Here is a 49,900-nt window from a genome sequence, read left to right on the forward strand (position 1 = left end):
GCGCAAACTCATCGGACCCGCGGTGTCGCCGCAAGAGGTCGGCCCGGTGGACGTCGTGTTGCTGTCGCACGACGAACACCCCGACAACCTGGACAACTCCGGCCGGGAATTCCTGCGGACCGTGCCGACCGTGCTGTCCACTCCCGGTGCGGCGACCCGCATCGAGGGAGTGCGCGGACTGGAGAACTGGGAGACCGTGACGGTGCACGGGGTGCAGGTCACCGGTGTGCCCGCCCTGCACGGTCCCGAGGGCTGCGAACCCATCACCGGGGTCGTGACCGGGTTCGTGTTGCGGGCCGAGGGGGAGCCCACGGTGTACGTCTCGGGCGACAATGCCTCCGTCGACGTCGTGCGGCGCATCATCGAGCGGATCGGCCGGATCGACGTCGCCGTGCTCAACGTGGGCGCCGCGAACGTCGGCCGCTTCATCGAGGCCGACGTCACGTTGAACGCGCGCACCGCCGTGCAGGCCGCCGAAGCGCTCGGCGACGCGGTGATCGTGGCGGTGCACGGCGAAGGCTGGGCCCACTTCAGCGAGACGCTCGACTATCTGAGCCAGGAGTTCCGTTACGCCGGTCGCGCCGACCAACTGCGCATACCTCCCTTGGGGCGCGCGGCCACCGTGTGAGATCGGCGTGCCCAACTGGGCAACGTGCCGAGAAACCGGCGTCCGGGCGGGGGCCGGGGTGGTCGGCGTGCGCGACCGGCGCGTCGCTCGTGGCGCGGGCACGGTGGCGGGTCCACGATGGCGGTATGAGGATCGGAGTACCACGGGAGGTCAAGGAGCAGGAATTCCGGGTGGCCCTGACTCCGGCCGGCGCCGGGGAACTGGCCGGGCACGGGCACGACGTGCTGGTGCAGGCGGGCGCGGGCATCGGATCGGGATTCCCCGATGCCGACTTCGCCGCGGCGGGGGCGCGTCTGGTCCCGGACGCCGACCGAGTGTGGCGGGAAGCCGAGCTGGTGCTGAAGGTCAAGGAACCGATCGCGCAGGAGTATCCGCGACTGCGTAGCGGGCAGGTGCTGTTCACCTTCCTGCACTTGGCCGCCTCGCGCGAATGCACCGACGCCGTGCTGCGCTCGGGGATCACCGCCATCGCCTACGAGATGGTCCGCGCCGCCGACGGCTCCCTGCCGCTGCTGGCCCCGATGAGCGAGATCGCGGGCAAACTCGGCGTCCAGGTCGGCGCGTATCACCTGATGGCGCCGCTGGGTGGCGCGGGACTGCTGCCCGGCGGCGTCCCCGGCGTGCGCCCGGCGGAGGTGGTGGTGCTCGGCGGTGGCGTCGCCGGCTCGAACGCCGCAGCGGTCGCGGTGGGCATGGGCGCGCGCGTCAGCGTGCTCGACACCAACCTGCACCGGTTGCGCGAACTCGACGCCCGCTTCGACGGGCGGGTCACCACCGTCGCGTCGAACACCGCGGAGATCCGGCGCGCGGTGCTCTCGGCCGACCTGGTGATCGGCGCGGTGCTGGTCCCGGGTGCGCGCGCGCCGAGACTGGTCACCGACGACCTCGTCGCGGGCATGCGTCCCGGCGCGGTGCTAGTGGACATCTCCATCGACCAGGGCGGCTGCTTCGCCTCCGCGCACCCGACGACGCACGCCGACCCCACCTTCCGGGTGGCGGACGCGCTGTTCTATTGCGTCGCCAACATGCCGGGGGCGGTGCCGCACACCTCCACGATCGCGCTGACCAACGCCACCCTGCCCTACGTGCGCGCGATCGCCGACCTCGGCTGGAAGGAGGCGTGCGCCACGCATCCCGATCTGGCGCACGGGCTCACCGCGGACGCCGGACGGCTGCTGTCGGCGGAAGTTGCCGCCGCGCACGGATATTCGCGGCCGCTCGGCGTCGCGGGCTGACTACTCCCGCTCGTCGCGGCCCTCGCCCAGATACCAGTCGGGCTCGCCGCCGGTGGGCAGGTCGTGCAGCTTGTCCGGGTTGCGGACCACGTCGATGGCCACGATGCGGCCGTCGTCGACGGTGAAGGAGAAGACGCCCGCGTGGCTGCCGTCGAAGACCACCAGCCCGGGCTGGCCGTTGACCAGCACCGCGCGACCCCAGGCGCCCGCGGCGGACGGCGCGTGGTACCAGCCGAGCAGTAGTTTGGCCACGAGTTCGGCGCCGTGCACGGGCTGCCGGATCGCGGGCACCTTGCCGCCGCCGTCGGCGGTGAGGCTCACGTTCGAGTCCAGGACGCCGAGCAGCGCGCTGAGATCGCCGGAGCGCCAGGCCAGCGCGAAGGCCGAGACGACTTTCTTCTGCTCGTCGGGCGAGGCCGGGAACCGCGGGGTGCCGCTCTCGACGTGCTTGCGCGCCCGGGAGGCGAGCTGACGGACGGCGGCGGGCGTGCGACCGACCACTTCGGCGACCTCCGGCCCGCTCATGCCGAAGACGTCCTGGAGCACGAACGCGGTGCGCTCGGCCGGTGACAGTGACTCGAGCACGACCAGCAGCGCGGTGGTGACCCGCTCGTCCTGGGTGATCCGGTCGGCGGGGTCGTCCCAGGTGGTGACCTCCGGCTCGGGCAGCCATTCGCCCACGTACTGTTCGCGGCGTACGCGCGCGGAACCGAGGTGGTCGAGGGCGAGCCGGCCGGTCACGGTGGACAGCCAGGCGCGCAGGTTGTCGATCTCGCCGGCCGCGCCCGCCTCGTGCTGGCGCTGCAACCGCAACCACGCCTCCTGCACCACGTCGTCGGCGTCGCTGAGACTGCCCAAGGTGCTGTAGGCGAGCCTGCGCAGATACGGCCGGTGCTCCTCGAACTGCCGGGCCAACTCGGCTTGGTCGAGGGGCTCGCGGGAAGGCTGCTGGGAGGTCACTTCTGTTCGCCCGTTCGTCGTTCGGCCCCCGCCGGGGCGAGTCTATGGTGCGTCACCAGGTCGACGACGCAGGGGAACAGAGTGTGACACGGGTTCGAGCGGTGAGGCGTGTGCGCGAGGCCGCTCGCCCCACCCGATAGCCTCGCCGGGTGCAGAAGGGAACCTCCACCGCGATAGGGCTGCTGCTCGGATTCGCGCTCGACCGGGCGTTCGGCGATCCGCGACGATGGCATCCGGTGGCCGGATTCGGCTCCGCGGTCGCGGCTCTGGAATCGGTGACCTACGCCGACCGGCGCGCCGCCGGGCTGGTGCACGAGGCGCTGGCCGTCGGCGCCGTGGCCGGTCTGGGCATGGCCGTGCGGCGCGGCGGGGTGGTGTCGACCGCGGTGGCGACCTGGACCGTCCTGGGTGGACGCAGCTTGGCCCGGACCGGTCACGCGATGGCCGACCGGTTGGCCGACGGCGACCTCGCCGGTGCTCGCGCGCTGCTGCCCGCGCTGTGCGGTCGCGATCCACAGTCGCTCGACGCCGACGGACTCGCCCGCGCCGCCCTGGAATCCGTCGCCGAGAACACCTCCGACGCGGCAGTTGCGCCGGTGGTCTGGGGCGCCGTGGCGGGCGTACCGGGTCTGCTCGGCTATCGCGCGGTCAACACGCTCGACGCGATGATCGGCTACCGCAACGAGCGTTACCGGCGTTTCGGCTGGGCCGCCGCGCGGGTGGACGACGTGGCCAATCTGATTCCGGCGCGCCTCACCGGTTTGCTCACCGCCGCACTCGCGCCCACGATCGGCGGACGGCCCGCGGCGGCTCTCGGCGCTTGGCGACGGGACGCCGCCGAGCATCCCAGCCCCAATGCAGGAGTCGTCGAAGCGGCGATGGCCGGTGCGCTGGGCGTTCGACTCGGCGGCCGCACACAGTATCCGCACGGCGTGGAACTGCGGCCCGTCCTCGGCGACGGCCCGGCTCCTACCGTGCACGACCTGCGCCGCGCGGTCCGCCTCTCCGAGGCCGTGCAACTCGCCGCCACCCTGCTGGCCGCCGCTGTCGCCGCGACCAAGCGCTGAGGTATCGCGCGGCCCATGATCTCCGGGCGCTCGCACGCCCGGCCGGATTACGAGCGAGAGCGGTCCGCAGCCACGAAGCCGCACGGGAGCAGCCGTGGCAGGGGCCGGGCTGCGGCCTCGTCGCTGCGAGGGGGAGGTCAGCTGCGGCCGAGGTCGCAGGGTGGCGGCGGCCTGTGTGCCGGATCAGCTGTGACCGCCGCGCCGCGGGCCGGGCCGGGGTCAGCCGCGACCGCGGCCGTAGCGGTCGGCCAGGCGAGCTTCGGTGGTCGGTGCGGCGGGCGGGGATGGCGTGGCCGCCGGGGTGGGCTCGGACTCGGTCGGCGCGGGAGGTGGCGTTGTGGCGCCGGGTTGCGCGGCGGCGGCTTTTTCCTTCCTTCGTTCCCGGATCTCGGCGTAGACGAAGTAGCCGAGGCCCAGCGGCGCCATGATGCCGAAGGCGAGCCACTGGAGGCCGTAGGACAGGTAGGGGCCCGCGTCGAGCCGGGGCAGAGGAGTGGGGGTGAACGCGCCCGGTTGGTTCTCGCTGAGCTGCAGGTAGCCGCCCCGGTCGCCGGTCGGCAGGGAGGTCAGCGGCTGGTTGAGGACCGCCGACTCCTGGGTGGTGTCGATGGAGTACACCTGGCGGTAGCCGTCCTGGACGCTCGGGTCCTTGCCGGGCGCGACGCCTTCGGACATCCGGACGCGGGCCTCGATGCGCTGCGGCCCGGCGGGTGGCTCGGGGATCCGCGGCGGGCGCGTGCCGTCGACCGCCGCCACCAGCCCGCGGTCCACCAGCAGCACCCGGCCGTCGTCCAACCGGAAGGCGGCCAGCACCGCGTACCCCGGAGCGCCGTCGAGGTGGCGCAGCCGGACCAGCACCGTCGAGTCCGGGACGTAACTACCGGAGGCAATGACGCGCCGCCACTCGGTGGGCGTGCCGCCGGCCGCTTCGGCGAGCACGGTGGTGACGTCGACGGCCTCGGCCCGCACCGAGTCGGCGATCAGTTCGTTGCGATGCGAGGTGGCCGTGTTCTTGCCGAGCTGCCAGGGCGCGAGCACGGTGAAACACAGGTAGGCGAAGGCTGCGACCAGCACCGCCAGGATCAGCCAGCTGGGGCGCAGCAGGAAGGCGAGTCTGCGCATCACGATCGCTCGTCGGCGAGTAGGCGCGGATCGGGCGGTTCGGCGGCAGCCAGTTCGGCGCGCACCCAGTCGAGCAGGCCGGGCACGGCGGCCTCGATCTGAGCGCGCACGAGTTCGAAGTCGGCGGCGTCGCCGTAGTAGGGGTCGGCCACGTCCTGGCCGTCGGCGTCGGGGTCGAAGGCGCGCAGCAGACGCAGCCGCTCGACCGGGACGCCCAGTCGGGCCAGGTCGCGCTGGTGCGAGCGGTCCAAGGCGATCACCAGGTCCGCTTCGCTGTGCTCGGCGCCGAACACGGCGGCGATGTGCCCGGTGGGGTACCCGTACTTGCGCAGGGTCGCGCTGGTGCGCGGGTCGGCGTCGGCGCCGACGTGCCACGATCCGGTGCCCGCGCTGCTGACCCGTACCCGATTGGCCAGTCCGGCCCGGTACAGGTGCGACGCGAAGATCTTTTCCGCCATCGGAGAGCGGCAGATGTTGCCGGTACAGACGAATGAGACGTGCAGCTGACCCACGCCTGCCATTCTGGCCGGTCCTGCCACGGGAGCGCCACGTAGGGTGTGGTCTCGTGGCCGAGCACACCGTCGATCGCGCGAAACTGCGCCACCACGGCGACGTGGACGCGCGTCCGGGCATGCTCGATTTCGCGGTGAACGTCCAAGGGATCGCGCCGCCGGAGTGGCTGCGGCGGCGTCTGGCCGCTCGGCTGACGGATCTGGGCCGCTATCCGAGCGCCGCGGACGCCGAAGCCGCCCGCCGTGCGGTCGCGACCCGGCACGGCCGCGCGCCGGGTGAGGTGTTGCTGCTGGCGGGCGCCGCGGAAGGATTCGCGATGCTGCCGCGCCTCGCGCCGCGATCGGCCGCGGTGCTGCACCCGTCGTTCACCGAGCCCGAACTGGCGCTGCGGGAAGCCGGCGTCCCCGTGACGAGGGTGCTGCTGGAGCCGCCCTACCGGCTCGACCCCGCCGCCGTGCCCGCCGACGCCGACCTGGTGGTGCTCGGGAACCCCACCAACCCGACCTCGGTGCTGCACCCGGCCGACGCCATCCGCGCCTTGCGCAGGCCCGGCCGCCTCATCGTGGTCGACGAAGCCTTCGCCGACGCGGTGGCGGGCGAACCGGAATCCCTCGCCGCCGACACCGCGCCCGACCTGCTCGTGCTGCGCAGCCTCACCAAGACCTGGGCGCTGGCCGGGTTGCGCTGCGGCTACTTCCTGGGAGCGCCCGAGGTTCTCGCCCGGCTCGACCACGGGCGGCCGCACTGGCCCCTGGGCACCCTGCAGTTGGAGGCGATCACCGCCACCGCCGGCCCGGCGGCCGTCGCCGAGGCCGGACGCCGCGCCGAGACGCTCGCCGCGCGGCGCTCCGCGATGATCGAGCGACTGAGCGGCGTCGGCGTCGAGGTCCACACCCCGGCGGAAGGCCCGTTCCTGCTGCTGCGCGTGGCGGACGGCGAATTGCTGCGCAAGCATCTGGCCGTCGAGGGCATCGCGGTCCGTCGCGCGGACACCTTCCCCGGTCTGGGCCCGGATCATCTGCGCGTCGCGGTCCGTGCCGCCGAGGAGGTCGATCGGCTGGTCGCCGCGATCCGGTCGGTGGACGCACGGTGAGCGCACCCTCGGGCCGCCTGCCGCGGTGGTGTATCCGATGCCGTGCGCTCGGGCGGTGGGCGAATCCTCGAACCCGCACCGGTCCGGGAACGAACTCGGTGCGGCAGTGCGGCAGCGACGTGAAGAAAGGTGGACGATGACCACGCTCGCGGATCTCATCGGGGCGCTCGACGCGGCCTACCCGCCCGCGCTGGCCGAGTCGTGGGACTCGGTCGGCCTGGTCTGCGGTGACCCCGACGAGGAGCTGACCAGGGTGCTGTTCGCGGTCGACGCGACCGCGGCGGTGGTGGACGAGGCGATCGACTGGCGCGCGCAGGCCCTGGTCGTGCACCACCCGCTGCTGCTGCGCGGCGTCGACACCGTCGCGGCGAGCACGCCGAAAGGCGCGCTGCTGCACCGGTTGATCCGTTCCGGCTGCGCGCTGTTCACCGCGCACACCAACGCCGATTCCGCCGCGCCCGGCGTCTCCGACGCGCTCGCCGCGGCCCTCGGTCTCACGGTGACCGGTCCGCTGGACGCCAAACCCGAGTCCGCCGTGGACAACTGGGTGGTCCAGGTACCTCGCACGCACACCGATGCCGTGCTGGCCGCGCTTTTCGCCGCGGGCGCGGGCGGGAGCGGGGCCTATTGCGACTGTGCGCTGCGGGTACCCGCGACGGGGCAATTCCGTCCGGTGGAAGGCGCGACTCCGGCGGAAGGCTCGCTGGGCGAACTCCGGCAGGTGGAAGAGGACCGGGTGGAGGTGATCGCCCCGCCGGCGGTGCGCTCGGCCGTGCTCGCCGCGCTGCGCGCCGCCCATCCCTACGAGGAACCGGCGTACCACATCAGCGAACGCGCCCAGTTGCCGTCGTCGCTCGGCATCGGCCGGGTGGGCACGCTGCCGGAACCGGAATCGTTGCGCGCGTTCACCGATCGCGTGGCTCGCGCTCTGCCGCACACCGCCTGGGGCGTCCGCGCCGCCGGGGACCCGGATCGCAGTGTCTACACCGTCGCGGTGTGCGGGGGAGCGGGCGACTCCTACTTGAACAAGGCGACCAAGCTCGGCGTCGACGTGTACGTCACCTCCGATCTGCGCCACCATCCGGTCGACGAGCACCTGCGCGCGGGCGGTCCCGCGCTGGTCGACGCCGCGCACTGGGCGACCGAATTCCCTTGGTGCGCGCAGGCGGAAGCGCTGGTCCGAAACGCCCTGCCCGGCTTGGAGACCAGGGTGTCCACGTTGCGCACCGACCCGTGGACGGTGCGCGCGTCCAGCTGAGGGCGGCGGGTCCGCGGCCGATGCCGTTGTCCCCGCGCCGAACTGGCGACGGCGTGTCGGGGCGTGTCCGCGTCGCGCCGGAACGTGATGGGCGTTTCGGGTGAATCGTGTAGTTCGCGCGGGGTACAACTACCGCATGAACTTCCCGGTTGATTTCGGGCTCGTGCAGATCGGGCTGATCCTGCTGCTGGTCGTCGGTGTGGCGCTGATCGTCTCCGGCCTGATCGCCGCGCGCCGGTCCGGGATGCGGCCGCTGCTCGCGCGCGGGACGGGCGGACTCGCGTTGTTGCTGGTGGCGGCGGTGTTGCTGTGGATCGCGACGCTGCTGCAGACGTATCTCGGACTGACCGGCGAGATCAAGGCGGCCCATGTGGTGGCCAAGCCGGTGCCGGGCCAGGAACACCAGCTCGACGTCGATCTCACCCTGTACGGCGACGACGACCACCCCGAACAGCGCGCGACCTACCGGGTCGAGGGCGACATGTGGGTGCTGCAATCGGGCATCGTCGAGCTGGAACCGTGGGTGAACGCCCTGGGCTTCCACTCCGGCTACCGGATCAGCCGCCTGTACGGCCAGCGCCTCGACGGCGTCGCGACCACGCAGAACCAGATCTTCCTCAACGACGGCGACCGCGACTTCTTCGCCGACATGCGCGAGGGCCGCTGGTGGACCCAGCCGTTCGTGCGCTCCGCCTACGGCAACGCGGTGATCGCTGTCCCCGGGGAATACGACGTCTACATCTCCCGGGACGCCATCAAAACCCGTCCCGTCGGCGGCTGACGCGGGTCCGCCGGTTCCGGCGGGGTACGGTTGAACACCAGTCCCGTCCACCCCGTCCAGGAGTTTGTCCGCGTTGAATGTCGAACCCACGATCCAGGCCGAGCTGCTGCGGCTGGCCTCCGTCGACGCCGAGCTGACTCGGATCGCGCACCGGCGCACCGTGCTGCCCGAGCAGCAGGAGGTGGCCCGGCTGGAGGCCGAGCGCAACGCGCACAAAGACGCCGCGGTGGCGGTGGAGATCGTGCTGGACGACCTCGATCGCGACATCCGCAAGCTGGAGGGCGAGGTCGAGGCGGTGCGCAAGCGCGAGGATCGCGACAAGAGCATGCTCACCGCGGGAACGGTGAACGCGAAACAGCTTTCGGAGATCCAGCACGAGCTGGGCAGTCTGGAGCGCCGCCGCTCGGTCCTGGAGGACGAACTGCTCGAGGTGATGGAGCGGCGTGAGGCCTCCGCCGCCGACCACGAGCACGCGGGCGCCCGCTTGAGCAAGACCGAGGACGAACTCGCGGCCGCGCAGCGGCAGCGCGACGAGGCGCTGGCGGATCTGGACGTGGCGCAGACCCGCTGCGACGACGATCGCGCCCTCGTGGTGGCGAAACTGCCCGGCGAACTGCTCGCCATCTATGACCGCCAGCGGCAGCAACACGGCGTGGGCGCCGCGCTGTTGCAGGCTCGTCGCTGCGGCGCGTGCCGCATCGAGCTCGATCGCGGTGAGATCGCGCGCATCGCCAAGACCGCGCCGGACGTGGTGGTGCGCTGTCCCGAGTGCGGCGCGATCCTGGTCCGGACCAAGGAATCGGGGCTGTGAACTCGCCGCGACCGGGCGCCGGGGAAGCCCGGCGATGAGCTTTCCCGAAGTGATCGTCGAAGCCGACGGCGGCTCTCGGGGCAATCCCGGTCCGGCCGGATACGGAGCGGTGGTCTACGACGCCGACCACGTCCGGGTGCTCGCCGAGCGCCGGGAGTTCCTCGGCGTCGCGACCAACAACGTCGCCGAATATCGCGGACTGATCGCCGGATTGGAGGCGGCCGCGGAGCTGGGCGCCGAGTCGGTCGTGGCGCGGATGGATTCCAAGCTGGTCGTCGAGCAGATGTCCGGTCGCTGGAAGATCAAGCACGCGGCCCTGATCCCGCTGGCCGACCGCGCCCGCAGGCTCGCCGACGGGTTCGCACGGGTGACCTACACCTGGATTCCCCGCGCGGAAAACGCCGCCGCCGACCGCTTGGCGAACGAGGCCATGGACGAGGGCGCGGGGCAGGGCCGGGCCGCCGCGGACACGCGGTCGGCCGAGGCCGCCGATCCGGCCCTCGCGGTGACCGAGCGCGCTCTGCCGAGCTGGATCGATGAGGTCAGGGACGCCGCCGCGCAGCCGAAGCCCGCGCAGTACAGCCCGGGCTGGACCGGCGCCGTCGGTCGTCCCACCCGGCTGCTGCTGCTTCGTCACGGGCAGACCGAGTTGTCGGTGCAGCGCCGCTATTCCGGCCGCGGTAATCCGCCGCTCACCTCACTGGGCCGGGAGCAGGCCGCTCGCGCCGCGAAGATGCTCGCCGCCAAGGGCGACATCGCCGCCGTGGTCAGCTCTCCGCTCGGCCGGGCCAGGGAGACCGCCGAGGCGGCGGCCGCCGCTCTCGGGGTTCCGGTCGAGGTCGACGACGGGTTGATCGAGACCGACTTCGGCGAGTGGGAGGGGCTGACCTTTTCGGAGGCCGCGCAGCGCGACACCGGCCTGCACGCGCGCTGGATCGGTGACCCCACCGTCGCCGCGCCCGGCGGGGAAAGCTTCGCGGAGGTCGAGCGGCGGGTGGACGCGGTGCGGCGCGACCTGGTCGAGCGGTATCCGGGCGCGAACCTGGTGGTGGTCAGTCATGTCACCCCGATCAAGACGCTGCTGCGGCTGGCCCTAGATGTCGGTCCCGCGCTGCTGTACCGGTTGCATCTGGATCTGGCGTCGCTATCGATAGCGGAGTTCTATCCCGACGGCGGGTCGTCGGTGCGTCTGGTGAACGACACGTCCTACCTCTGAGCGCGCCTCCGGGCCGGTATCGAGGGCGAACGGTGTGCGCGGATCGCGAATTATGCCCCATTGCAACACATTTGCGTTTCACATTCGCGCGATGCGGTGAATCTCACTTCAACTCTGCCTTGCGCGCCCAGTAGCGGTAGGCTTCCGGACGGTCAGGCACAGGCGTCCTACCGGCCTGCCTGGTCGGGGTCGGCGCACGTCCTCGGTCAGTGCTGTTCGCGGGACGATGACGCGCGGGCAGCGGCGCCCGCAGGCCGCGTCGTCGGAAGCGCTTGTGCCGTCGAGTGGTCCGATGAGAGTGCAGGTTCGATGAGCAGTCCGATCAAGGTTGTCGTTCTCGGGGCGGGGATCGGAGGGCTCACTACCGCGGCCGCCCTGCGGCATGCGGGTTTCGGCGTCGAACTATACGAAGCCGGTCCGGAGCTGCGGGCTCAGGGCTTCGGACTTTCGGTGCAGGCCAACGGAATCAACGCGTTGCGCACCCTCGGCCTCGGCATCGAAGAGCAATTACTCGAACGCGGCGGCCGGGTCGAGACCTTCCGGTTCTGCAACCCCGACGGCAGCCCGATCCGGGTGCTTCCGGTGCACCGCCTCGACGCCCAGCTCGGCGCCCCCGCCGTGGCGCTGCACCGCACCGACCTGCACGACGTGCTGCTGCGCGCGATCGGCGACACACCGACTTTCGTCGGCGCGCAAGCCACTCGTTTCGTGGACGACGGCGAGCACGTGCGCGTCGAGTTCGCCGACGGCCGGATCGCCGAAGGCGATCTGCTCGTCGCCGCCGACGGCATCCACTCGGTGGTGCGCGCCCAACTGCACGGTCGCGCCGAGCCGCGACCTGGCGATTTCGTGTGCTGGCTGGCCTGTATCCCGTTCGAGCATCCCAATGTCGCGCGCGGATTGTCGGCGCACTTCTGGGGCACCGGAATGCGTTTCGGCATCCACGACATCGGCCACGGCCGGGTGTACTGGTGGGGCACCAAGACGCTGCCCGCCGAGGAGGCCGCGAATTGGCAGGGCGGTAAAGAGGACCTGCTGCGCCTGTACGCCGACTGGGCCCCGGAGGTGCGCGCCTGTATCGAGCAGACCGACGAATCGGCGATCCTGGCCGTGCCCGCGCAGGACCGCCCGCCGCTCGCGCAGTGGGGCCGCGGCCGGGTGACGCTGCTCGGCGACGCGGCGCACCCGATGCTGCCCAGCCTCGGCCAGGGCGCCAACGCGGCCATCGAGGACGCGGTGGTGCTGGCGAGTGTGCTGCGCAACAGCCTGGATCCGGTCGCGGGCCTGCGCCGTTACGAGAAGTTGCGCGCCGACCGCACCGCCATGTTCGTCAACGGGTCGGCCTCGCTGGCCAAGATCGAGCAGACCACCGACCCACGACTGGTACGGGTGCGCGACACCTATTTCCGGCACGCGCCCACCGAATTCTTCCTGCGCGAACTCGGCAAGCCGATGTCCTTCCCACCGCCGGACGGTCCGACCGCCCGGCTGCCGCGCCCGCTGTCCCCGGTCGAGCGCTGGCATTGGATCGCCGATCAGCTCGCGCCGCTGCACATCCTGTCGCGGGTGCGTGTGCGCGGACACGTCGAGGTCGAGCAGATCCGCGCGGGTTTGGACGAGGTGCAGCGCCGGCATCCACTGCTGCGGGTCGCGGTCGCCGCCGAACCGGACGGCACCGCACCGCGTTTCGTACCGGTCCAGGCGCCGATTCCGCTGCGCGTGATCGAATCCGAGGACAGCACGAACTGGCTGGCCGAAGCCGACGAGGTGGAGTTGCGCGAGCCGTTCGACTGGCGCACCGGCCCGCTGGCCCGAGCGGTGCTGATCAAGGAGACCGACGGCACGAACGAACTGATCATCACGCTGCACTACGCCATCGCCGATGGAGAGAGCGCGCTGTCGGTGGCCAAGCAGGTGCTCCAAGTGGCCGCCGGGGAAGCGGGCGACTTCGCGCCCGCGCCGGTTCGGCCGGGGCCGGAGGAGCTGTTCCCGCCGCGTTTCCAAGGCGCGGGCGGCGCGCTGCGCACCGCGGGTTCGTTCCTGCGCGACCAGAAGTCGCAGCTGCGCAAGCCGCGCAGGCTGGAGCCCACCTCGCTGGCGCCGCCCGCGCGGCGGCGCAGCCGGGTCGTGCACCGCAGCCTCGACGCCGATCGGCTCGACGCGCTCACGGCGGGGTGCGCCCGTCACGGCGTCGGCCTGCAGGCGGCGCTGTCGGCGGCGCTGCTGATCGCGGCGGCCAGGGAAGCGGGCACCGAGAAGGCCACCTGGTACACCGTCGGCAGCTCGGTCAATTTCCGTGACCATCTCGACGGCGCCGCCGCCGACACCGAGGTCGGCACCTACCAGGGCATGATCGCCACCCCGGCGAAGTACGCGCCGTGGGCTTCGCTGTGGGAGATCGCCGCCGAGATCGAGCGCGAGTACGGCGCGCGGATGGATCGGCGCGATCACCTGTCCGCGCTGAACCTGCTGAAGGTGGCCGCGCCGAAATCGGTGGCCGCCAGCGCGTCCACGGTAAAACTCATGGATACCCGCGGTCCGGGCCATCTCTGCATGACCTACCTGGGCAGCTACCCGTTCCCGGACAAGCTCGGCTCGTGGCAGCTGGAGGGCGCGCAGTTCGTCTCCGGCATGTCCGTCAGCGGTTTCATCATGGCCACCGCCAACGCGACGCACAACGAGCTGTCCTTCAACATCGGCTACGTCGAGCCCGCGGTCTCGCGCGAGCGAGCCGATCGTCTGGCCGACGAAAGCGTGTGCGCGCTGCTGTCGGCTTGCTGACCGGCCCGCATACACCGCGATACAACAGCAGAGTCGCGGCATCGGCAGAGCCGATGCCGTGATTCGCGATATCGATAACTGGATAAGTGTGGTAGCAGCTTTGCGTGTCAGCGATCAGGGTGGGCTTGGTTAGATCCGCGCACGGCCGGTGCCGCGACTGTCGCGATAGGAGTGACTGTGACATCCGAACCGAGTGCTACTTCCGAAAGACCTCCCGAGGCCTGGCCGGTCAGCGCGTATCAGCGAGACGTGTTGTCGGTCGCCTACCGGTACGCCCCGTCGCCGGTCACCAGGAACGCCTACTGCGCGTTCCTGGACGAGCCTTTCGACATGGCCAGGTTGCGGGCGGTGGTGCGGAGGGCGCTGCTCGGTGACGACGCCCTGCGGCTGCGGTTCGAATTCTCCGAAGGCCGCTTCTGGCAGTGGGTGTCCGACGAGCTACCGGAGGTCGAACTGGTCGATCTCAGCTGGGCCTCCGACCCCGCCGCGGCGCGGCGGGACTGGGTGAACCGGGCCAATGTGACGCCGTCCCCGCCGCGGCAGCCGTTCCGGATCGCCGCGCTGGTCGACGGCCCCGACCACTTCCATCTCTACGTGGCGATGCACCACGCGATGATCGACGGCTGGGGCGTGAACGCGCTGTGGAGCGCGCTGGTGGACAACTACAGCCGCACGGACCTGCCGCTGGAGGCGCTCGCCGAACCCGACCCGGCGACCGAGCAGACCGACCGCAGCGCGGCCACCTACCGCAAGATCGCCGCCGAGCACGAGGAATACCTCTCCTCGCCGCAGTGGGTGGCGGATCGGGACGCGCTGGTGCGCCGTTTCGAAGGCGTGCTCCCCGCGCTGTTCTCCGGCCGTGCGAGCACTCCGAACGTCAACCGGGGACGCAGGCGCGTGGTCGTGGAACCCGCCTTCCTCGACCGGATCCGGGCCACCGGCTTCTCCGTCTTCGCGTTCACCGTCTCGGCGCTGGCCGCGTACCTGACCACCATCCACCGCTCCGAGGAGGTGGTGGTCGGGGTCCCGATGCTCAACCGGCACAGCGCGGAGACCTTCCGCACCTCCGGTCACCGGACGAACGTGGTGCCCCTGCGCATCCGGGTGGACCCGGCCCAGCCGCTGTCGGCGGTCGCGACCGAGGTGGCCGCGCAGATCCGCGAACTCAAGCGCTACGAGCGTTTCCCGTACGGTGACCTGGCCCGTGCGCTCAGCAGTGATCCCACGGCGCCGCCACTGTTCGACGTGGCGTACTCCTACATCAAGATGCCGCCCTCGGATCACCTGGACAAGATCCTCGGCACCCTCGACATCGTGAATCCGGGCACGGTGCTCGAGGCGCTGAACATCCTCGGTGTCGAGCACGCCCGCGACGGTTCGCTGAATCTCCAGCTCTACTACGACCGGGACGTCTTCGACGCGAACTTCCCGTTCGAATCGGTCGTGCGCGGCATCGGCGCGCTGCTGGTCGCGGCGCTGGACCGGCCCACAGCGCCGATCTCGGCGTTGCCGCTGATGTCCGCGCGGGAACTGGCCGCCATCGCGGCGTTCGAATGCGGTCCGCGAGAAGAGTTCCCCTACACCACGATCGACCGGCTGTTCGCCGAGGCATCCGCCGCGCATCCGGAACGAGTCGCGATCGAACCGGTCGCCGGTTCGGGGGAGCGGCCGCTGCGCTACGGCGAACTGTCGGCGCTGGCCGACGGCTTCGCCGCCGAACTGCGCGCGCTGGGCGCGACCGGCAACGAATGCGTCCCGGTGGTGCTGCACCGCTCGACGGAGATGCTGATCGCGATCTTCGGCGTGCTGCGCGCGGGCTGCGCGTACGTGCCGCTGGACCCGGATTTCCCGGCCGCCCGCATCGAGACCGTGCTCGCCGACTGCGGAGCGCGTTTCGTCGCGGCCGGGCCGCGACATCGAGCCGTCTTCGACAAATTGGGCGTCACCCGGATCACGGTGGCCGACATCCGGGCGGCCCGAGGTGTCGAGAACGTCTCGCACCCGGCGGATCTCAGCTATCTCATCTACACCTCCGGCTCCACGGGCGTGCCCAAAGGCGTGATGATCGAGCACCGATCGGTGGTGAACCGCCTGACCTGGATGCAACGGCGCTACCCGCTGCACGCCACGGACGTGATCCTGCAAAAGACACCGGTCACCTTCGACGTGTCGGTGTGGGAACTGTTCTGGTGGGCGATCACCGGCGCCCGGGTGGCGCTGCTGGAACCGGGCGGGGAGCGCGATCCGCGCCGCATCGCCGAGGCGATCGCCGCGCACGGCGTCACCGTGCTGCATTTCGTGCCGTCCATGCTGGCCGCCTTCGTCGACGAGCTGGCGGCCGATCCGGCGACGGTCGCGCGGATCGCCTGCGTGCGGCGGGTGTTCTGCAGCGGCGAGGCGCTACCACCGGCGCTGGTGCGCCGGTTCCACGCGGTCTTCACCGCGGCCGGGGCCACAGCGCCGCAGCTGGTGAATCTCTACGGCCCGACCGAGGCCACCGTGGACGTGTCCTATTTCGACTGCCCGGCCGGCGACTCGCTCGACGTGGTGCCGATCGGCCGCCCCATCGACAACATCGATCTGCTCGTGCTCGACGACACCGGCCGCCGCGTGCCGGTCGGTGTGCCGGGGGAACTGAACATCGCGGGCGTGGGCGTGGCGCGTGGCTACCGAGGCAGGCCCGAGCTGACCGCCGCGGCGTTCGTGGACGATCGCGCGGTGCCAGGACGCCGCCGGTACCGCACCGGCGACCTGGCGCGGTGGCTACCGGACGGGAACCTCGAGTACCTCGGCCGCTTCGACGACCAGGTGAAGATCCGCGGCAACCGGGTCACGCTGGGCGAGGTGCACAACGCCATGCTCGGCTGCGCCGGGGTGCGTGCGGCGGCCGTGGTGGACGAGGTCTCCGAGGCGCACGGCGTGCAACTGGTCGGCTACTTCGTCGGGGCGGACGTCTCCGGCGAGGAGATCGCCGAGCGGCTCGCGGCCACGCTGCCCCGCTACATGGTGCCGTCCCGGCTGATCCGGGTGGACCGGATCCCGCTGACCCGCAACGGGAAGCTGGATCGCCGCGCGCTCGCCGCGCAACTCGTCCTCGGCCACGGCGCCGAGCCGGTCACGGGCGGCGGCGAGCCGCGCACCGACGTCGAGATCCGGCTCGCGCGGGTCTGGCGCACGGTGCTGGGCGTCGAGTCGATCGGCGTGCACGACAACTTCTTCACCCACGGCGGCGATTCCATCCTCGCGCTGGCCGTGCGCACCGCCGCCGAACGCGCCGGGCTCTACTTCGACGTGGACGCCTTCTACCAGGCCCCGACCATCGCCGAGCTGGCCCGTGTGGTGCGCGACAGCGGTCACGGCGATCGCGCGCACATCGGGACCGCCCTGGAGACGGTGCCGCTGATCGACCGCGCCGCCCTGCACCGGGTCGAGGACGCGTTCCCGGCCACGGCGCTGCAACTGGGCATGCTGTATCACAGCATCGAGCGCGCCGACTCGGTCACCTATAAGGACGCGTTCCGATATCGACTCGAAGTACCTTGGGACGCATCGCGATTCCGGGAGGCCGTGGATCGGCTGGTGCGCCGCCAGCCCGCGCTGCGCTCGTCGTTCGAGCTGAGCAGGTATTCCGTTCCGCTCCAGGTCGTGCACGTCGCGCCGCCCTACGAGCTGGAAATCGTCGACCTCGGCGAGATGGACGAGGCGGACGGCGAGGACCTGATCGAGATCTACCTCCAGGAGCGCACGCAGGCCCACTACGACATCTCGGTCGCCGCGCTGTTCGCCATGCGGGTGTTCGTCCGCCACGGTCCGCAGGACCCGGTCGCCACGGTCGACCTGGTACTGAGCTTCCATCACGCCATCCTGGACGGTTGGAGCGTCGCCACCTCGGTGCTGGAACTGCTGCTGGACTACCTGAATCACCTCGGCATGACCCGGACCCGGATCGAGGCCACGCCGCACCCGGCCACCGTGCTCGCCGAGTACGCGCGGGCCGAGCAGGGCGCCGCGCACGACACCGCGGCCCGCGCATACTGGCTGACCGCTCTAGCCGGGGCCGAACCGACCGCGCTCACCGCGCTCGGCGTGCACCAGCCGGTGGTCGCCGGTGTGCCGCGAGCGCGGGCGCTGGTGCCCCGCGGGCTGGCCGAACGGGTCTCGGCATTCGCCGCGCGCCACCAGGTCCCGGAGAAATCGGTCTACCTGGCCGCGCACTGCCTGGCGCTGCGGGCGCTCACCGGGCGCACGGACGTCACCACCGGCGTGGTGAGCCACGGTCGCCCGGACCGTGCGGGCGCCGAGCGGGTGGCGGGGTTGTTCCTCAACACGCTGCCGATCCGGTTGGACAGCACGGCGACCACCTGGCGGGCGGCGGTCGAGCAGATCGCGCGCCGGGAACGGGAGGCCTATCCGTTCCGCCGCTACCCGCTGCGCTCGATCCTCGCCGACGGCGGGCCGGTCTTCGAGACGGCGTTCAATTTCGTCAACTATCACGTCTTCCAGCCCATGCTGGTGCTGGACGGCGTGCGCCTGCTGGACTTCGACGCCCGCGAGGAGACCAACTTCCAGCTGCTGGTGACCGCGGCGACCGACCCGCGCGACGGACGGATGTGGCTGCGGGTCGACGGCGACCACACGCTGACCGCCGAGCAGTGCGAGACGGTGGCGCTCACGCAGCTGCGCATGCTGGCGGGCATCGTCGCCGACCCCGACACGGCGATCGACCGAGGCGTCGGCCCGGCCACCGCCCGTGACGTGGGCACGCTGGTGGCCGAGGCCGCCGCGCTCAACCCCGCCCGCGTCGCCCTGGCCGGTGACGAGGAAACGGTCACCTACGACGAGCTGATCGAACGCTCCGATCGGCTGGCCCGCCGCCTGGTCGGACTCGGGGTGTCGCCGGGGGACCGGGTCGGCATCCTGATGGGGCGTCGTCCGCAACTGGTGCTGCTGGTGCTCGCGCTGACCAGGATCGGGGCCGCCTGCGTTCCACTGGATGTGAGCTACCCGCGGGCCCGGCTGAACTCGATGATCGAGCGGGCCCGTCCGCACCGGGTGATCGCCGACGCCGCCTATCGCGACATCGTGGACGACGCCGCCTTGGTCCTGGACACCGCCGCCCTCTTCGACAACTCCCTGCCCGACGTGGACGTGGCCCTGCCCGAGTACATCTCGCCCGACGCGGTGGCCTATGTGCTGTTCACCTCCGGGTCGACCGGCGAGCCCAAGGGCGTCGCGATGCCGCACCGCGGCCTGACCTCCCTGGTGGACTGGCAGAACCGCGCGGCCACCGGTACCGGGCTGCTGAGCACGCTGCAATTGGCGCCGTTGAGTTTCGACGTGTCGTTCCAAGAGATCTTCACCACCCTCGCGGCCGGGTCCACCCTGCGGGTGAGCGCGGCCGACCTGCGCTCGAATGTCGAGCAACTGCTGAACACGGTGGTGGAGGAGGGCATCGAACGGCTGTTCCTGCCGTACGTGGCCTTGCAGGCGTTCGCTGAGGCCGCCGTGGCGCGGCGGATGTTCCCGACCGAACTGAAGGTCCTGATCTCCTCCGGTGAACAGCTGCGCATCACCGACGAGATCCGCGCGCTGTGCAAGGTGGTTCCGGGCCTGGTGCTGGAGAACCAGTACGGCCCCACCGAAACCCACGTCGCGACCAAGTTCACGCTGACCGGCCCGGCCGACGAGTTCCCCGCCCTGCCGCCCATCGGCCGCGCCGTCGACGGTGACACCGTGGAGCTGCTCGACAGCGCGCTGCGCCCGGTACCGGACGGCGTGATCGGCGAGATCTATCTCGGCGGCCGCAGCATCGCCCGCGGTTACGAGGGCAGGCCCGCGCTCACCGCACAGCGGTTCGTCGCCACGCACGCCGGCGGGATCCGCTACCGCACCGGTGACCTCGGTGTCCGGCTGTTCTCCGGCGACATCGTCTGCCTCGGCCGCAGCGACAGCCAGGTCAAGATCCGCGGCTTCCGGGTGGAGCCCGCGGAGGTGGAGCTGTGCATTCTCGGGTTGGTCGACCAGTTCCCCGGTATCACCGAGGCCGCCGTGGTGGCGCGCGGCTTCGGCGGTATCGACGGTTCGCTGATCGCGTTCCTGGTCGGAGCGGCCGAACAGACCGACCTCGCCGCGCTGCGGCACGCCCTGCGCTCGGTGCTGCCCGCGCACATGGTGCCGTCGCGGTTCGTCTGGCTCGACGAACTGCCCCGCACGCCCAGTGGCAAACGCGACGACGCCATGCTGCGCGCCTACGGGGAGGACGCCACGGATTCGGTGGCGGCGCGGCGGGAACCGGCCGACGAGTACGAGCGGTCGGCGGTCGGTCTGCTGGCCGAGTACGCGGGGTTGCGCGCGATCGGGGTGGACGACGACTTCTTCGCCGCGGGCGGCACCTCGATCGGTGCGATGCGCGTGGTGATGGCACTGTCGCGCCGGTGGGGAGTCGAGGTGCCGCTGGACGCGTTCATCGGCGCGCCCACCGCCGCCGGGCTCGCCACGCTGGTGCGGGCGGGCGAGGTCCAGCGCACGTTCGACCCGCTGGTGCCGATCAGCGTCGGCGGCGCCAAGCCACCGCTGTTCCTCGTGCACCCGATCGGCGGCAACGTGCTGTGCTACCTGGCTCTCGCGCGGCACCTGGACCCGGACCGCCCGGTGTACGGGTTGCAGGCGGCGGGCGCGGACGCGGGCAGCGCGCCGGAGAAGTCCATCCCCGCGATGACCGAGTCGTATCTGGAGGCGGTGCGGCGGGTGCATCCGGTCGGTCCGTATCACCTGGCGGGCTGGTCGTTCGGCGGCTACGTCGCCTTGGAGATGGCCCGCAGCCTCCCCGAGCACGAGGTGTCCAGCGTGACGCTGCTGGACACGATGGCGCTGCGCGAACGCACGCGGACGCCGATCCCGGAGGAGAAACTCATCCGGTGGTTCTTCCTCGAACTGTTGTGGTACGCGCGGGGAAGCCGGTCCGCGCTGGTCGATTTCGCGCCCGACTTGCACAATTCCGAGGAGTTGTTCGCGGCGATGCTGGAGGAGTCGGTGCGGTCGGGCATCCTGCCCGCCGACAGCTCGCCGCAGGCGATCCGGCGGCTCTACGAGGTGTTCTTCGCCAACTACTCCGCGATGCTGGACTACAAGCTCGAGCCGTACGAGTTCGACATCACGCTGCTGCGCGCCACCGAGGGACTGCCGCCGGGCGTCGACCTGGCGCACCAGACCGTCGGCAGCATGTTCGACAGCGCCGACAACGGCTGGAAACAGTACGCGGCGCGCCGGTTCACCGTGATCGACGTGCCGGGCGACCACTTGAACATGATGACCGAGCCCAACATCGGGGAACTGGGGCTGCGGCTGGACGAGGTGCTCTCGGCCGCCGACCCGGACCTGGACCGGGAGTGGGACGAATCCATGCTGGACGCCTGAGGTCCGTTCACGCCTTCGCCGCGGCCGCCGCCCCACGCAGCGCGGCCGCGGTGAACTCGTCCAAGGGGTAGAACAATTCGATGGCCAGTTCGGACAAGGTGACGTCGGCCGGAGCGCCGAACGTGGCCATCGTGCTGAACATCGACAGCTCGCCCGCCGGGGTGCGGATGCGGATCGGCACCTCGAACGGGCTCGGCGCCGCGCCGTCCTCCGCTTCCCCGGCGGCCGTCCGCGGTGGGTCGGGGTAGCGGGACACCTCCTCCTGCAGCGCCGCCAGTTCTATGTCCCCGCTCGCGCTGACCTGTCTGCTCAGCCGTCCCAGGAATAGTTCGCGCACCTGGGCGAGGTTGGCCAGGCGGGCCGAGAGCCCCTCCGGGTGCAGCACCAACCGGTACACGTTGGGTCGTGGCGTCCGCAGGTGCTCGGGTACGCCGTCCATCAGCACGCTCATCGCCGCGTTGCCAGCCACCACGTTCCACAGCCGATCGACGACCACGGCCGGGTAGGGTTCGTGCGCGGTCAGCATGGTGTCCAGCGCGGCGCGGACCGAGGCCAGATGGGCGTCGTCGAGGCTGCTCTCCCGGTACGCGGGCGCGAAACCGGCCGCCACCAGCAGGGTGTTGCGTTCGCGCAGCGGCACTTCCAGCGTGTCGCACAGCCGCAGCACCATCGCGCGGCTCGGCGCGGCCCGGCCGGTTTCCACATACGACAGGTGCCGCGCGGAGGTGTCCGCCGCCAGCGCCAGGTCCAGCTGGCTCAGCCTGCGCCGTTGCCGCCATTCGCGCAGCAGGCTGCCCGCTCTCGACCGGTTCCGCACTGATGTCACGCGACCAGCTAAGCACCCGGTCGCGCGGCGCGGCCATGACCTCCGAGGTTATTGAGCCGCCGCATTCCGGCCGTCAGGGTGGGTGCCGCGGGCCGATCGGCTCCCGCGGATCGACCGACAGGAGTACCGATGAGCACCACGACACAGGCCCCCGGCAGTGCCGCGTTCTTGCGCTCGGCGCTGCGCGTGGACGGCTGGAGCACCGGCGTCTTCGGCGGTGCGCTGCTCGCCGGAGCCGGACCGCTGCGCGATCCGCTCGGGCTGCCCGTCGGCTGGAGCATCGCATTCGGTCTCGTCATGCTCGGCGGCGCGGTCGCGTTGCTGTCGATCGCCGGGCGACCGGCGATCTCCGCACGTCACGCGCGGGCGGTGGTCGCCGTCAACGCGGTATCGGCCGTGGGCATGCTCGGACTGGCCGGCTCGGGTGTGCTCGCCCTGACCGGTCTCGGCGTGGCGTTCGTACTCGTCGGCGCTGCCGTCGTCGCGGTCTTCGCCGGGCTGGAATGCGCCGGGCTGCGCGGGCTCGGATGACCGAACGCTTCGAGAACGGCGGGGTGCCGGGACTCCGGTCCGCGGCCTCGACGACGCGACGGAAATCCGTTGCGCCCGCCGCCGCCGACCGCGTAGAGAAACCCGGATGGACCCTGAGATCAGATTGCTCCTCCCCGACGACTGGGCGGTGTTCCGGCGCGTCCGCCTCGCGGCGCTGACCGACGCGCCGCAGTTCTTCGGCGCCACTCCGGCCGAGGCGCACAGCCGCACGGAGAGCGACTGGCGGCACGCCCTGTCGGATCGAGCGCAATTCCTGGCCTGCTCGAGCGGTACCGAGGTGGGCACGGTCGCTGGCATGATCGACTCCGAACGCGGTGGCGTGCACCTGATCTCGATGTGGGTGGCGCCGGGGGCGCGGGGAACCGGGGTGTCGGACCGCCTGGTCCGCGCGGTGCTCGACTGGGCGGTGGCGGGCGGGCATCGGGTGGTGCGTTTGGAGTTCGCCGAGCACAACTCCTTCGCCGAGCGGCTCTACCTACGCAACGGCTTCGTGCGGACCGGGGTGAGCGGGCCCATCGCCCCGGGCGACCCACGGCAGGAATTCGAGATGGAGTGGCGGCCGCCCGAGCCCGGTTTGCCCACCCATCCCCCGGGTATCCGGGCCTCGACGGCATCCGAGACATCCGTCCCGCATCGCGACGCCGAGGACAGGAGACAGCGATGAACGATCGCAAACCCGCGGACAAGGGGACCGACGACGCAACGGGCACTCCGGACTTCTCCGATGCGATGCGGCCGTCCCACGGCACGGCCGCTGGAGCGAACGGGGACGCCGAGCCGGGCGCGGCACGGGGCACGACGGACGCGCCTGCCGAGGCGAGCAACGCCGAAGCGCGGCCCGACCCCGGCCCGGCTGCGAAGCCGGGCAGTGCCGCGGGTGGGGAGCCGGAGATGGTGAGTTCGGCGCAATTCCCGGAGGCTGCGGCTGCGAAGCCGGGCAGTGCCGCGGGTGGGGAGCCGGAGATGGTGAGTTCGGCGCAATTCCCGGAGGCTGCGGCTGCGAAGCCGGGCAGTGCCGCGGGTGGGGAGCCGGAGACGGTGAGTTCGGCGCAATTCCCGGAGACGACCGCCGCGAAGCCGGTCGATACCGCGACTGCGGCGGCACGGGTGGAATCGGAATCCGCGCGCCCGTCGGCCGCGGACGACAGCTGGCACGACACGCCGATCGCGGAGTCCGTGCGCCGCGCCACCGAGCGCGCCGAACAAGTGCAGGCGGACTCCGCCGCCGCGGCCGAACGGGGCGCGTCGGGAGTTCCCGGGCCGGTGAGCCGCCCGGGCCGCACACTGTTGGAAGCGCTCCGCGACAAACCCGTCCTCGCCGCGATACCCGCCTCGGTTCTCGCGTTCATCCTCTGGCGCGCGTTCCGTGGCCGCTGACCGGCGTCATACGCGACGTCGGTAGACCTGCCGGGAACCGCCGTCCGGCCCGGCGGCCGCTTCCTCGGCGGGCTGGAACCCCAAGTTCTGGTAGAACGCCCGCGCGCCGCTCGACGCAGCGCCGGGGTGATCGGGCCCGAAGGTTATCGCCTCGAGCGTGCCGGGGCCGAGCACGTACCGGCGGATCGCGTCGGTGGTCAACGCCCGGCCGATGCCGTGCCCGCGCGCCTGCTCCGCGACCACCAGCCAGTGCACCCGGTACACCGGCGGCTTCGCGCCGAACATGAGGCCGCCGAGCACCTCGGCTCCCGCGGAACGGGCGACGAGGGCGGTACCCCGCTGGACATGCCGCAACACCGCGGCACGGAATCCGGCGTCGTCGGCGGCCGCACCGAACCAGTGCTCGACCTGCCCCGCCAGTTCGACGAAACCGGCGAGGTCGTCCTCGCGCGCAAGCCTCACAATCATCCGCGCCATCGTGACAGCATCGGCCCGGTCCGTCGACTCGAGACGGTCTCAGTCGGCGGCTCGTCGCAGCGCGGTGCCGAGTTCGGCGAGGAAACGTCCGAACTGAGGGTCGGCATCCGGCGCACGATGTCGGCGACCGCGGCGGTGGCGGAATGCATGGGCCGCAACTGTAGCTTCGGGCACCGACAGGTTCAGCCGTCCGGGCCCGGCAGGTGGGAGCCGCGTGGTCGCCCGTCGTGACGCGTTCCAGCGCGTCGGCGGTTCAGCACAGCCCGGCCAGCTTGTACAACACCAAGGATCCGGCCACCGCCACGTTGAGGCTGTGCCCGGTGCCCACCATCGGGATCTCGACCGTGACGTCGGCCAATTCGAGGCCCTCGGGAGGAATTCCGCTCAGCTCGTGCCCCAGGACCACGACGGTGCGCCGCCGGGCCGCGGGCAGGTCGGCCAAGCGGATGGATTCGTCGGTCAGTTCGACGCCGACGATCGCCGAGCCGCCGTCGCGTTGCCGGGCGAGCCACCGCTCCACGCGCCCTTCGATCCAGTGCACGCAGGACCGGTGCCGCAACGTGTTGCCCTGTGCCAGCGCGTCGGGCACCCACGGCCGGCGCGGCACCGCCAGGCACGCCCCGACGGCGTCGCAGGTGCGCAGCAGGGTGCCCAGATTGGCACTGTGTTTGGGCCACAGCGGGGCGACGAGCAAATGGTTCCAGCAGCCATGGGCACGCCTGCGGCGCTGTTCGCGCAATTCCGGGCGGGTCCGCAACCGCGGGGCGCTCATGCGGAGACGGGAAAAGCCTTCCCTTGGCGGAGAACGAAATTCATGAAGACGATGCTTCGCGGCGCATCGGGGCCATCACCGAGGGCGGAATGCCCGGGATCCATCTCGATTTCAGGATACGCCATCGGATGCGTGGCCCGGCTGCCAGGCCGGGCCACGAACAGCTAGGGGCGCAGCACCGACACCAGGAATTCCGTCTGGTCGTAGACGGTCTTCTCGAACACCTCGTCGAAATAGATGTCGAAATGCCCGGCGGGATAACGCTTCACCACCGCGTGCTTGGTGCGCTCGGCGGCGCGCAGCGCCGATTTCACCGGCGCCACGGAGTCGTCGTCGCACAGCGCGTACAGCACCGGCATCTTCAGCGCCTTCGCGCGTCGCCCCGGCGCGTCGAAGAGGGCGGAGAACGCCACGCGCGCCGCCACTTTCGGCTCGTAGGTCTCGCTCTCGTCGGTCAGCCTGCGGAAGCCTTCCGGTACGTCCGGCGCGCTCATCAGCGCCGCGGCGCGCTTGCGTCCGGCGAGCCGGATGCCGATCGGCTTGCGCCGGATCGGCCCGAGCAGCAGGTCGACGGCCGCGATGGTGGCGACCTTGATCGTGCTGATCGGCCCCTTCGCCAGCGCCGAGGACAGTCCGCTGGTGAACGGCACCTGCGCGACCACGGCAGCGATGTAGGCGTCGTCGGGCGCGACCGACAGCACGTGCCCGCCGCCGAACGACGTGCCCCACAACGCGATCCGGGTCGCGTCGATGCCGCGCAGCGTGCGCGCGAACGCGATGGCGGCATGCCAGTCTTCGCGCTGCCGCCCGATGCTCAGCAACTGGCGCGGTGTGCCCTGGCTGGCGCCGAAATGCCGATAGTCGAATACCAGGACCGCCATCCCCGCGGCGGCGAAGCGCCGCGCGTACCGATCCAGTCCCATTTCCCGATTGGCCCCCAAGCCGTGTCCCATCACCACTAGCGGGCGGGGTTTCGGTGCGCCGTCCGGGCGATATAGCCACGCCGCGCACTGTTCGCTTCCGGAAGGGAAGCCGACCTCGACACGTTCCATGGCCACCAACCGTACCCAGTATCCTGTTCTCGCGGACGAGTTGGTCGGGCGGCCGCGGCGCTGGGAACGGGCACGGTCGTGCCGCCGCCCGGCGCCGAGGAAAGTCCGGACTCCACAGAGCAGGGCGGTTGCTAACGGCAACCCGGGGTGACCCGCGGGAAAGTGCCACAGAAAACAGACCGCCCACGGCCTTCGCGGGCCGTGCGGTGAGGGTGAAACGGTGCGGTAAGAGCGCACCAGCGCCCCGGGTGACCGGGGCGGCTAGGTAAACCCCGCCCGGAGCAAGGTCGAAGGTCGCACCGCTCGCGGTGCGGCTGCGCAGGCGCTCGAGGGCTGCTCGCCCGAGCCTGCGGGTGGACCGCTCGAGGCACCCGGCGACGGAGTGCCCAGATGGATGGTCGCCCCCTGGCCACCCGGCCGGGGACAGGATCCGGCTTACAGACCAACTCGTCCGCCCGCTACGGCCTGCTTCGCACACCGGCTCGATTCCTCACCCGGCGGGGGCGCTGGGAGAAATCGGCGGGTGTGCGAAGCAAGCCGGAAGGGGCGGGATCAGCACATGAGTTTGGCCATTTGGTAGATCGCTTTGGCTTCCTCGCTGCTGGGCTGGGCGGCGCCGCCGGCGCGCTTGGTGATGTTGGCGACGACGGCGTCCTCGGACTTGCCCGCTTTGATGTCACCGCACGTCTCGGACAGGATGCTCGCGATTTTCGCGTCGTCCTTGCCTTCGGCCAGCTTGGGGAACGCGCCGCGGAAGCTGACGACGAACGCGCCCGCTTTCACATTGTCGACCTGCGCGGCCGCCTGCGCCGCCGTGGTGGTGGCGGGGGAGGTGGCGTCGCTGGTCTTGTCGTCGCCGCAACCGGTGAGGAACAGGGCGAAGAGGGTGGCGCTGGCCGCGAGCGCGGCGGTAGTTCTGATCACGCAGCGGGATGCTAGCCGCCCACAACTACCGTCGCCTCCCGTCAGGTGAACGGGAGGCGACGAGTAGAGGGAGAACAATCGCGCGGTCAGACCGGGTTGATCACGAAAACCTGAGCCCAGTACGCGGCCTGTTCGGGGCCGAGCAGCGGCAACAGGTAGTCGAACAAAATCGATGACATAGGTGTGGAGCTCCCAATTGTCGACGTACGGGACATTTCCAAAGCGCGGGCGAACGCGACGCCCGTCACGGCGGGCCACGTTAGCAGCGCGAGAGCGCTGATGTCGGCGGGCGAGATTCCGGTGTGTCCGATTCGTGCGGAACTGGCCCTGATCGTGATCGACGTCATAAAGTAGTCGCCGTTGGCAAAGCGCGGTGCAGGGCAGCACCGGGCTGTTCATACTTCTGACGCGGGAAAGCAGGTCTCAACACATATGCGAGTAGTTCGCTCCATGGTCGCCGGCGCATTGGTCGCAGGCGCCGCTTCGATTTTCGCGGTGCTGGGTGCGGGTTCCGCCGGCGCGGTCGCGGTAACCCCGCTGCAGGGTGGGGTTCAGGTCGACCTCAGTCCCGCCGACACGGTATTCGTGCACCAGAACAACGTCGGCCTGGCCATCGCCGGGCTGCCGCATCCCTCGGCTGCCTCGTTCGGTCAGGCGCTGGACGCCGCGGCCGAGGTGTCGTCCTCGGTGCCGGGTGGCCGGGTCACCTTCACCGTCTACGGGCCGTTCGACCAGTTGAACGGCACCATGCTGGCGCTGCAGTAGGACCGGCGCCGAAGCGTGGAACTCCACCAGCGGATCGTGTCGGCGCCGGTCGATTTCGGCGCCATACGTTCCGAGTTCGGCCTGGCCTCGGCGTACCCCGCCGAGGCAGGCACGGAGGCCCGCGACGCGGTGGACGCGTTCGCGGGCGCCCGGGTCGATCGCACGGACATCCCGTTCGTGACGATCGACCCACCCGGGGCCATGGACCTGGACCAGGCCCTGCACATCGATCGCACCCCCAGCGGCTTCACCGTGCATTACGCCATCGCCGACGTGGGTGCGGTGATCCCGCCCGACGGCGCACTCGCCAAAGAGTCCGTCGCCAGGGGCCAGACTTTCTATCTTCCCGACGGCACCGTGCCGCTGCACCCGCCCGCCTTGTCGGAAGGGTCCGCGAGCCTGCTTCCGGACCGGACGCGTCCGGCCGCGCTGTGGACCATCGAACTCGACGAGCGGGCCGAACCGACGCGGTTCGCGGTGGTCCGGGCGCTGGTGCGCTCCCGGGCCCGGCTCGACTACTTCCGCGTGCAGGCCGACGCCGAGACCGGCCGGCTGCATCCGTCGATCGCGGCCCTGCCGGAATTCGGCACGCGGCGCATCGAGGCGGGCCTGGCGCGCGGCGCGATCGGACTGCGGCTGCCCGCGCAAGCCGTGGTCGAGGACGAGCGCGCCGACGGGCACTGGCGGCTGGTGGTGCAGCCGCGCACCGCCGCCGACGACTGGAACGAGCAGGTCTCGTTGCTGACCGGTATGTGCGCGGCGCGGATCATGCTCGACGCGGACGCCTCCGCCGCGCAGCGGGTCGCGCTGCTGCGCACCATGCCGCCGCCGTCGGAGGCAGCGATCGATTCGATGCGCCGCACGGCGCAGGCGCTGGACGTGGCCTGGCCGGCGGGCGAGGCGGTCGGGCGGATGCTGGCCCGGCTGGACCCGAACACTCCCGCCGCGCTGGTGCTGATGTCCGAGGCGACCACCCTGCTGCGCGGCGCCTCCTACACCCTCGTCGACGGCGTGGCGGACGAGCCGCCCGCCCCCGACATGCTGCGCCACAGTGCGATCGGCGCTCCGTACGCGCACGTCACCGCCCCGCTGCGGCGGTTGTCGGACCGGTTCGCGACCGAGATCTGCCTGGCCAGGTGCGCGGGCGCGGAGGTGCCGCGCTGGGTACGCGACGGCCTGGCGGGCGCGGCCGAGGCCATGCGGCGCAGCGACGGCGTCGCGAGCAAGATCGAACGCGCCTGCATCGACCTGACCGAGTCCACCCTGCTGGCGCCCCGGACCGGCGCGGATTTCGACGCCGTGGTGGTGCGCGAGGCCAACGGCAACCGGCCCGCGGTGGTCTTCATCGCGGATCCGCCGGTGCTGGGCCCGTGCACGGGTCAGCCGCCGGAAGGGGAGAAGGTGCGGGTGCGATTGGTGTCGGCGGACCCGAGGGAGCGGAAGGTGTCTTTCGCCTATCCGGCGTGAACGGATAGACGCGCAAGCCGTGTGATCGGCCGCCCGTCGACAGTGCGCGACCCGGCAATCGCTTCGCCGGGGTTCATCCGAGCACCGCGGCGGCCGTGGCCGGATAGCGGCTCAATTCGCGACCGGCCGCCGCGTCCTCCGCGGCCGCGAGGATGTCGTAGAGACTCGCGTCCTCGCCGGCGGCGGCGGCTTCGGCTGCCCGATGCACGATGGCTTCGTGCGATTCCACCGCGTCCCGATGGTCGCCGAGCACGGTCTGCAACTTCTTCGCGCGGCCGCCGCGATCGGCGGCATCCGCGCCGAGCACCTGCTCCGCCGCCTCGCACGAGTACCGTAAACGCTTGGCGCTCTTTCGAATATCGTGCAGCAGCTCGACCCGCTCGTGCGGGTCCACGTCGGGCTCGGCGCGGACGAGGGCGGCCACGCGGTCGAGATCGCGCCGCAGCACCTCCTCGAAGACGTCCGTCGCCAGCGCCGCGGCGCGGGAGTGCCGCAGCGGTGGCGCGGTGCGCCACCGGAGCAGTTCTTCGCGCAGCGCCCGGTAGCGTTCGCCGTCCAGCGCGGCCAGGACCTCGTCGTGCGCCACGCGATAGCGATCCCGCTCGGCGTTCACCAGACGCGCGGTGACCGCGTCGAGGGCAGCCCGGTCGGCCCGCTCGCCGTGCTCGGCCAGCAGCGCGGCGAACCGATCGGCGCGCACCTCCGCGTCCCGCGCCTCGCCGAGCAAGCCGGCCAGCCACTTGAGTTCGGCGTTCATCGCCGCGGCCGATTTCTTGACCAGCAGGCTGCCGTAGGACCGCAGCACGCTGCGCAGCCTGCGGGTGGCCACCCGCATCTGGTGCACCGAATCCTCGGCGTCGGCGCGGACCTCGGGCTCGGCGGCCGACAGCCGGTCGATGTCGTCGCGCAGCGCGCCGATCAGAGCGTCCGCGGCCGTGGTCACCGTGCGCGCCCCCGCTTTCGCGAATCGGTCGGTGGCTTCCACCAGGTGATGGGTGATGCCGGGCTCGTTCGCCGCGTGCCCGGCGTCGTCGACGATGTGCAGGACCGATCCGGGCCAGGCCCGGTGCAGTTCCCACGCGCTGACCGCCGGACAGACGATGTCGTGGCGGCCCTGCACGATCACGGCGGGAATGTGCGTGATGGCCGCGATGTCGCGCAGCAGCTGGCCTTCCTCGAGGAAGCCGCCGTGGCGGAAGTAATGGTTCTCGATCCTGGCGAAGGCCAGCGCGAACCGGGGCTCGGCCGTTTCGGCGACCCGATCCGGCTGCGGCAGCAGCGAACTCGTCGCGCCCTCCCAGGTGGACCAGGCGACCGCGGCGGCGCGAGCGAGTTCTTCGTCGGGCGAGTGCAGCAGCCGGTGGTATACCTCGACCAGGTCCTGCTCGCGTTCGTCCTCGGGCACCGGCGCGAGGAACTTCTCCCACTCGTCCGGGTAGACGTAGCCCGCCGCGCCGTTGTAGTACCAGTCGATCTCTTTGCGGCGCAGCAGGAAGATGCCGCGCAGCACCAGTTCGGTCACGCGGTCGGGATGCCGCTGCGCGTAGGCCAGCGCGAGGGTGGAACCCCAGGAGCCGCCGAACACCTGCCAGCGTTCGACGGCCAGGTGCTCGCGCAACGCCTCGATGTCGGCGATCAGGTGCCCGGTGGTGTTGTGCTCCAGGCCCGCGCCCTCGGCCACGTGTGGCATGGAGCGGCCGCAACCCCGCTGGTCGAACAGCACGATGCGGTAGGCGGCCGGATCGAAGAATCGCCGGTGCGCGGGCGCGGTGCCGCCACCGGGACCGCCGTGCAGGAACACCACCGGTTTGCCGTCCGGGTTGCCGCTGACCTCCCAGTACACCGACTGACCGTCGCCGACCGCCAGCATGCCCGAGTCGTAGGGCTCGATCGCGGGGTAGAGGGTGCGCATCGGGCCGGGCCGGATCAGAACGCCAGGCCGGAGGCCAGGTCCGGGATACCGAGCGCCTCCACGGCCTGCTGCCGCACGTCCGGGCAGCTCTTCGTGGTGACCCGGTCGACGATCGGCTTGTCGCCCAGTACCGCGGCGTTGATGCCGCCGTTGCGCAGCGCCCATTCGTGCACCAGCGCGTTGAGCCCGATCTTGCCGAGGGTCCCGCCCTGCACCCGCCAGTTGGACAGCTCCGGCCGGATCATGTCGCACAGCTGCGCCGCGGCCGCGTCGGAGATCTCCGGGCTGGCCGGCGTGACGCGGCCGGAGGTGGTGCCGGGCGTGGCGGTGGCCGACGCCGTGGTCGAACTCTCGCTGCCGGTGGGGGCCGGGTCGGTCTCGCTGCCGCAAGCGGTCAACGCCGCGGCGGCGAGAGCGCCCGCCACCAGCAGGGTGCTGCGTGAAATCCAACGGCTGTACGGCATCGGTACCTCTGGTCGTGTCGGTATTGTCGGCATCGAGTCTGCCATTGATTTCAGCGACCGGCCCGAACCGACTGCTTCGGCTGGGAATAGTCTCAGCGGAAGCGCCCGTGCGGTTCGTCCACCCGCGCGCGGCCGCTTTCCCCGTATCGGCCCGGCGTCTGTTCGGGCTGCGGGCTGACGATCGAACTCGGCGCTCAGTTTCCACAGCGGTGCCGGTGTTTCCGATGCCTCGGGCGTGCAGTGTGGCGCGCCCGGTCCGCGAGCGGTTGCAGCGGTCGGCCGAGCAGCGGAGGGGTGCGTGCGTTACCCGGCCGGTCGCCACCCCCTCGGAGCGCTGGTCTAGAAGCTGTGCTCCGGGCCGGGGAAGGCGCCCCGGCGCACTTCGTCGGCATACGCGGCGGCGGCGGCGCGCAACCGGTCACCGACGTCGCCGAAGCGCTTGACGAACTTCGCGGTCTTGCCGCTGGTGTAGCCTGCCATGTCCTGCCAGACCAGCACCTGCGCGTCGGTGTCGGCGCCCGCGCCGATGCCGATGGTCGGAATGGTCAGCTTGCGGGTGACCTGCCCGGCCAGCTCGGCCGGAACCATCTCCATGACCACCGAGAACGCGCCCGCTTCCTGGACCGCGATGGCGTCGGCGATCAGCTGCTCGGCGCCGTCGCCGCGGCCCTGCACCCGGAATCCGCCGAGGGTGTTCACGCTCTGCGGGGTGAAGCCGATGTGCGCCATGACCGGGATGCCCGCCGCGGTGATCACCGCGATCTGCTCGGCGACCCGCTCGCCGCCCTCCAGCTTCACCGCGTGCGCCCCGCCCTCCTTCATGAACCGGGTGGCGGTGGCCAAGGCCTGCTGCGGGGAGGATTCGTAGGTGCCGAACGGCAGGTCGGCCACCACCAGCGCGTGCGGGGCACCACGCACCACGCCGCGCACCAGCGGGACGAGCTCGTCCACGGTGATCGGCACGGTGGTGTCGTAGCCGTAGACGACGTTGGCCGCGGAGTCGCCCACCAGCAGTACGGGAATGCCTGCCTCTTCGAACAGCCGCGCCGAGGAGTAGTCGTAGGCGGTCAGCATCGCCCAGCGCTCGCCGTCGGCTTTCATCTGCTGCAGGTGGTGCACCCTGGTCTTGCGCGCGAGTTTCTTGGACTCGGCGGGCGCCGCACCGTAGGCAGGGGTTTCCGAATCGGATACGGACATCATCGTCCCTTTCGTCTGTGTCGCCTCGGGGCCCGTCCGGGTCCCCGGGATTGTCTGACGTGCTTCAGTGTGCCACCCGCCACGGCGCCGGATTAAGGCCGGCGACCGGTGCAATTGGTCACAGCGCCGCGTTGGTTCGCCCGGGTCGGCCCCCTGGTTCGCCCGATGGCAATATCGAGAGCATGTGGACGGTGCGCGGTAGGCGCGGTGTGCTCGTGGTGGCGGTGCCGGCCTTGGTCGCTGCCCTGGTTTCGGGATGCGCCGTCACCCGCACCGAATCCGGTCAGCCGATGCCTGCCGCGCCCACCGGGTTGGAGAAGTTCTACGGCCAGGCCGTGCAGTGGGGCGACTGCGCGGGCTTCGGTGGGCCGGACGATCGGCTGCCGCCGAGCACCCAGTGCGCGCGGATCACCGTGCCGGTGGACTACGCGGCGCCCGACGGCCCGACCGCGCAGATCGCGGTGTCGCGGGTGCAGGCCACCGGACGGCGCGTCGGTTCGCTGCTGATGAACCCGGGCGGACCGGGGGAGTCCGGGCTGGGCATGTCGTCGCTCGGCAACAAGACGCCGCTGGCCGAGCGCTTCGACCGGGTCGGTTTCGACCCGCGCGGCGTCGGCTCCTCGACACCGCTGATCGTCTGCCAGACCCCGCAGGAGCAGGACGCCGAGCGCGCCGAGCCGCAGGAGGACTACACCAGGGAGGGCATCGCCGACGCCGAGGCCGACAACCGCCAGTACGCCGACCGCTGCGCCGAGCGCACGGGGAAGGATTTCCTCGCGCACGTCGGCACCCGCGAAGTGGTACAGGACCTCGACGTCATGCGCGCCGTGCTGGGTGACGCGAAGCTGACCTACATCGGGTACTCCTACGGCACGAAGATCGGCTCGGCGTACGCGGAGCGGTTCCCGGACCGGGTGCGCGCCATGGTGCTCGACGGCGCCATCGATTCCTCGCAGGATCCGGTGCAGGAGTCGCTGCGGCAGGCGGCGGGCTTCCAGAAGGTGTTCGACGCCTACGCCGCGGACTGCGCGAAGCAGCCGGACTGCCCGCTGGGCACCGATCCGGCGCAGGCGGTGCCGCGCTTTCGCGCGCTGGTGAACCCGCTGTGGGACAAGCCGGCCCCGGCCACCGACCCGCGGGGGCTGACCTACGGTGACGCGCTCACCGGCGTGCGCCAAGCCCTCTACACCGACGAGCTGTGGAAAGTGCTCACGCTGGGGTTGTCCGAACTGCGCGACGGACGCGGCGATACGCTGCTGGCGCTGGCCGACCTCTACGACGGCCGCCGCGACGACGGCAGCTACTCCAACACCACCGACGCCTTCAACGCCATCCGGTGCGTGGACGACCCGCGCATCAGCGATCGCGAGGTCACCGCGCGCCAGGACGCGGAGTACCGCAAGGCCGCGCCGTTCCTGGACGACGGCCGCGCCACCGGGGCGGCCCCGCTGGAGCTGTGCACCGCGTGGCCGGTGCCGAACACGAGTGAACCGCACCGCATCGACGTCGAGGGTCTGCCGAAGACGGTGGTGGTGTCCACCACCGAGGATCCGGCCACGCCGTACCAGGCCGGAGTCGACCTGGCCGCGCAGTTGGGCGCCGCGCTGATCACCTACCAGGGCAACCGGCACACGGTGGCGCTGGCGGGGGGCGTGCCGTGTGTGGACGACGCGGTCATCGCCTACCTGATCGACCTGACCGAACCCGCGCCCGGACTCACCTGCTGAGCCCGGCGCTTGCCGGTTGCTGACGAGTGACGCCGCCCGCGTCGCGGCGAAAAACTCACAAACCGGACGATCCGACTGTGCGGAGTCTTCCGAAAAAATCCAGGTCAGCAATCTTAAGCGTGTATGTAACACAGATTTAACGCCAGATGCTTACGCTCGCGGGCATGGATCGCCAGAAGGAATTCGTGCTGCGGACGCTCGAAGAGCGGGACATCCGCTTCGTACGTCTCTGGTTCACCGACGTCTTGGGCTACCTCAAGTCCGTCGCGATCGCGCCCGCCGAGCTCGAGGGCGCGTTCGAAGAGGGTATCGGGTTCGACGGCTCGGCCATCGAGGGCTTCGCCCGGGTCTCCGAGGCCGACATGGTCGCCCGGCCGGATCCGTCCACCTTCCAGGTGCTGCCGTGGGCCACCAGCAAGGGCCACCAGCACTCCGCGCGCATGTTCTGCGACATCACCATGCCCGACGGCTCGCCGTCCTGGGCCGACCCGCGCCACGTGCTGCGCCGCCAGCTGAACAAGGCCGGCGACGTCGGCTTCAGCTGCTACGTGCACCCCGAGATCGAGTTCTTCCTGCTGGAGAACGGCCCGCAGGGCGGTGTGCCGGTGCCCGCCGACAGCGGCGGCTTCTTCGACCAGGCGGTGCACGATTCGGCGCCGAACTTCCGCCGCCACGCCATCGACGCGCTGGAGTCCATGGGCATCTCCGTGGAGTTCAGCCACCACGAGGGCGCTCCGGGCCAGCAGGAGATCGACCTGCGCTACGCCGACGCGCTGTCCATGGCCGACAACGTGATGACCTTCCGCTATCTGATCAAGGAAGTGGCCATCGACGAGGGCGTGCGCGCGACGTTCATGCCCAAGCCGTTCGCCGAATACCCGGGCTCGGCGATGCACACGCACATGAGCCTGTTCGAGGGCGAGACCAACGCCTTCCACGACCCGGACGACCCGATGAACCTGTCGGAGACGGCGCGGGCGTTCATCGCGGGCATCCTGGAACACGCCCCGGAGATCAGCGCGGTCACCAATCAGTGGGTGAACTCCTACAAGCGCCTCATCCACGGCGGCGAGGCGCCCACCGCGGCCTCGTGGGGCCGGTCCAACCGCTCGGCCTTGGTGCGCGTGCCGATGTACACGCCGAACAAGTCGTCTTCGCGCCGCGTCGAGATCCGCAGCCCAGATTCCGCGTGCAACCCCTACCTGACCTTCGCCGTCCTGCTCGCGGCCGGTTTGCGGGGCATCGAGAAGGGCTACACGCTGCCGCCGGAGGCGGAGGACGACGTGTTCGCGCTGACCGTCGCTGAGCGGCGCGCGATGGGCTTCCGTGAGCTGCCCGGCACCCTGGACGAGGCGCTGCAGGCGATGGAACGCTCCGAACTGGTCGCCGAGACCCTCGGTGAGCACGTGTTCGACTTCTTCCTGCGCAACAAGCGCCGGGAGTGGGCCGACTACCGCAGCCAGGTCACGCCGTTCGAGCTCAAGGAATACCTGGGGTTGTAACCCGAGCGATGTCCGGGGGCGGCCTGCCCCCGGCCCCGGCCATGTAATTTGTGAATCATGGTCCGGCCTCCGTCTGCGCGCTCCGCCGTCCCCGGTGTCGGTCGGCTCGGATTGCTCGAGCCCTCCGCCGCCGCGTCGCTGCGCGAACTGGGCTGGGACAACGTCGAGAGCATCCCCGTGCTGTGGGCGCTGTCCCGCGCGCCGGACGCCGACCTCGCGTTGAACACGCTCATGCGGCTGCGGGACAGTATCGGAAGCGAATGGCAGGCCGTCGATTCGGCGATCCGTACGGATACCTCGCTGCGCGGCAGGCTGTTCGCTCTGCTCGGCTCGTCCAGCGCTCTGGGCGACCATCTCGTCGCCGAGCCGTCGGCCTGGGAAGTGCTGCGCCGCAGTGAGTTGCCCGCGCGCGACGAGCTGGTCGCCGATCTGCTCGCGGTGGTCGAGGCGCGGCCCGAATCGGGGCCGAACGCGTCACCGCTGCTGTTCCGTGCCGGGATCGCCGGGCCCGAAGTGGTGGCGGCGCTGCGCAGGCGGTACCGCGATCAGTTGATGCTGCTGGCCGCGCTGGATCTGGCGGCCACCGTGGAGAACGAGCCCGTGCTGCCCTACCAGGTGGTCGGCAGGCAGCTCACCGACCTGGCCGATGCCGCCCTGACCGCGGCGCTGGCGGTGGCCGTGGCGCGGGTCTGCAAGGACGAGCCGGTACCGGTGCGGCTGGGCGTGCTGGCGATGGGCAAGTGCGGGGCGCGCGAGCTGAACTATGTCAGCGACGTCGACGTGGTGTTCGTCGCCGAACCCGCCGACAGCACCGCCACGCGCTTGGCCGCCGAGATGATGAGCGTGGCGAGCCAGGCTTTCTTCGAGGTCGACGCGGCGCTGCGGCCGGAGGGCAAAGCCGGGGCGCTGGTGCGGACGCTGGATTCGCACGTCGCCTACTACAAGCGGTGGGCACGGACCTGGGAGTTCCAGGCCCTGTTGAAGAACCGCCCGGCCACCGGCGATCTCGCGCTCGGCGAGCAGTACCGCGCGGCGCTGATGCCGATGGTCTGGCAGGCCTCGGAGCGTCCCGACTTCGTCGCCGACGTCCAGGCGATGCGCCGCCGGGTGGAGGACCTGGTGCCCGCCGACCTGCGCGAGCGGGAACTCAAGCTCGGGCACGGCAGCCTGCGCGATGTCGAATTCGCCGTGCAGCTACTGCAATTGGTGCACGGACGGGTGGACGAGACGCTGCACGTGCAGGGCACGGTCGAGGCGCTGACCGCGCTGGCCGCGGGCGGGTACGTCGGCCGCGACGACGCGGCCAATCTCACCGCCTCCTACGAATTCCTGCGACTGCTCGAACACCGGCTCCAGTTGCAGCGGCTGCGCCGCACCCACACGCTGCCCGCCGCCGACGACGAGGAGGGCATGCGGTGGCTGGCTCGCGCCGCGCACATCCGGCCCGACGGCCGACAGGACGCGGTCGGCGTGCTGACCAGCGAGATCCGCCGGAATGCGGTGCGCGTGCGGCGATTGCACGCCAAGTTGTTCTACCGGCCGCTGCTGGAATCGGTGGCGCGCCTGGACTCCGATGCCTTGCGCCTGAGCCCCGCGGCCGCGATCCGGCAGCTGGCCGCCCTGGGCTACGCGGCCCCGGAGCACGCGCTCGGCCACCTGAAGGCGCTCACCGGCGGAGTGTCCCGCAAAGGCCGCATCCAAGCCCTGCTGCTGCCGACGCTACTGGAATGGCTCAGCGACACACCGAATCCCGACGCGGGCCTGCTGGCCTACCGCCGGGTCTCGGAGGGTCTCGCCGACCAGATCTGGTTCCTGCGCGAACTACGCGACGAGGGGGCCATCGCGCAGCGGCTCATGATCGTGCTCGGCTCCTCGGAGTACCTGCCCGATCTGCTGATCAACGCGCCCGAGACCATCCGGATGTACGCCGACGGCCCCGGCGGCCCGCTGCTGCTCGGCCCGCAGCCCGACGAGGTGGCCCGCGGCATCCTCACCGCCGCCGCCCGCTACGACGACCCGAAACGCGCTGTGGCCGCGGCGCGTTCGCTACGCAGGCACGAACTCGCGCGCGTGGCGTCGGCCGATCTGCTCGGCATGCTCGAGGTGCCGCAGGTGTGCCAGGCGCTGTCGTCGGTGTGGGTCGCGGTGCTCGAAGCATCGCTGCTCGCGGTGATCCGGGCGAGTGAGGCGGAGCGGGGCGCGCCCGCTCCCGCCGACATCGCGGTGATCGGCATGGGCCGGCTCGGCGGCATGGAACTCGGTTACGGCTCCGACGCGGACGTGCTGTTCGTCTGCGACCCGCGGCCGGGCGAGGACGAGACCAAGGCCGTGAAATGGGCCATCGGCGTGGCCGACCGGGTGCAACAGCTGCTCGGAGCGCCGAGCACCGACCCGCCGCTGCACGTGGACGCCGGGCTGCGCCCGGAGGGGCGCAACGGCGCGCTGGTGCGCACGCTGGCCGCCTACGCGGCGTATTACGAGCAGTGGGCGCAACCCTGGGAGGTGCAGGCGTTGCTGCGCGCCCACCAGGTGGCCGGTGACGAGGACCTCGGCCTGCGCTTCCTGCACGTCATCGACAAGGTGCGCTACCCGGACGGCGGTGTGTCGGCCGACGCGGTGCGCGAGATCCGGCGCATCAAGGCCCGGGTGGACGCGGAGCGCCTACCCCGCGGCGCGGATCCGGCCACGCACACCAAACTCGGGCGCGGCGGCCTTGCCGACATCGAGTGGACGGTCCAGCTGATGCAGCTGCGCCACGCCCACGAGGTGCCCGGCCTGCACAACACCTCCACGCTGCAAACGCTGGACGTGATCGAGCAGACCGGGCTGCTGGAGGCCCACGACGTGGCGCTACTGCGGGACGCGTGGCTGACCGCCACGAACGCGCGCAATGCTTTGGTGCTGGTGCGCGGCAAGCCGAGTGATCAGCTCCCTGGGCCGGGCCGTCTGCTGTCGGCCGTCGCGCGCGTCGCGGGGTGGCGCAACGACGACGGCAGCGAATTCCTCGACCACTACATGCGCGTCACGCGGCGCGCCAAAGCGGTCGTCGAGCGCGTCTTCGGAGCGTGACGGCTCGGCTCGCGCAGTCCTGCCGCTCGCACGGCCTGGCTCACGAGCCGAGCGTGAGGCCGGTGCGGGCCGCCCGCTGCTCGCCCCAGTCGTAGAGCGCGGTGAGGACGGGGACGAGGGTGCGGCCTTCGTCGGTGAGGGTGTACTCGACCTGCGGGGGCACCGTGTCGAAGACGGTGCGGCGGACCAAGCCGTCGGCTTCCAGTTCGCGCAGTTGCTGGACCAGCATCTTCTCGCTGGTGGTCGGCATCCGCCTGCGCAGCTCGCCGTAGCGGTGCACACCCTCCTTGAGGTGGGCGAGGATGACCGGCTTCCACTTGCCGCCGATCAGGTCGACGGTCACCTCTACGGCGCACTGGTAGCGCTTGTCGGGCACGCGGCGAACCTCCTGGCTACCTACTCACCGAAAAGTGCGTTCTTGTAACACTGTAATCATCACGATTCCATGGATGCCGTTCACCTGGACAACCGCAGACATGGAGCGAAACAGCAATGAAAGTCATCGTTTTCGATCGTTTCAAGCCCGGCGTCACGCTGGAGACGATCAACCCGTACCTGCCCGAGGAGGTCGCCAACGTGTGGCGGCTGTGGAAGGCGGGCATCGTGCGGGAGAACTACGCGCGAGCCGACGAGCCCGGCGTGGTCATCGTGTTCGAGGTCGACAGCGTCGAGCAGGCGCGGAAGTACGTCGCGGACTTCCCGCTCACCAAGGCCGGATATCTGGAGTGGACTTTCGTGCCGGTGCAGGCGCCGTTGCCGCTCGAGGCGCTGATGGACCCGGCCGTCGACGTCGCCGAGCCCTACGACCGGACCGCGTGAGCATGCGCCACGCCTTCGGCCTGAGCATCCCGCAGACCGTTTCCGACGCCTGCGACCCCGCGCGAATGGCGCTGCTCATCTACGACATGCAGGTCGGCATCGTGCCGCAGATCCCCGATGGGGAACAGATCGTGCGCGCGTGCGTGCGATTGCGCGACGCCGCGCGGGCGGGCGGCTTCCGCGTGTTCTACACCCGGCACATGTCGTTGCCGGTCGCGGCCTCGGGTGTCGCGCAGTTGCGCGCCGCCATGTCCTGGCAGCGGGTGGACGACCCGGCCGACCTGCGCTCGAGCTTCCCGCAGGGCTCCGCGCAGTTCCAACTGGTTCCCGAGTTGACACCCGGCCCGGACGAGGTGGTGTTCGACAAGATCACCATGTCGGCGTTCGCGGCGACGCCGTTGGATTTCGCGCTGCGCGACTGCGGCGTCGACACCTACGCGGTGGCAGGCATCGCCATGGAAGTGGGCATCGAGCCGACTGTCCGGCACAGCCTGGACTTGGGCTATCTGCCGATCGTCGTCACCGACGCGTGCGGGGCGGGCCACCAGGCGGCAGCCGAAAGGTCGTACGCCACTCTGGAATTCACCGGCGGATCGCTCACCACGGACACGGCCGCACTCATCGAGTCGATGACTCGCCACGCGCCGTGACGCGTTCCACGCGACACGTTGCTCGCTGAGGGCCGCCAGCATCACCCGGCGGCCCGCCGCGCCGATACTCCGCCGCGCCCGGGAAGCGCCGACGAACGGGTCGGTGACGGTCAGGAGGGCCGCGATCCGCGCGGGGCAGCGGTCCTCCGTCCGAGGCTTCGCAGGCGGAACGCGCGCTTTCCGGCCGAATCCGGGTCACGATCAGCACGTTTCGCCGACCGTGCGGCCGGACTGCCGGTCAACGCTCGGAAGCGATCGACGAACTGGCGGATGGCCAGCCGGTCCTCGTCACCGAGCCCGTCGGCGACCGTGACGGTGACCATCGTGCCCGCGTCGATCCCCAGAACGTCCCAGGCCACCGGCAGGACGGGCGCATGCACGCTGCGCCCGTTGCCGCTGATCGTGACCGACGAACGGGACACGCCCGGAAGCCAGGCCAGGTCTTCGGCGATCTCGGCCGTGAGCGGCCCCGCCGCGCGGAATTCCTCGACGTACATCCTCGACCTCGTCACGTCGCCGACTGTAGGGAGCCAGTGTAGACGCGGGACGGAGCGCACTCGATCCACACATAATCCACACTCGCGCGCCACCGGGTCTTCGAAGACATTGCCTAGGCTCGACCGCATGCGTGGATGGATAGGCCGGGCTCTGCTCGGTATGGGGTGGTGCGCTGTCGTCGTGGGCGCGGCCGGAATCGTGCTGCATTTCGGCGCCTGGCAGCGGCGCGAGCTGGTGCTGCTCGCCTCCGGGGCCTCGTACTTGATGATCGGCGCGATCGCCGGTGTGGTGCTGTTGCTGACAGCGCGCGGGTGGCGCAGCGCGGCCGTCGCCGTGGTGCCTGCCGTGGCGGTGTTGTGGACGCTGGTGCCCGCGTTCGTGCCGGAGGGGCGGGCCGCGACCGGTCCGCAGGTCACCGTCATGCAATCGAATCTGCTGTTCGGCGGCGCCGATCCGGCCGCCGTGGTGCGCGCGGTGCGAGACCACCACGTCGACGTGCTGACCGTCGACGAACTGACCTACGCGGCGGTCGAGCGGCTCGCGGGCGCGGGCCTGCTCGCCGAACTGCCCCATCGCTACACCGAGCCCACCCGCGACGGCGGTGGCGGCACCGGCATCTACAGCCGATACCCGTTGCGCCACACCAAGAAATACGACGGCTACATCCTGCACAACCTCTCCGCGACGATGGATCACCCCGAGCGCGGGCCGATCACCGTCTTCGCGTTCCATCCGGTCCCGCCGCCGTTCGATTTCCCCGCCTGGACCGCCGAGATGCGCAGGACGCGCGAAATCCTCGACACGCACCACGGCTCCGCGATCGTGGGCGCCGACTTCAACGCGACCCGCGATCACACCGCATACCGCGAACTGTTGCGTGGCCGCTTCGCCTCGGCCGCCGACCAGACCGGCGCCGGTCTGCTGCCCACCTACCCCGAAGACCGCAGCTGGGGCCCGGTGATCGGCATCGACCACATCCTGCTGGCCGACGCCACCGCCGAAGACCTCTACAGCCTGACCGTGCCCGGCTCCGACCACCGAGCCCTCATCGCCCGAATCCGGTTGCACTGACCGGCGCTGCGCACAGCGCGGTCCAGGGCACAGCTGCGCAGCGGGTGTTCTTGACGCCGATCCCGAAGGAGTGAGGCGGCGGTCGAATGCCGTCAACGACATCCTCCCGAACCGTGTCGCTGGCTATGATGCGCAGGTTCCGGTGTTGCCGAGACCGCGGCGTCCGCAGGTGCCGTCCCAGCGCTGGGTCTGCCGGGCATCGAAAGAAGGGAGCCGACGAAGTGAGCGACATCGAGCGACTGCTCCTCCGTCTGTCGGCCTATCTGAGCGACGATTTCACGATCGACAGCGCCCGCGAGGTCCGGCGCAGGCTCGACACTGTCCGCAACCGCGTTCCCTTCCCGCCACCGGACACGATCGAGCAGACGCCGTTACGAAACCTGTTCGACTACCTCGAGCTGAAAAGCCACGACGCCGTCCTGGGCCGAACCCAATGGCTTCAAGGCGAGCTGGCGGAGATCGATCGAGAACTGTTGGCGGCATTGGCCCGGACCCAGCGCGGCCACCTGACGGCGCCGGATCTCGAAGAGATCGACAACCTCTTGTGGGAGCTGCGCGACCGCGTCGACACTTTCGGGCCGATGGACGACGGCCGCTGGCCACTGCAATGCCTCATCGCGTATGTAGATGCGAAGATCAAACGGTTCCTGGGAACGAACTGAACGCCCTGGGTCGCGCATCACTGGCCTGCGCCGCTGCCTTCGTACCAGCCTCCCTCATCGAGCCGTTACCTCCGGCGGGAGTAGCGGTATGAGTTCCTCTGCCAGTGCCGTCAGAGTGGGGCATACGTCGAGAACTACTTTGATGGTGAGGTAAAGTGCCAGTATTCCGCCGGTGATTTCGACATACAGCACGCAGCGCACGTGCTCCAGTGGCCGATTTTGGATTTTTGCGGCACGCCCGGCTATGTGGGTCTCTTGAAATGTGTGGCTAGCGAAGCGGGGGATTTCACCGAGTGGAGCGTTGCTGACCGCGACGGTAAAGTCGTATTCTTGGCTGTCATATGAGCATCCCCAGGACACGTAGTGTTCGATGCGATTGTCGATGCTCTCCGGGTTCTTTTTCAGATGGTGTTTCTCGAGAAATTGTTCGGGCATTTGGCGGCATGGATTGAAGACGTTGTCGAACATGTATGAAGTGGACGAGGTGTCGACAGGTTCGGGGTTCTCGCGCGTGCAACCACCCAGCACTGTGCCGACCAGGGCGCAGATGATCACTATCCGTGTCGGCTTTCTCATTTCTTCGCCGGTTCCGCCGGGGGCTCGCCGGTCAGGTAATACGTCATGTCCCCGGGCCTCTGCGCCATGCGTGTGACAGTTTCGAAGGAATGCTCGTTCGCGTAGGAGTCGGTGAATGCCAGGAGGTTGCGGTCGCTCAAGAACTGGTTGAGCGTCGGCTGCAACGGGGTGCCGATGAAGGGGGCGACATCAAGTGGTTTTCCGTCGGACCCGACGAATTCCGGCGGCAGCTGTCCATTTGCGTGCAGTGTTGTGAACAGTTGCTGGATGATCTGGTGATTCGCTTCGGCGGTCGCGCGCGAAGGGTTCGGGTAGGTGGGATATTCCTTCTCCGGCTCGGGGTTGAACTTCTCCATGGCCGCGTTGTAACCCTCTTCTTTGGCGACTTCGAGCACTTGGTTGCCGATCACGCTGACCGGTGTCGCGCCGGGGATTTCCAGGTTGTCCAGGGTGAGCGATTTGACGATGTCGCCGACCTTTTGGCGCATCTCGTAAGTTTCCTGCTTGGCGTTGAAATCATCGTCGGCGTTCTTCTCCGTCTGGAAGGTGAGCGCGTTCATCGACGCATTCGTGATACGCGCGTCCAGAGAAGGGAGTTCGGGCGCGTGGATGCTCAGCCACTTCTGCGGGTCGCCGTTGCCTTCGGTGATCGCCCGGTCCAGCATCTCGGCCTCGTGGGTCTGCCGGGCAAATTCCAGAGTGAACCGGCCTGTTTCGGATTGGCTGCCCAGGAACAGCAATCGGTCGGCGTGGGTCCTCTCGAAGGTGACATTGGCTTGCTCGCCTGGGGTCAGCGGATCGTCGTAGATCTTGGTTCTGTCCGCATCAGGGTTCAGATAGGTTTCCATATTGGTAGCCAGAACATGCGAAAGCCCGTCCGCCAGCTTGGGATTCGTTACGAACGCCTTGGCGTTGTCCTCGAAAACTGTGCCGTCTTCGCCGGCCTTCAGCTTCGGTCGCCCGGAGTCGTCGGTCTCTTCCGGCGCGAAGACGTTCGGCAGTTCCGCCAGCGCACGCTTGGCAAGTAGTCCTTCTTGCCCGGGCTCGTCGGTACCGTCGGCGATCCATTCGTACAGCCCCGCAGCGGTTTTGCCGTCGTCGTCCCACTCGTGGGAGAAGACGGTCGAGGTGAATTTCTGGGGGTCGAAGTTCTGCGGGTTGTACAGGTTGTCCGTGGCGCCGAAGGACAGGTCGCCGGGGATGTCCTGGCCGGTGCTCGGATCCTTGCCGGTCAGCAGGGCGTAGCTGGATTCGTTGTTGCGGGTGCTGGTCTCCAAGAACTGCCGGCTCGCTGCCTCGACCTTGTCCAGGTCACCCTTGTCGAAACCGGGCGGGTAGCCGTGCCAATCCTTCTCGCTTGCTTCGACGTACTCGGCGAGGCTGGCGCTCTGCCGCCCCAATTCGATGCCGAGGGTCTGGCCGGGCTCGTAGCCGGGGTTGGCTTGGGTCAGCAGTTCGGCGAATGCGGCCTGCTGCAGCATCTGGTCCTTGACGGGGCGTTGTCCGTCGATCACCGTGTCGTCGCGTTCTTCGTAGCGGCCGGACACCAGTTCACGGATTCCGGGCGGAAGGTCGGCGTAGGAGCCGCGCCGGGTGCCGGAGCCGATCTTCTCGTTCGACACGACCATGAGCGAGTTGGCCAGGTTGTCGCGCTTCATCGCCGCGACGGGATCGCCGGCCTGTTCCCGTTCGAGCAGTCGCTGGTTCAGCGCGAGGATGCCGTCCTTGCCCACTTCCTGGTACAGCGCTTTGTAATAGTCCTGCACGCTGGCCGGGACGGTGCTGACCTCCTCGCCCGCGGCCAGGCGGCGCAGTTCGTCCGGACTCAGCACGTGCTCGGGCATATCCGAGGCGATCGCGTCGATGGCCGCGGTGTCGCCGGTGCGCGCCGCGTCGGCGAGTGCCTTGCCGTCCTGCTTGCCGAACCGGGCTGCCTGTGTGTCGGCGTCGGCGACGTCGAGGCTGGAGCCGAGGAGGTCGCCGCCCGATCGGATCTCGAGCGCTTGATCGCCGATCTGCTTCGCCAGGTCCTCGACGGCGTCGCGGAACGGCGAGAACGCACCGTTGATCGCGTCCTGATGGGTGCGGATCTCCTCCGGGTCGACGCCTTCTTTGTCGAGCACCTTCCAGGTGTCGTCCACCGTGAGCTGCGCGGCGCGCGCGTCGTTCAGCTTCGCCAGCAGGGTGTCCCGGAACCCGGCTACCGCGCCGACTCCGCGCGTCAGGATGTCGATCAGCTCATCGATCTCGTACCCGAGTTTCTTCCCCTGGTCGTGGTCCTGGCCGACGCGGTTGTAGGCGGCGTCGTAGGCGACGCCCTGCCAGTCGTGCCGGACCTCGTCGAAGTGTTTGCGGGCGCTGTCGAGCTGCTCTGCCAGCGTGGACCGGGATTCGGCGAGTTTGCCCGTCCATGCGTCGAGCGCCCCGAGGTCCCAGCGCTCGACTTCCCCGGGACTAAGCACGGTGCACGTCCATGGCGTGCATCATCTGGGCGAACTGCTGATCGCTGGTCTGCAGATTGCCCGCCGCGTCTTTGGACTTGTTCGCCACCTCGCGCAGCCGCTCGGCGACACGCAGATACGCGCCTTCGACGAACTCGGCGGCCAGTTCGATGGCTCGAGGGATATCCGACCCGGGCACCGCCGCGTGCAGCCCCGCCGCCGAGGTACGCACATCGATGCTGTCGATTGCGCCGCCCGCGGCCAGCAGTTTGTCTGCCAGAGCGCGGATCTGGTCCACATCGGCTTGTAGCAACTCCGCCCCCTCCTCCTCGCAACTGGCGACGAATTTAGCATGCTGAACGGCCGGTCGTTCGCGCCGATGACCGTCGTCGAACGCGGCTGTATACGCGGACACGGCCGCTTGCGAACGGCCTCGGCCAGCCGGGCACGGTCAGCGGCAGCGGAAGGGCGGAGGAGTCGTTCGGTCCCGAGAACTGGTTCGAAGCATGTTGATTCGGGCGATCGAACACGGGACGACGCCCGAGCGTTAGCGGGATCTGTATGCCGATCAGCCGCAGAATTTTCCGTATCGCCGCGCTGCTGTCCGGTGCTGTGCCGTTCGTACAGAGAGAACTCGGGTGGCCGCGTCGCCACACCCACATGCCCTGTTTCGCGTCGATCGCACGGTGATTGATGCGCGCGACCGATTTGTCGCGATTAGGATGTGAGCGCTCGCGCGCGGTACTCGGGGAGGCGGGTTCGATGGCGAAGAACAAGCGATTCGGTCTGGTGGCGGTACTCGCGGTGGTGGCGACCGTGCTGGCCGCGTGTGCGCAGGCAGCGGACGACCATGCTGCGCAGCAGGTCTCGCCGCCTGCCGACACCTGGGAGCTGGCCGGGTCGATGACGGCTACCGGCCCGAACGGCCCGCGCAAGGGTGTGCCGGACGCGCCGCTCACGGCGGACAACGGTGACGGCGGCGCGATCGACAAGCTGGCCCTCAATGCGGTCGCCGACGTCCAGGACTTCTGGACCGCCGAGTACGCGACATACTTTCCCGGCACTTTCAAGCCGGTGACCAGGTATATCTCCTGGGATGCCGAAGCGGCCAAGGCGCAATCGGTCAAATTCTGCAGGTCCGACACTTACCAGGTGGTGAACGCCGCCTACTGCGGCGGCGACCACACCATCGGCTGGGATCGCGGTGTGCTGCTGCCGAAACTGGTACAGAAGTACGGCGAGATGGCGGTGGTGATGGTGCTGGCCCACGAGTATGGGCACGCCATCCAGGGGCAGGCCGAGCTGGCGGGGCTCCTGACGCCGCCGCTCGTGCAGGAACAGCAGGCCGACTGCCTCGCCGGAGTCTTCCTGCGCCATGTGGCCGAGGGGAATTCGGCGCATTTCACGCTCAACACCACCGACGGCGTCAACGCCGTGCTCGGCGCCACGGTGGCCGTCCGGGACCGGGATCCGAACGATCCGGAAAGCGTGCACGGCTCGGCCTTCGAGCGGGTGACCGCGGTGCAAATCGGATACACCGACGGTGCGGACGGGTGCAAGAAGATCACCAGGAAGGAGATCGCCCAGCGGCGCGGCAATCTGCCCACCACCTTCGAACCCGGTGAGGAGCAGGCGCAGCTGCCGGTGGATGCCGGCGCGCTGACCAGCCTGAGCAAGGCGCTCGCCGAGATCTTCCCGCTCGCGCGGCCGCCGCAGTTCGACTATTCCGGGGTCGGCCGCAGCTGCGCGGAAGTCACCGTCACCCGGCCGGTGTCGTACTGCCCGAGCGCGAACCGGATCGGCACCGATGTCGCTGCCCTGGCCCGCCGTGGCGGGCCGATGGCGGGCGAGGACCCGCTCTCGGCCGTCGTGGACGGCGACTACAACGCGTTCGTCGTCTTCGTGTCGCGGTACGTGCTCGCCGTGCAGCAGGATCGCAAGCTGTCGCTGACCGGCGCCGAGACGGCGGGCTTGCGCACCGCATGCCTCAGCGGCGCGGTGACCACGAAGCTGAGCGAGCCGGGCAGCGACCCGCACTTGTCCGCGGGTGACCTGGACGAAGCGGTCTCCGGCCTGCTCGCCGACGGGCTGGCGGCCGCGGACGTGAACGGCAAGGTCGTGCCGAGCGGCTATCAGCGGTTGGAGGCGTTCCGCACCGGCGTCCTGGACGGCGAGAGCGCGTGCCTGGCCAAGTTCCGGTAGTCGCCGCTACACCGGCAGCGACCGCAACGAGCTGAGCGTGCTCGCCAGCGCACGAGCCGCTTCGGCGCCCTTGGTGACGAAGTGCTCGGTGAAGTAGGTGACGTGCTCGCTGTGCTCGTGGAAGTGGTGCGGGGTGAGCACGACCGAGAACACCGGCACGTCGGTGTCCAACTGGACCCGCATCAGCCCATCGATCACCGCCGAGGCCACGAAGTCGTGCCGGTAGATGCCGCCGTCCACCACCAAGGCCGACGCCACGATCGCCGCGTACCGGCCGGAGTGGGCCAGGCGCTTGGCGTGCAGCGGGATCTCGAAGGCGCCCGGCACCTCGTAGACGTCGATGGTGGCGGGATCGAAGCCGAGGTCGGCGTATTCGGTGCGGAAACCCTCGTACGCCTTGCCGACGATCGAACTGTGCCAGCTGGCACGGATGAAGGCGATGGATCCGGTATTGCTCATGCCGGGATACTACGGTCCGGTCAGGTGCGCTTCCAGCCAGCCGACGACATCGTCGAGCACTTTCTGCTGCTCGGGCTCGTTGAACACCTCGTGGTAAAGGCCCTCGTAGCGGATCACCGTCAAGTCCTTCGACCCGGCGCCGCGCTCGATGATATCGGAGCTGGACGGCGCGGCGATCGAGTCGGCGGTGCCGTGCAGCACCAGCAGCGGCACGGTGAGCCGCGCCAGCCGCTGCTTGACCGTGTCGGTCGCGCTCAGCATCTCGGCGCCGGTGCGGGCGGGCAGCATGCCCCGGTAGACCAGCGGATCGTTGTCGTAGGCCGCGACCACCGCGGGGTCGCGGCTGATCTGCGACGAATCGAGTTTCAGCACACCGAGATTCGGGGTGAACCTGCTCAACACCGGCGCGAGCATGCGCTGCACCGGATTGCCCACCGGGATGTCCAGCGGCGGGGCGGACAGCACGATGCCCGCGACCTCGATCGGCGCGCGAGTGGCCAGGTACAGGGTGATCAGGCTGCCCATCGAATGCGCGACCACGAAGCGCGGCACGCCCGGCTGCTCCCGGCCCGCGATGGTCAGCATGGCGGCGACGTTGTCGGCGGCGCCATCCATGGAGCCGATATTGGCCTTACCGCCCGCGGACTTGCCGTGCCCGATGTGGTCGAGCGCGTAGACCGCGAAACCGGCGGCGACCAGGCGCTTCCCCACGTGGGTGTAGCGGCCGGAATGCTCGGCCACGCCGTGGACCAGGACGATCACCCCCCGCGCCGCGCCTTCGGGCAGCCACGCGCGCCAGGCCACCCCGCTGCCGATGCCGTCGAACTCGCCGGACTCGGTGCGGATCGCGGGCGGCTCGGCGGGCGTGGCCTCGCCCGCCGTCGGCTCGGTCGTCATGCCTCGGCTCCTGCCGTCGATGGCGCGCCGACCGTCGCGAAATGCTCGATCAGCCGCCGGTTGAACTCGATGAGTCGAGCGTAGTTGACCCGGGAGAGGCGTTCGTCGGTTCCGTGGATCGAGGCCAGGTCGCGCTGGTCCAGCACGATCGGCGCGAAGTTGCACCGGGTGCCCGCCAGGTCGTCGTAGTGTCTGGAATCGGTCGCGCCGGGCACGATGCCGGTGGTCACCGCGATACCGGGGACGACGGCGCGGGCCAGCCCGGCGATCAGCTCGAAGCCGGGGCCGGGGCCGGTGATCCGTGACGGCTCCGACGACATGCCGATCAGTTCGAATTCGATTGCCTTGTCGCGCACCACTTTCCGGCAGTGCTCCAGCACCGAGGAGACCGAGTCGCCGGGCAGGATGCGGAAGTTCACCATCGCCTCGGCCCGCTGGGGCAGCACGTTCGCCCGGACTCCGCCGCGGATGACGGTCGGCGCGGTGGTGGTGCGGACCATGGCCTCGGTCTGCGGCTGGGCCGCCATCACGCGGGTGATCGCCGGTCCCGCGATGCTCGCGAGCGCCAGCAGCCGCCGCCGCGGCCCCGGCATCACATGGCGCAGCCTGGCCAGCATGTCCGCGATCACGGGGGTCAGCCGCAGTGGCATCGGATGGTCCT

General features: G+C 70.2%; 42 protein-coding genes, 1 other RNA gene and 1 pseudogene. 24 read left to right on the forward strand and 20 right to left on the reverse strand.

All coding sequences use genetic code 11. The annotated features are described in order from the left end of the window. Both ON27_RS08785 and ald read left to right on the forward strand, forming a co-directional pair. A partial coding sequence (locus ON27_RS08785; RefSeq protein WP_043722282.1) for an MBL fold metallo-hydrolase occupies nt 1-628 on the forward strand: 628 nt, incomplete at its 5' end. 125 nt (nt 629-753) lie between these two features. Further along, nucleotides 754-1,863: an alanine dehydrogenase gene (gene ald / locus ON27_RS08790; RefSeq protein ID WP_043722285.1), complete on the forward strand. Its 1,110-nt coding sequence runs from the start codon at nt 754-756 to the stop codon at nt 1,861-1,863. On the opposite strand, the gene sigJ is transcribed toward ald, so the two are convergent. Next, nucleotides 1,864-2,823, reverse strand: coding sequence for an RNA polymerase sigma factor SigJ (gene sigJ / locus ON27_RS08795; protein ID WP_043722289.1), 960 nt, complete (start codon nt 2,821-2,823; stop codon nt 1,864-1,866). It abuts the gene before it with no gap. A gap of 149 nt (nt 2,824-2,972) precedes the next feature. On the opposite strand from sigJ, the gene ON27_RS08800 reads away from it, so the two are divergent. Further along, nucleotides 2,973-3,890 carry a cobalamin biosynthesis protein gene (locus ON27_RS08800; protein WP_043722291.1) on the forward strand — a complete coding sequence of 306 codons (918 nt, stop codon included), beginning with the start codon at nt 2,973-2,975 and terminating at the stop codon, nt 3,888-3,890. Nucleotides 3,891-4,109: 219 nt separating this feature from the next. Here ON27_RS08800 and ON27_RS08805 read toward each other — a convergent pair whose 3' ends face one another. Together ON27_RS08805 and ON27_RS08810 are read right to left on the reverse strand one after the other, a co-directional pair. Beyond that, on the reverse strand, nt 4,110-5,012 hold the full coding sequence (locus ON27_RS08805; RefSeq protein WP_043722294.1) for an SURF1 family cytochrome oxidase biogenesis protein: 903 nt from the start codon (nt 5,010-5,012) through the stop codon (nt 4,110-4,112). After that, nucleotides 5,012-5,533: a low molecular weight protein-tyrosine-phosphatase gene (locus tag ON27_RS08810; RefSeq protein ID WP_051046365.1), complete on the reverse strand. Its 522-nt coding sequence runs from the start codon at nt 5,531-5,533 to the stop codon at nt 5,012-5,014. The genes ON27_RS08805 and ON27_RS08810 overlap by 1 nt, the downstream gene beginning before the upstream one ends. Nucleotides 5,534-5,577: 44 nt before the next feature. Here ON27_RS08810 and cobC point away from each other — a divergent pair, with 44 nt between their 5' ends. From cobC to ON27_RS08845, 7 genes are all read left to right on the forward strand, one after another. Beyond that, nucleotides 5,578-6,618, forward strand: a complete 1,041-nt coding sequence (gene cobC, locus ON27_RS08815; RefSeq protein WP_043722297.1) for an Rv2231c family histidinol phosphate aminotransferase CobC — start codon at nt 5,578-5,580, stop codon at nt 6,616-6,618. A 136-nt stretch (nt 6,619-6,754) separates the two neighbouring features. After that, nucleotides 6,755-7,876 (forward strand): Nif3-like dinuclear metal center hexameric protein, encoded by a 1,122-nt coding sequence (locus ON27_RS08820; RefSeq protein ID WP_043722360.1) that lies wholly within the window; start codon nt 6,755-6,757, stop codon nt 7,874-7,876. Nucleotides 7,877-8,012: 136 nt separating this feature from the next. Then, entirely contained in the window at nt 8,013-8,657 is a 645-nt protein-coding gene (locus tag ON27_RS08825) for a hypothetical protein (protein WP_043722300.1), read from the forward strand. A gap of 73 nt (nt 8,658-8,730) precedes the next feature. Beyond that, nucleotides 8,731-9,468 carry a zinc ribbon domain-containing protein gene (locus ON27_RS08830; protein ID WP_043722361.1) on the forward strand — a complete coding sequence of 246 codons (738 nt, stop codon included), beginning with the start codon at nt 8,731-8,733 and terminating at the stop codon, nt 9,466-9,468. Nucleotides 9,469-9,502: 34 nt separating this feature from the next. After that, the gene (locus ON27_RS08835; RefSeq protein ID WP_043722301.1) at nt 9,503-10,684 is read left to right on the forward strand and encodes a bifunctional RNase H/acid phosphatase; all 1,182 of its coding nucleotides are present in this window, start codon (nt 9,503-9,505) and stop codon (nt 10,682-10,684) included. Nucleotides 10,685-10,993: 309 nt separating this feature from the next. Further along, on the forward strand, nt 10,994-13,465 hold the full coding sequence (locus tag ON27_RS08840; RefSeq protein WP_043722303.1) for an FAD-dependent monooxygenase: 2,472 nt from the start codon (nt 10,994-10,996) through the stop codon (nt 13,463-13,465). Nucleotides 13,466-13,642: 177 nt separating this feature from the next. Further along, on the forward strand, nt 13,643-20,881 hold the full coding sequence (locus ON27_RS08845) for a non-ribosomal peptide synthetase (RefSeq protein ID WP_063711292.1): 7,239 nt from the start codon (nt 13,643-13,645) through the stop codon (nt 20,879-20,881). Nucleotides 20,882-20,888: 7 nt separating this feature from the next. Here ON27_RS08845 and ON27_RS08850 read toward each other — a convergent pair whose 3' ends face one another. Continuing rightward, on the reverse strand, nt 20,889-21,707 hold the full coding sequence (locus ON27_RS08850; protein WP_043722306.1) for a helix-turn-helix domain-containing protein: 819 nt from the start codon (nt 21,705-21,707) through the stop codon (nt 20,889-20,891). Between the two features lie 129 nt (nt 21,708-21,836). Here ON27_RS08850 and ON27_RS08855 point away from each other — a divergent pair, with 129 nt between their 5' ends. From ON27_RS08855 to ON27_RS08865, 3 genes are all read left to right on the forward strand, one after another. Then, entirely contained in the window at nt 21,837-22,238 is a 402-nt protein-coding gene (locus ON27_RS08855; protein WP_043722307.1) for a hypothetical protein, read from the forward strand. 106 nt (nt 22,239-22,344) lie between these two features. After that, nucleotides 22,345-22,923 (forward strand): GNAT family N-acetyltransferase, encoded by a 579-nt coding sequence (locus ON27_RS08860; RefSeq protein WP_051046367.1) that lies wholly within the window; start codon nt 22,345-22,347, stop codon nt 22,921-22,923. Beyond that, complete coding sequence (locus ON27_RS08865) at nt 22,920-23,636, forward strand: hypothetical protein (protein WP_043722309.1); 717 nt, start codon at nt 22,920-22,922, stop codon at nt 23,634-23,636. The genes ON27_RS08860 and ON27_RS08865 overlap by 4 nt, the downstream gene beginning before the upstream one ends. 6 nt (nt 23,637-23,642) lie before the next feature. On the opposite strand, the gene ON27_RS08870 is transcribed toward ON27_RS08865, so the two are convergent. From ON27_RS08870 to ON27_RS08880, 3 genes are all read right to left on the reverse strand, one after another. Continuing rightward, nucleotides 23,643-24,104 (reverse strand): GNAT family N-acetyltransferase, encoded by a 462-nt coding sequence (locus ON27_RS08870; protein WP_043722368.1) that lies wholly within the window; start codon nt 24,102-24,104, stop codon nt 23,643-23,645. 262 nt (nt 24,105-24,366) lie between these two features. Continuing rightward, nucleotides 24,367-24,885 carry a TrmH family RNA methyltransferase gene (locus ON27_RS08875; RefSeq protein WP_043722311.1) on the reverse strand — a complete coding sequence of 173 codons (519 nt, stop codon included), beginning with the start codon at nt 24,883-24,885 and terminating at the stop codon, nt 24,367-24,369. A 164-nt stretch (nt 24,886-25,049) separates the two neighbouring features. After that, on the reverse strand, nt 25,050-25,937 hold the full coding sequence (locus tag ON27_RS08880; RefSeq protein ID WP_043722314.1) for an alpha/beta hydrolase: 888 nt from the start codon (nt 25,935-25,937) through the stop codon (nt 25,050-25,052). A gap of 36 nt (nt 25,938-25,973) precedes the next feature. On the opposite strand from ON27_RS08880, the gene rnpB reads away from it, so the two are divergent. Further along, nucleotides 25,974-26,391: RNase P RNA component class A (gene rnpB, locus ON27_RS39785), an RNA gene on the forward strand. Between the two features lie 98 nt (nt 26,392-26,489). On the opposite strand, the gene ON27_RS08885 is transcribed toward rnpB, so the two are convergent. After that, nucleotides 26,490-26,861 (reverse strand): hypothetical protein, encoded by a 372-nt coding sequence (locus ON27_RS08885; RefSeq protein ID WP_043722317.1) that lies wholly within the window; start codon nt 26,859-26,861, stop codon nt 26,490-26,492. A 450-nt stretch (nt 26,862-27,311) separates the two neighbouring features. On the opposite strand from ON27_RS08885, the gene ON27_RS08890 reads away from it, so the two are divergent. Continuing rightward, entirely contained in the window at nt 27,312-27,626 is a 315-nt protein-coding gene (locus ON27_RS08890) for a hypothetical protein (RefSeq protein WP_245559873.1), read from the forward strand. Nucleotides 27,627-27,641: 15 nt separating this feature from the next. After that, nucleotides 27,642-29,093, forward strand: coding sequence for an RNB domain-containing ribonuclease (locus ON27_RS08895; protein ID WP_043722322.1), 1,452 nt, complete (start codon nt 27,642-27,644; stop codon nt 29,091-29,093). A 73-nt stretch (nt 29,094-29,166) separates the two neighbouring features. Here the strand turns inward: ON27_RS08895 and ON27_RS44665 are convergent, their stop codons facing one another. The 4 genes and pseudogenes from ON27_RS44665 to panB form a co-directional block, all read right to left on the reverse strand. Then, entirely contained in the window at nt 29,167-30,078 is a 912-nt protein-coding gene (locus ON27_RS44665; protein ID WP_245559876.1) for a CHAD domain-containing protein, read from the reverse strand. Then, nucleotides 30,058-31,005, reverse strand: a pseudogene (gene pip, locus ON27_RS44670) (prolyl aminopeptidase); the annotation flags it as partial. The pseudogene pip and the gene ON27_RS44665, both read right to left, overlap by 21 nt. Before the next feature lie 14 nt (nt 31,006-31,019). Next, nucleotides 31,020-31,469, reverse strand: coding sequence for a hypothetical protein (locus tag ON27_RS08905; RefSeq protein WP_043722324.1), 450 nt, complete (start codon nt 31,467-31,469; stop codon nt 31,020-31,022). A gap of 339 nt (nt 31,470-31,808) precedes the next feature. Further along, a complete protein-coding gene (gene panB / locus ON27_RS08910; protein WP_043722328.1) occupies nt 31,809-32,666 on the reverse strand; it encodes a 3-methyl-2-oxobutanoate hydroxymethyltransferase in 858 nt (285 codons plus the stop codon). 182 nt (nt 32,667-32,848) lie between these two features. Between panB and ON27_RS08915 the strand changes: the two genes are divergently transcribed. From ON27_RS08915 to ON27_RS08925, 3 genes are all read left to right on the forward strand, one after another. Next, complete coding sequence (locus ON27_RS08915; protein WP_086007451.1) at nt 32,849-34,393, forward strand: alpha/beta hydrolase; 1,545 nt, start codon at nt 32,849-32,851, stop codon at nt 34,391-34,393. A 164-nt stretch (nt 34,394-34,557) separates the two neighbouring features. Next, entirely contained in the window at nt 34,558-35,895 is a 1,338-nt protein-coding gene (locus tag ON27_RS08920) for a glutamine synthetase family protein (RefSeq protein WP_043722331.1), read from the forward strand. Between the two features lie 57 nt (nt 35,896-35,952). Next, nucleotides 35,953-38,964, forward strand: coding sequence for a bifunctional [glutamine synthetase] adenylyltransferase/[glutamine synthetase]-adenylyl-L-tyrosine phosphorylase (locus ON27_RS08925; RefSeq protein WP_043722333.1), 3,012 nt, complete (start codon nt 35,953-35,955; stop codon nt 38,962-38,964). 40 nt (nt 38,965-39,004) lie between these two features. Here the strand turns inward: ON27_RS08925 and ON27_RS08930 are convergent, their stop codons facing one another. Further along, entirely contained in the window at nt 39,005-39,340 is a 336-nt protein-coding gene (locus tag ON27_RS08930) for a winged helix-turn-helix transcriptional regulator (RefSeq protein ID WP_043722335.1), read from the reverse strand. A 116-nt stretch (nt 39,341-39,456) separates the two neighbouring features. Here ON27_RS08930 and ON27_RS08935 point away from each other — a divergent pair, with 116 nt between their 5' ends. After that, complete coding sequence (locus ON27_RS08935; RefSeq protein ID WP_043722338.1) at nt 39,457-39,783, forward strand: YciI family protein; 327 nt, start codon at nt 39,457-39,459, stop codon at nt 39,781-39,783. Nucleotides 39,784-39,785: 2 nt separating this feature from the next. Further along, the gene (locus tag ON27_RS08940; protein WP_043722341.1) at nt 39,786-40,433 is read left to right on the forward strand and encodes a cysteine hydrolase family protein; all 648 of its coding nucleotides are present in this window, start codon (nt 39,786-39,788) and stop codon (nt 40,431-40,433) included. Between the two features lie 110 nt (nt 40,434-40,543). On the opposite strand, the gene ON27_RS08945 is transcribed toward ON27_RS08940, so the two are convergent. Beyond that, nucleotides 40,544-40,945, reverse strand: a complete 402-nt coding sequence (locus ON27_RS08945; protein WP_157227127.1) for a hypothetical protein — start codon at nt 40,943-40,945, stop codon at nt 40,544-40,546. Nucleotides 40,946-41,057: 112 nt separating this feature from the next. Between ON27_RS08945 and ON27_RS08950 the strand changes: the two genes are divergently transcribed. Further along, nucleotides 41,058-42,002: an endonuclease/exonuclease/phosphatase family protein gene (locus tag ON27_RS08950; protein ID WP_043722346.1), complete on the forward strand. Its 945-nt coding sequence runs from the start codon at nt 41,058-41,060 to the stop codon at nt 42,000-42,002. 221 nt (nt 42,003-42,223) lie between these two features. Continuing rightward, complete coding sequence (locus tag ON27_RS08955) at nt 42,224-42,664, forward strand: hypothetical protein (RefSeq protein WP_043722350.1); 441 nt, start codon at nt 42,224-42,226, stop codon at nt 42,662-42,664. A gap of 54 nt (nt 42,665-42,718) precedes the next feature. On the opposite strand, the gene ON27_RS41180 is transcribed toward ON27_RS08955, so the two are convergent. The 3 genes from ON27_RS41180 to ON27_RS08965 form a co-directional block, all read right to left on the reverse strand. Next, on the reverse strand, nt 42,719-43,132 hold the full coding sequence (locus ON27_RS41180) for a hypothetical protein (protein WP_245559874.1): 414 nt from the start codon (nt 43,130-43,132) through the stop codon (nt 42,719-42,721). A gap of 104 nt (nt 43,133-43,236) precedes the next feature. Beyond that, complete coding sequence (locus ON27_RS08960) at nt 43,237-45,702, reverse strand: TPR repeat domain-containing protein (protein ID WP_043722352.1); 2,466 nt, start codon at nt 45,700-45,702, stop codon at nt 43,237-43,239. Continuing rightward, nucleotides 45,695-45,994, reverse strand: coding sequence for a hypothetical protein (locus ON27_RS08965; RefSeq protein ID WP_043722375.1), 300 nt, complete (start codon nt 45,992-45,994; stop codon nt 45,695-45,697). Before ON27_RS08965 ends, ON27_RS08960 begins: the two co-directional genes overlap by 8 nt. 449 nt (nt 45,995-46,443) lie before the next feature. Here ON27_RS08965 and ON27_RS08970 point away from each other — a divergent pair, with 449 nt between their 5' ends. Continuing rightward, nucleotides 46,444-47,883: a neutral zinc metallopeptidase gene (locus ON27_RS08970; RefSeq protein WP_043722377.1), complete on the forward strand. Its 1,440-nt coding sequence runs from the start codon at nt 46,444-46,446 to the stop codon at nt 47,881-47,883. A gap of 6 nt (nt 47,884-47,889) precedes the next feature. Here ON27_RS08970 and ON27_RS08975 read toward each other — a convergent pair whose 3' ends face one another. The 3 genes from ON27_RS08975 to ON27_RS08985 all read right to left on the reverse strand — a co-directional run. Next, the gene (locus tag ON27_RS08975; RefSeq protein ID WP_043722355.1) at nt 47,890-48,342 is read right to left on the reverse strand and encodes a 6,7-dimethyl-8-ribityllumazine synthase; all 453 of its coding nucleotides are present in this window, start codon (nt 48,340-48,342) and stop codon (nt 47,890-47,892) included. 9 nt (nt 48,343-48,351) lie between these two features. Further along, nucleotides 48,352-49,239 (reverse strand): alpha/beta hydrolase, encoded by an 888-nt coding sequence (locus ON27_RS08980; RefSeq protein ID WP_051046369.1) that lies wholly within the window; start codon nt 49,237-49,239, stop codon nt 48,352-48,354. Next, a partial coding sequence (locus tag ON27_RS08985; RefSeq protein ID WP_043722380.1) for a peptidase dimerization domain-containing protein occupies nt 49,236-49,900 on the reverse strand: 665 nt, incomplete at its 5' end. The genes ON27_RS08985 and ON27_RS08980, both read right to left, overlap by 4 nt.

It is taken from the genome of Nocardia asiatica NBRC 100129, from assembly GCF_000308415.1.
GTDB lineage: Bacteria > Actinomycetota > Actinomycetes > Mycobacteriales > Mycobacteriaceae > Nocardia > Nocardia asiatica.

What these genes read in the sequence shown, in the direction of transcription:
- ald (WP_043722285.1), top strand. Translation starts at nt 754, where the DNA reads ATGAGGATCGGAGTACCACGGGAGGTCAAGGAGCAGGAATTCCGGGTG.
- ON27_RS08805 (WP_043722294.1), bottom strand. Translation starts at nt 5,012, where the DNA reads ATGCGCAGACTCGCCTTCCTGCTGCGCCCCAGCTGGCTGATCCTGGCG.
- ON27_RS08810 (WP_051046365.1), bottom strand. Translation starts at nt 5,533, where the DNA reads ATGGCAGGCGTGGGTCAGCTGCACGTCTCATTCGTCTGTACCGGCAAC.
- ON27_RS08820 (WP_043722360.1), top strand. Translation starts at nt 6,755, where the DNA reads ATGACCACGCTCGCGGATCTCATCGGGGCGCTCGACGCGGCCTACCCG.
- ON27_RS08825 (WP_043722300.1), top strand. Translation starts at nt 8,013, where the DNA reads ATGAACTTCCCGGTTGATTTCGGGCTCGTGCAGATCGGGCTGATCCTG.
- ON27_RS08835 (WP_043722301.1), top strand. Translation starts at nt 9,503, where the DNA reads ATGAGCTTTCCCGAAGTGATCGTCGAAGCCGACGGCGGCTCTCGGGGC.
- ON27_RS08840 (WP_043722303.1), top strand. Translation starts at nt 10,994, where the DNA reads ATGAGCAGTCCGATCAAGGTTGTCGTTCTCGGGGCGGGGATCGGAGGG.
- ON27_RS08855 (WP_043722307.1), top strand. Translation starts at nt 21,837, where the DNA reads ATGAGCACCACGACACAGGCCCCCGGCAGTGCCGCGTTCTTGCGCTCG.
- ON27_RS08860 (WP_051046367.1), top strand. Translation starts at nt 22,345, where the DNA reads ATGGACCCTGAGATCAGATTGCTCCTCCCCGACGACTGGGCGGTGTTC.
- ON27_RS08865 (WP_043722309.1), top strand. Translation starts at nt 22,920, where the DNA reads ATGAACGATCGCAAACCCGCGGACAAGGGGACCGACGACGCAACGGGC.
- ON27_RS08870 (WP_043722368.1), bottom strand. Translation starts at nt 24,104, where the DNA reads ATGATTGTGAGGCTTGCGCGCGAGGACGACCTCGCCGGTTTCGTCGAA.
- ON27_RS08875 (WP_043722311.1), bottom strand. Translation starts at nt 24,885, where the DNA reads ATGAGCGCCCCGCGGTTGCGGACCCGCCCGGAATTGCGCGAACAGCGC.
- ON27_RS08880 (WP_043722314.1), bottom strand. Translation starts at nt 25,937, where the DNA reads ATGGAACGTGTCGAGGTCGGCTTCCCTTCCGGAAGCGAACAGTGCGCG.
- ON27_RS08890 (WP_245559873.1), top strand. Translation starts at nt 27,312, where the DNA reads ATGGTCGCCGGCGCATTGGTCGCAGGCGCCGCTTCGATTTTCGCGGTG.
- ON27_RS08905 (WP_043722324.1), bottom strand. Translation starts at nt 31,469, where the DNA reads ATGCCGTACAGCCGTTGGATTTCACGCAGCACCCTGCTGGTGGCGGGC.
- panB (WP_043722328.1), bottom strand. Translation starts at nt 32,666, where the DNA reads ATGTCCGTATCCGATTCGGAAACCCCTGCCTACGGTGCGGCGCCCGCC.
- ON27_RS08915 (WP_086007451.1), top strand. Translation starts at nt 32,849, where the DNA reads ATGTGGACGGTGCGCGGTAGGCGCGGTGTGCTCGTGGTGGCGGTGCCG.
- ON27_RS08920 (WP_043722331.1), top strand. Translation starts at nt 34,558, where the DNA reads ATGGATCGCCAGAAGGAATTCGTGCTGCGGACGCTCGAAGAGCGGGAC.
- ON27_RS08925 (WP_043722333.1), top strand. Translation starts at nt 35,953, where the DNA reads ATGGTCCGGCCTCCGTCTGCGCGCTCCGCCGTCCCCGGTGTCGGTCGG.
- ON27_RS08935 (WP_043722338.1), top strand. Translation starts at nt 39,457, where the DNA reads ATGAAAGTCATCGTTTTCGATCGTTTCAAGCCCGGCGTCACGCTGGAG.
- ON27_RS08940 (WP_043722341.1), top strand. Translation starts at nt 39,786, where the DNA reads ATGCGCCACGCCTTCGGCCTGAGCATCCCGCAGACCGTTTCCGACGCC.
- ON27_RS08950 (WP_043722346.1), top strand. Translation starts at nt 41,058, where the DNA reads ATGCGTGGATGGATAGGCCGGGCTCTGCTCGGTATGGGGTGGTGCGCT.
- ON27_RS41180 (WP_245559874.1), bottom strand. Translation starts at nt 43,132, where the DNA reads ATGTTCGACAACGTCTTCAATCCATGCCGCCAAATGCCCGAACAATTT.
- ON27_RS08970 (WP_043722377.1), top strand. Translation starts at nt 46,444, where the DNA reads ATGGCGAAGAACAAGCGATTCGGTCTGGTGGCGGTACTCGCGGTGGTG.
- ON27_RS08975 (WP_043722355.1), bottom strand. Translation starts at nt 48,342, where the DNA reads ATGAGCAATACCGGATCCATCGCCTTCATCCGTGCCAGCTGGCACAGT.
- ON27_RS08980 (WP_051046369.1), bottom strand. Translation starts at nt 49,239, where the DNA reads ATGACGACCGAGCCGACGGCGGGCGAGGCCACGCCCGCCGAGCCGCCC.